This is a genomic window from Helicobacter pylori, from assembly GCF_014496965.1.
GTDB lineage: Bacteria > Campylobacterota > Campylobacteria > Campylobacterales > Helicobacteraceae > Helicobacter > Helicobacter pylori_CZ.
The window spans coordinates 1-51,141 of record NZ_JACTCR010000011.1; the positions used below are offsets into that span (position 1 = coordinate 1).

Annotated in this window: 44 protein-coding genes and 3 pseudogenes; 25 read left to right on the plus strand and 22 right to left on the minus strand. The window is 37.9% G+C overall.

Features of this window, described 5'->3' with window-relative positions:
- Positions 1–128 precede the first annotated feature (128 nt).
- From H7O61_RS05000 to H7O61_RS08140, 7 genes and pseudogenes are all read right to left on the minus strand, one after another.
- Positions 129–791: pseudogene (locus tag H7O61_RS05000) on the minus strand (hypothetical protein); the annotation flags it as partial.
- 43 nt (positions 792–834) lie between these two features.
- Positions 835–1,119 carry a hypothetical protein gene (locus H7O61_RS05005; protein WP_001936266.1) on the minus strand — a complete coding sequence of 95 codons (285 nt, stop codon included), beginning with the start codon at positions 1,117–1,119 and terminating at the stop codon, positions 835–837.
- A 78-nt stretch (positions 1,120–1,197) separates the two neighbouring features.
- Positions 1,198–1,854, minus strand: a complete 657-nt coding sequence (locus H7O61_RS05010; RefSeq protein WP_001932555.1) for a ParA family protein — start codon at positions 1,852–1,854, stop codon at positions 1,198–1,200.
- Between the two features lie 281 nt (positions 1,855–2,135).
- Positions 2,136–2,384, minus strand: a complete 249-nt coding sequence (locus tag H7O61_RS07875; protein WP_231623847.1) for a hypothetical protein — start codon at positions 2,382–2,384, stop codon at positions 2,136–2,138.
- A 27-nt stretch (positions 2,385–2,411) separates the two neighbouring features.
- Positions 2,412–6,356, minus strand: coding sequence for an SNF2-related protein (locus tag H7O61_RS05015; RefSeq protein ID WP_231623848.1), 3,945 nt, complete (start codon positions 6,354–6,356; stop codon positions 2,412–2,414).
- 2,017 nt (positions 6,357–8,373) lie between these two features.
- A complete protein-coding gene (locus tag H7O61_RS08070; protein ID WP_331459588.1) occupies positions 8,374–9,171 on the minus strand; it encodes a helicase in 798 nt (265 codons plus the stop codon).
- 673 nt (positions 9,172–9,844) lie between these two features.
- Positions 9,845–10,573 (minus strand): annotated as a pseudogene (locus tag H7O61_RS08140) (helicase); the annotation flags it as partial.
- A 153-nt stretch (positions 10,574–10,726) separates the two neighbouring features.
- Between H7O61_RS08140 and H7O61_RS05025 the strand changes: the two are divergent.
- From H7O61_RS05025 to H7O61_RS05040, 4 genes are read left to right on the plus strand one after another with little or no spacing between them, the layout of a single operon-like run.
- On the plus strand, positions 10,727–11,764 hold the full coding sequence (locus H7O61_RS05025) for a hypothetical protein (protein ID WP_001933747.1): 1,038 nt from the start codon (positions 10,727–10,729) through the stop codon (positions 11,762–11,764).
- On the plus strand, positions 11,765–13,159 hold the full coding sequence (locus H7O61_RS05030; RefSeq protein ID WP_001929245.1) for a hypothetical protein: 1,395 nt from the start codon (positions 11,765–11,767) through the stop codon (positions 13,157–13,159).
- Between the two features lie 60 nt (positions 13,160–13,219).
- Positions 13,220–15,433, plus strand: a complete 2,214-nt coding sequence (locus H7O61_RS05035; protein ID WP_187875321.1) for a competence protein — start codon at positions 13,220–13,222, stop codon at positions 15,431–15,433.
- Positions 15,434–15,442: 9 nt separating this feature from the next.
- The gene (locus tag H7O61_RS05040) at positions 15,443–15,613 is read left to right on the plus strand and encodes a hypothetical protein (protein WP_187875345.1); all 171 of its coding nucleotides are present in this window, start codon (positions 15,443–15,445) and stop codon (positions 15,611–15,613) included.
- Here the strand turns inward: H7O61_RS05040 and H7O61_RS05045 are convergent.
- The 6 genes from H7O61_RS05045 to H7O61_RS05065 are packed head-to-tail and all read right to left on the minus strand — an operon-like array spanning position 15,607 to position 18,659.
- Positions 15,607–16,458 carry a helix-turn-helix domain-containing protein gene (locus tag H7O61_RS05045; protein WP_187875322.1) on the minus strand — a complete coding sequence of 284 codons (852 nt, stop codon included), beginning with the start codon at positions 16,456–16,458 and terminating at the stop codon, positions 15,607–15,609. The genes H7O61_RS05040 and H7O61_RS05045 overlap by 7 nt on opposite strands.
- On the minus strand, positions 16,458–16,763 hold the full coding sequence (locus H7O61_RS05050; protein WP_187875323.1) for a helix-turn-helix domain-containing protein: 306 nt from the start codon (positions 16,761–16,763) through the stop codon (positions 16,458–16,460). Before H7O61_RS05050 ends, H7O61_RS05045 begins: the two co-directional genes overlap by 1 nt.
- A gap of 1 nt (position 16,764) precedes the next feature.
- The gene (locus tag H7O61_RS05055; RefSeq protein WP_187875324.1) at positions 16,765–16,968 is read right to left on the minus strand and encodes a hypothetical protein; all 204 of its coding nucleotides are present in this window, start codon (positions 16,966–16,968) and stop codon (positions 16,765–16,767) included.
- Positions 16,965–18,113: a tyrosine-type recombinase/integrase gene (locus H7O61_RS05060; RefSeq protein ID WP_187875325.1), complete on the minus strand. Its 1,149-nt coding sequence runs from the start codon at positions 18,111–18,113 to the stop codon at positions 16,965–16,967. The genes H7O61_RS05055 and H7O61_RS05060 overlap by 4 nt, the downstream gene beginning before the upstream one ends.
- Positions 18,110–18,241 carry a hypothetical protein gene (locus H7O61_RS07975; RefSeq protein WP_269434249.1) on the minus strand — a complete coding sequence of 44 codons (132 nt, stop codon included), beginning with the start codon at positions 18,239–18,241 and terminating at the stop codon, positions 18,110–18,112. Before H7O61_RS07975 ends, H7O61_RS05060 begins: the two co-directional genes overlap by 4 nt.
- Complete coding sequence (locus H7O61_RS05065; protein WP_001929257.1) at positions 18,231–18,659, minus strand: hypothetical protein; 429 nt, start codon at positions 18,657–18,659, stop codon at positions 18,231–18,233. Before H7O61_RS05065 ends, H7O61_RS07975 begins: the two co-directional genes overlap by 11 nt.
- A gap of 299 nt (positions 18,660–18,958) precedes the next feature.
- Here H7O61_RS05065 and metK point away from each other — a divergent pair, with 299 nt between their 5' ends.
- The 7 genes from metK (at position 18,959) to H7O61_RS05100 (ending at position 23,583) form a co-directional block, all read left to right on the plus strand.
- Positions 18,959–20,116: a methionine adenosyltransferase gene (gene metK, locus H7O61_RS05070; RefSeq protein WP_187875326.1), complete on the plus strand. Its 1,158-nt coding sequence runs from the start codon at positions 18,959–18,961 to the stop codon at positions 20,114–20,116.
- Positions 20,117–20,182: 66 nt separating this feature from the next.
- A complete protein-coding gene (gene ndk, locus H7O61_RS05075) occupies positions 20,183–20,596 on the plus strand; it encodes a nucleoside-diphosphate kinase (RefSeq protein WP_015087508.1) in 414 nt (137 codons plus the stop codon).
- 25 nt (positions 20,597–20,621) lie between these two features.
- Entirely contained in the window at positions 20,622–20,978 is a 357-nt protein-coding gene (locus H7O61_RS05080) for a DUF177 domain-containing protein (protein ID WP_001159199.1), read from the plus strand.
- A 15-nt stretch (positions 20,979–20,993) separates the two neighbouring features.
- Positions 20,994–21,140 carry a 50S ribosomal protein L32 gene (gene rpmF / locus H7O61_RS05085; RefSeq protein ID WP_000290428.1) on the plus strand — a complete coding sequence of 49 codons (147 nt, stop codon included), beginning with the start codon at positions 20,994–20,996 and terminating at the stop codon, positions 21,138–21,140.
- Between the two features lie 77 nt (positions 21,141–21,217).
- The gene (gene plsX / locus H7O61_RS05090; protein ID WP_187875344.1) at positions 21,218–22,237 is read left to right on the plus strand and encodes a phosphate acyltransferase PlsX; all 1,020 of its coding nucleotides are present in this window, start codon (positions 21,218–21,220) and stop codon (positions 22,235–22,237) included.
- Between the two features lie 24 nt (positions 22,238–22,261).
- Positions 22,262–23,257 carry a ketoacyl-ACP synthase III gene (fabH, locus tag H7O61_RS05095; protein ID WP_187842217.1) on the plus strand — a complete coding sequence of 332 codons (996 nt, stop codon included), beginning with the start codon at positions 22,262–22,264 and terminating at the stop codon, positions 23,255–23,257.
- A 23-nt stretch (positions 23,258–23,280) separates the two neighbouring features.
- A complete protein-coding gene (locus H7O61_RS05100; RefSeq protein WP_187875327.1) occupies positions 23,281–23,583 on the plus strand; it encodes a hypothetical protein in 303 nt (100 codons plus the stop codon).
- 734 nt (positions 23,584–24,317) lie between these two features.
- Here the strand turns inward: H7O61_RS05100 and H7O61_RS05105 are convergent.
- Both H7O61_RS05105 and H7O61_RS05110 read right to left on the minus strand, forming a co-directional pair.
- Entirely contained in the window at positions 24,318–24,701 is a 384-nt protein-coding gene (locus H7O61_RS05105; RefSeq protein ID WP_078215429.1) for a hypothetical protein, read from the minus strand.
- A gap of 77 nt (positions 24,702–24,778) precedes the next feature.
- Positions 24,779–27,892: an AAA family ATPase gene (locus tag H7O61_RS05110; protein ID WP_187875328.1), complete on the minus strand. Its 3,114-nt coding sequence runs from the start codon at positions 27,890–27,892 to the stop codon at positions 24,779–24,781.
- On the opposite strand from H7O61_RS05110, the pseudogene H7O61_RS05115 reads away from it, so the two are divergent.
- Positions 27,881–29,099: pseudogene (locus H7O61_RS05115) on the plus strand (Mrp/NBP35 family ATP-binding protein). The gene H7O61_RS05110 and the pseudogene H7O61_RS05115 overlap by 12 nt on opposite strands.
- A gap of 59 nt (positions 29,100–29,158) precedes the next feature.
- On the opposite strand, the gene H7O61_RS05120 reads toward H7O61_RS05115, so the two are convergent.
- Entirely contained in the window at positions 29,159–30,334 is a 1,176-nt protein-coding gene (locus tag H7O61_RS05120) for a glycosyltransferase family 8 protein (protein WP_187875330.1), read from the minus strand.
- Between the two features lie 162 nt (positions 30,335–30,496).
- On the opposite strand from H7O61_RS05120, the gene hofA reads away from it, so the two are divergent.
- A complete protein-coding gene (gene hofA / locus H7O61_RS05125) occupies positions 30,497–31,849 on the plus strand; it encodes an outer membrane beta-barrel protein HofA (protein WP_187875331.1) in 1,353 nt (450 codons plus the stop codon).
- A 102-nt stretch (positions 31,850–31,951) separates the two neighbouring features.
- A complete protein-coding gene (gene htpG / locus H7O61_RS05130; RefSeq protein ID WP_187875332.1) occupies positions 31,952–33,817 on the plus strand; it encodes a molecular chaperone HtpG in 1,866 nt (621 codons plus the stop codon).
- Positions 33,818–33,988: 171 nt separating this feature from the next.
- Here htpG and hcpA read toward each other — a convergent pair whose 3' ends face one another.
- The 3 genes from hcpA to mnmG form a co-directional block, all read right to left on the minus strand.
- Positions 33,989–34,741, minus strand: a complete 753-nt coding sequence (hcpA, locus tag H7O61_RS05135) for a Sel1-like repeat protein HcpA (RefSeq protein ID WP_001929275.1) — start codon at positions 34,739–34,741, stop codon at positions 33,989–33,991.
- Positions 34,742–35,183: 442 nt separating this feature from the next.
- Positions 35,184–36,335, minus strand: coding sequence for a succinyl-diaminopimelate desuccinylase (dapE, locus tag H7O61_RS05140; RefSeq protein ID WP_187875333.1), 1,152 nt, complete (start codon positions 36,333–36,335; stop codon positions 35,184–35,186).
- Between the two features lie 10 nt (positions 36,336–36,345).
- Complete coding sequence (mnmG, locus tag H7O61_RS05145; RefSeq protein ID WP_187875334.1) at positions 36,346–38,211, minus strand: tRNA uridine-5-carboxymethylaminomethyl(34) synthesis enzyme MnmG; 1,866 nt, start codon at positions 38,209–38,211, stop codon at positions 36,346–36,348.
- 95 nt (positions 38,212–38,306) lie between these two features.
- Between mnmG and H7O61_RS05150 the strand changes: the two genes are divergently transcribed.
- The 5 genes from H7O61_RS05150 to H7O61_RS05170 all read left to right on the plus strand — a co-directional run bounded on the left by H7O61_RS05150 (position 38,307) and on the right by H7O61_RS05170 (position 43,100).
- Positions 38,307–39,965: an SLC13 family permease gene (locus tag H7O61_RS05150; protein WP_187875335.1), complete on the plus strand. Its 1,659-nt coding sequence runs from the start codon at positions 38,307–38,309 to the stop codon at positions 39,963–39,965.
- Positions 39,966–39,977: 12 nt separating this feature from the next.
- Complete coding sequence (locus H7O61_RS05155; protein WP_187875336.1) at positions 39,978–40,778, plus strand: phosphatidate cytidylyltransferase; 801 nt, start codon at positions 39,978–39,980, stop codon at positions 40,776–40,778.
- Entirely contained in the window at positions 40,779–41,870 is a 1,092-nt protein-coding gene (gene dxr / locus H7O61_RS05160) for a 1-deoxy-D-xylulose-5-phosphate reductoisomerase (protein WP_187875337.1), read from the plus strand.
- Positions 41,871–41,938: 68 nt separating this feature from the next.
- Positions 41,939–42,271 carry a beta-1,4-N-acetylgalactosaminyltransferase gene (locus H7O61_RS05165; protein WP_187875338.1) on the plus strand — a complete coding sequence of 111 codons (333 nt, stop codon included), beginning with the start codon at positions 41,939–41,941 and terminating at the stop codon, positions 42,269–42,271.
- On the plus strand, positions 42,246–43,100 hold the full coding sequence (locus tag H7O61_RS05170) for a beta-1,4-N-acetylgalactosamyltransferase (protein ID WP_187875339.1): 855 nt from the start codon (positions 42,246–42,248) through the stop codon (positions 43,098–43,100). The genes H7O61_RS05165 and H7O61_RS05170 overlap by 26 nt, the downstream gene beginning before the upstream one ends.
- 69 nt (positions 43,101–43,169) lie before the next feature.
- On the opposite strand, the gene H7O61_RS05175 is transcribed toward H7O61_RS05170, so the two are convergent.
- Positions 43,170–43,796, minus strand: coding sequence for a YbhB/YbcL family Raf kinase inhibitor-like protein (locus tag H7O61_RS05175; RefSeq protein ID WP_187875340.1), 627 nt, complete (start codon positions 43,794–43,796; stop codon positions 43,170–43,172).
- Between the two features lie 65 nt (positions 43,797–43,861).
- Here H7O61_RS05175 and H7O61_RS05180 point away from each other — a divergent pair, with 65 nt between their 5' ends.
- The 6 genes from H7O61_RS05180 (at position 43,862) to msrB (ending at position 49,710) form a co-directional block, all read left to right on the plus strand.
- A complete protein-coding gene (locus tag H7O61_RS05180) occupies positions 43,862–44,326 on the plus strand; it encodes a helix-turn-helix domain-containing protein (protein WP_187875341.1) in 465 nt (154 codons plus the stop codon).
- 165 nt (positions 44,327–44,491) lie between these two features.
- Complete coding sequence (locus H7O61_RS05185) at positions 44,492–45,655, plus strand: NifS family cysteine desulfurase (RefSeq protein WP_000941679.1); 1,164 nt, start codon at positions 44,492–44,494, stop codon at positions 45,653–45,655.
- A gap of 21 nt (positions 45,656–45,676) precedes the next feature.
- Positions 45,677–46,657: an iron-sulfur cluster assembly scaffold protein gene (locus H7O61_RS05190; RefSeq protein ID WP_187875342.1), complete on the plus strand. Its 981-nt coding sequence runs from the start codon at positions 45,677–45,679 to the stop codon at positions 46,655–46,657.
- Positions 46,658–46,814: 157 nt separating this feature from the next.
- A complete protein-coding gene (locus H7O61_RS05195; protein ID WP_000858672.1) occupies positions 46,815–47,048 on the plus strand; it encodes a ribbon-helix-helix domain-containing protein in 234 nt (77 codons plus the stop codon).
- 112 nt (positions 47,049–47,160) lie between these two features.
- Complete coding sequence (gene radA, locus H7O61_RS05200) at positions 47,161–48,507, plus strand: DNA repair protein RadA (protein ID WP_187875343.1); 1,347 nt, start codon at positions 47,161–47,163, stop codon at positions 48,505–48,507.
- A 123-nt stretch (positions 48,508–48,630) separates the two neighbouring features.
- The gene (gene msrB / locus H7O61_RS05205) at positions 48,631–49,710 is read left to right on the plus strand and encodes a peptide-methionine (R)-S-oxide reductase MsrB (RefSeq protein ID WP_000866569.1); all 1,080 of its coding nucleotides are present in this window, start codon (positions 48,631–48,633) and stop codon (positions 49,708–49,710) included.
- 404 nt (positions 49,711–50,114) lie between these two features.
- On the opposite strand, the gene H7O61_RS05210 is transcribed toward msrB, so the two are convergent.
- Both H7O61_RS05210 and H7O61_RS05215 read right to left on the minus strand, forming a co-directional pair.
- On the minus strand, positions 50,115–50,948 hold the full coding sequence (locus H7O61_RS05210) for a sulfite exporter TauE/SafE family protein (RefSeq protein WP_001936326.1): 834 nt from the start codon (positions 50,946–50,948) through the stop codon (positions 50,115–50,117).
- Between the two features lie 87 nt (positions 50,949–51,035).
- Positions 51,036–51,141, minus strand: a 106-nt coding sequence (locus tag H7O61_RS05215) for an outer membrane beta-barrel protein (protein WP_120966095.1), incomplete at its 5' end; no start/stop codon positions are given.

Sequence of the window (51,141 nt, forward strand, 5' to 3'; positions counted from 1 at the left end):
CGTATCAAAGCTTGTGGAGCTTCCTCTAACGGGGTTAGTTCTCAATATGGCAACATATTAGATCTAGCTAGTTATGGAGCTATGAAGCAAGAAAAAGCCCAATCGCTTTAGCGGTTGGGTAATTCACTGCAAAAAGAAATAGCTGATTTAACGCTCAATTCTTTAGAGCTAGAATAAGGGTCATCAAATTTTTCATGCGCTTCTTTTTGGCATAGTCTTTCCTTGTTAGCTAAATGGGGCGAATTTTTAACGCATTCTTTGGTGAAGTAAGGGATAATGTATGATTGATATTGCGCGTATTCTTTTTCAAACGCTTCTAATTGCGCGAGATTGATTAGCCTTTTTTGTTGGTATTTTTGTTTTTCATAAGCGTTAGTTTTGTTTTTGCATTGTTCTTGTAGCTCTGGGTTATGGAAATCAGAGCAGCTAAAACGACGCTCTTGTTTTTGAATGATGGGCGTTAAAAGAGTGTTTAAGTAGGCATCGTTTCTTTTAAAGCACTTATCTTTTAAGCCTTCATTAGTGAAATCACCGCATTGATACTGATCAATCTTTTTAGTGACAATCGGTTCAATAAGCTCTTCTTGAGCCTTTAAGCACTGATTTATCCCATCATATTTTTTAGGGAAAGACCACATTTCTTTTTGGCAATCGTATTTTGGGTTATTTTTAGCTTTAGTCAAATGGTCGTTTAAGATTTGCTTGTCTAAAAACGCGCACCCGCTCACGCCTAAGCCCAACAAACATGCTAAGCTCAACGCTCTCAACTTTAAAAGTCTTGTTTCTTCCATTTAAGCTCCTTGATATGAAAATTGATATGAAAACACAATAAAATCACAACTTGCTCGCCTTATCTAAAAGCATTTGCTTCATTTCTTTTTTCTTGTGTTCTAAATAAAAAACAATAGCGTCTTGAACAAACACGCTTTTATTTTCCCTGAACGCTCCAAATTCATTCAAATACTCTTCTACGCTATTCATCACTTTCTCTGAAATATAGAGCGTGTGGGCTTTTTTCCTGTCTTCTTTTTCATATTGGTTTGTTTCATGCTTGTTGGCATTCTCAAAGCGATTTTCTAAATCGCTCAGCCTGTCTTTTTTAGTGTTTTTAAATTCCATATTTAGCCTTTAAAGTAGATTGTTTTTAATATCATAACACAATTAAGCGTTATTGAGAATTAAACTAATTCTACCCTTTCATTTTTTGCCCCCTAAATACCCGCTCAATTCATCATAGAATTGAGACCATTCGTTTTTAGCCTTATTGTCATTGTATTCCATCACACCCATACCTTCACTCACTGAACGCTTATAAGCTATCCTTTCGCTTAATAGATTATCCATTAAAAACACGCTCTCATTAGCGTTATTTTGGTTGATGAAATCAATGAGGGCTTTTTTCTCTTTAAGGGTAGGGATAGTAGGGATACGGTTCATCACAATACAAGCTTTCAAATTTTCATTCAACGCTTGAATGTCTCTAATCCTTTCTAGCATGTCTAATAGCACCGCTGTGTCTAGTTGGCTTGGCGTGGTGGGTATTAGCACCCAATCGCTCAATAACATAGCTCTTTGGCTTTCTTTGGAATGTTCGCCTTTAGTATCAATAAGAATATATTCGTATTTATCCGTCATCTGTTTTAAAGTGTCTGTAATGTTTCCTGTGCGATTAAAGAGCGTGAAATTGGGCAAATTTGTTTCGCTTCTAATGTTGTTAAACACTTCCAAACTTTTTTGGCTATCAGTGTCTAATGCGGCAATATCTTTCTTGTTTAGCAATAATTGGACGCACAAATTCAAACACAGAGTGGATTTACCGCTCCCTCCCTTTTCATTAGCTATAGTGATTATCATCGCTTATTCCTTTAGAATTTTGTTAAATATATTTTAAAGATAAATAGCTTAAAAGTATATAAAATAGAAAAACTTAATACTATGTTATTGTAAATAGTTATATTATCTATTGGTTCTTTTGTAATTGGTTAGCGGTGTTTTATTAGAGGTTATCCAATCAATGGTGGTTTTTAGGGTGTTTTTAAAAAGGGGGAAAGATTAGAGAAAAAGAACATTAAAAGGCGTTACGCTAAATCCAATAACATTGTTTAAAAACATGTTATTGAAAGCATTAGTGAAACTCACATCCCCATGTCGTAATCATCATTAGCCGCTTTTTTCATTGGGCTATACGCTTCTTGATTGGTTTGCGATTGGCTTGCTCTTTTTATCTCTTCCCTCTCATCCACTAAACTCGCTCTTTTTTCGGCGTTCATTTTCTCTAAGACTTCTTTAGATTTAGGGTTGAATACAGGCTTATAATCTCTGTCTTTACCCATTTTAGCTAAATCATCTATTAGAGTTTTATGATCCCCTTTTAAAGCTTGCAAGTATTCTAGTCGTGGGTAAGGAGGTTTTTATTCCACTAATCTTGTGTATTTAGCGGTATTTTCTTGAGTGATTTTAATGGAGTTTTCTAATTCCTTGATTTTTTCAGGGAGTTTAGTGATAGCGTTATCCAACCTTTTTAAAAAACCATCAAACTTGATCTCAGCGCAGAAATTATAAGAGCTAAACAGTTGGTTAGTATCGTTTTTATAGATCATATTGCTAGGGCTATAGGCAATATTGGGATTGTCTTTAGGGCTTAAACTAAACTCCACTTGATACTTAGTTTTATAAGCATTCACCACAAAGCCCTTGTATTCTAAAAGCTTATAATCTTCTTCTTCATTCACAAACAAGGTGTTCAAATTGCTTGCAAATTGCTTTTTAATAGCATCTAGCTTTTCTTTATTTTGTTCGGCTATTTGCTTGTTTTGTTCTTTGAGTTTTTTGTGCGTTAATTCTTCACTCATAGAGGCGTTTTCTTTTAAAGGCTCTACTTCTTTAACTTTGATAAGCTCATAATCCTTACTTTCTTCATTTTTCAAATCATAGAGCTTGATCTCTGTATGAGTGGGGATTATTACAGCGCTTTGAAGCGTTTCTAAATCTTTCAATTCCTGTTTAAGATAATCCAATTTAGAAGAGTTGTTTTTCAAATTCTCTTCATTGAAATAATTTTCTTTATTGAAAGCTTTGTATTTTGCTTCTTCGTTTTTGATTTCAGCCCTCAATTTGACTTCTTCAATAATTAAGGGATTACCTGTCGCTTCTGCTTTCATCTCACTCGCATTAGAACTCCCCATATTAAAGTCTTCTAATTCATTCAAGCCTAATTTGTGCGCGTTTCTAAATTGCTCTATACCTTTAGATTTAGTCTCTATGATTTGCCACATACGGCTATCATAAGTTTTTTCAGTGGCGTAGCGATAGATTTTCATTCTAAAATTTTCAGGATCGTTTTGGTGCAAAATATTGCCTTGTCTTATCCCACGCCCTTCCATTTGCAGCAATTCATCAGGCCTCCATGGGCAATCTAATTCATGCATAGCGACTAATCTGGCTTGCACATTAGTGCCTACGCCCATTTTAGCAGGACTGCCCAATAAAACCCTGACTTCGCCACGATTGACTCTTTTGAACAAATCCTGCTTTTGCTCTTCGGTTTTAGCGTCATGGATGAAAGCGATTTCATTTTGTGGGATACCCATTTGGACTAAATGCCTTAAAACATCGCTATAAACATCAAACTTACAGCCTTTAGCTAGTTCTTCATCTAAATTAACATTTTTAGCCTTTTTCTCTTTGAGTTCGTTTTCTAATTCTTTCTTGCTAGGCGCAATAAGATTGCCATTTTCATCATAACTAGACAAGCTCTCTAAAAGTTCTTGAGCTTCATCTAGGGGATTTGTGTTTTCAATCTCATGATCGTTATCTGGCGCTTCTAAACTCACTTTTTGGCTATGGGTTTTGGGCGTGGATAGCCCTATGAAACCAAGTTGTGTGCCTTTAGTGGCATGAGTTTCTAAATAATTCTCATAGATATTTTTTGCCATAGCATAGCTTTTAGAAAATTCTTTTTCTACTTTAGCGTTAGGGTCAATCAAGTGGTAATCCAAAGCCACTTTTCTAGCGTCTGTGGTGCAAGAAAGGATATTGTCTTGCCCTTTTTTATTTTTCTTGCCCTCGCATTTTTGCATCCTGTCAATGATAGAGCCTTCATTATATTTGCCATTTTCATCAGCCACGCCAATGAATTGAGCCACTTCTTCGCTTCTTTTCACCACCACATTGATAGGTTTATCCCCATACACTTTAGGCACAAAGTGGGGGTTATGCTTTAAAATATCATCATTAGAGACAATATCCGCAAAGGCTCTATACATGGTGCTTAAGCCTTGCACATCGCTAAATTTAGAAAAGCGATTGATCATTTTATAACTTTGAGCGCTAGTGTCTAATTCAAAATCATTCACCACTTCCCCATAAGTCTTAGCCCAATCATCAAAGAATTCTAACCCTCTTTCTTTGAGCGCATCAGGAGTTAAATAGCGTTGCAAGTGATACATTTCACTCAAGGAATTGGCTATAGGCGTGCCGGTTAAAAACATGATTTTCTTATCGTTTTGATGCAAGTAGCGCGTTTTAATAAACAAATCTCTGGCGCGATTAGAGCCTTGTTGGTTACCAAGCCCTGCAATTTTTTCCATAGAAGTTTCAAAGGCTAGATTTTTGAATAAGTGGGCTTCATCCACAATCAAATTGTCAATCCCCATTTGACTAATATCAATATGAGAGCCTTGTTTTTCTAAAATCGCATCGTATTGAGCGCGGATTTTATCCAGCTTGTTTTTAAAGGCTCTTTCATTGGGCTTTTTATTTTCTCTAGGGTTATTTTTATAGGCTAATTCTTGCCTTTCAAAGTTTTTTTCGGCATTCACTAGCTCCTCTTCTTTCAATCCTTCTATGATTTCTCTAGGGTTAGACAATAATTCCAAATGGGTGTGCGCGATAATCACAGCGTCGTAATTGTTGTTAGCGATTTGATTGTATAAAAGCTCTCTTTCTTTTTCAGTGATGTCCTTGCTATCAACAACTAACACATTAGCGTTAGGGTAAGCCTTATAAAATTCATCGCCCCATTGTTTGGTCAAATGATTAGGCACAGCAATGAGGGTTTTATTCACTAATCCCATGCGTTTTTGTTCCATGCAACTGGCTATAGCGCACAAAGTTTTGCCCGCTCCAACCTGATGGTCTAAACACACCGATCTGTCTTGGATCGTTCTAAAAATAGCGTTCTTTTGGTGGGGTCGCAATTTGATATACTGATTAAAGCCCTCTAGTTCTAATTGCGAGCCATCATAAGTTTTTAAAACCAGGTTATTGAAAGTGTCATTATAGATTTGCTCTAAATGGGTTCTTCTTGCATAATCCTTATAAATCCAGTCTTTAAAAGCTTCTTTCAATTCTTCTGCTTTTTGTCTGGCGAGATTGCTTTGCTCTTCATCAGTGATAAAGATTTCTTTTTTAGGATCATTAGGATCAACTTGGGCGTATTTAACGCTCAAATCCTTGTTGTTTAAGACTTTATTTAAAAGGCTTTCAAAAGGCGCTTTATAAGAATGCGGCTTGTCTTTATGCCTGATGCCATAAAGCTCATTCAATTCATCGCTTCTAATAGAAACTTCATAAGCGCCGTTTAAGTGTTCTACTTTGATCTTTTCTTTGAGGTTTTCTAGTTGGTAATCCGTCATTTTATCGCCATGTTGCTTTTCATAATGGTTAGCGCTCAATTCCATTAAAAACCCTTCTAAATACTGGGTGGGTATCCAAGGGCTGTTGATATTAGCCATGATTTCAGTGGCTTTCAAATCTTTAGGGATAATCAGCTCTAAATCTTTCAAATTAACCTCTAATCCTTCCACGCCTTGATTGATAGCCTCTTTAACTTCTTTGAGTTTTCTTTTCACATTGCCGCTCAAATAATCGTTCGCTAAAATGTAGTCGCCATTATCCTTGTGGTCTTTATAAATCAGTTTTTGCTCTAAAAGTTCTTTAATGGTGGTTTCTAGGCTTTGGGTTTTAAAATGATCCCTAATAAAATGCAAATCCAAACCCCCTTTTTGATTGATGCTTGCAATTAACGCCTCTTTAGCGTTAGTGATGATGAGTTCTTTTTTAGGGTTCAAAGTCCTTTCAAAAAAGATTTGAGCTTTTTTAGCTTGGGCTTGCCTTGGCTCTATGTTTTGCATTTTAGCGCTTCTAGGGGTGATTTCTTTTTCAAAGTCTTTTTCTAATCCTAAGACTTTAGCGCCATACAAATCTTGTTTGATGTCCTTGCGGTTTTTGTTTTCATTGAGGTAGCCAAATTTCTTGACAAATCCATCATAAACAAGATTGAGTTTAGCCCTCTTGTTTTCTAGCTCTAAATCAGAGCTTAAGGGGTTTAATTCCGCGCTCGTTAAATCATTCAAAGCGTCTTTGATTTTAAGATAGGCTTTTAGTCGTGAGTCTTGGGCCTTAGAGTTGATTTTAGTGGGTCTTAAAAAGATTCCTATTTCATTATCTTGTTCCAGTTTATAGTAGAGATTATCCCACTTGACTAATTCCCCCTTTCTAAATTTTTGATAAGTTTTTGGACTTCTGGATAGCGTTCGTTACTTGGATCAATAATAAGAGCGTCTGTTTTAAGGGTAGTCTTATGGTATTGATAGACATCTTTAGGCAATTTTTCTATCGCTTGTTGAAGCGCTTGGGATAGATCCAAGCTCTCATCTTCTAAGGCTTGCAACTCGTATTTATAAATTTGTTCGCCATTGATTTCAGAGCTATAGCGGGTTTTTTCCAAACTCAAACGCCCCAGAATGTTTTCAGGGTGGTTGGTGAAGTATTCATTTAGGGTTTGTTCGTTGAGATTGATGCTATTCTCACCAACTTTATCCATGAAGTCTTTGATGATCTTATAGTCTTGTTCGCTGTAGCCAAAGTTAGTGGTGTCTATTTTTTCATACCATCGTTGCAATTTTTCTTGTTTGAAACCAAAATGGTTTGCAATCGCAATGATAATCTTAAGTTGGTCGCTAGGGATAAAACTATCAAAGCGGTTGTTTTGTAAGGCAAAAAGGGTGTCATCATCCAAGCTATTGAGTATCTTGTCATAATAAGGCATAGCTTTAGTGAAGCTTTGATTGATAGCTTTTTCAACGCCTTTTTTGAAAAACACAATGTCGCTCGTAACTTCCGCTCCTGTTGCTTTAAACACGCTATTAGGCAGTCTTATCGCGCCTAAAAAGGTGGCGTTTTTTGCGATGTGTTCCCTCATTTTAGGGTTTTTAGCGTCCATAAACCAAGAACTCACTACAAACGCCCCTATGCCATCATCTTTCAATTCCTTAATCGCTTTCCCTAAAAAGTAATTATGAACGCTCTCGTTACTCAATTCTGCATCATTAGAGCTATAGATTTTATGATTGCCATAAGGAGGATTGCCCACAAACGCATCATAGTCTTGGTGGAAAGGGTGGTTTTCTAAAGCGGTGTTTTGGATGACTTGATTAGGGTAAAGGAATTGAGAAATACTTGCGCTAATAGGATCTAATTCTGTGCAAATAAAGCGGTAATTCTTATCGCTTGGCGCATGAGCGATGAATTTGCCTGTGCCTAAACTGGGTTCAAAGATTTCTTTTGGATGGTTGTCGTTATTAAACCCCAATTGATCTAAAGCCTGATAAATGCTATCAATAACTAATTTAGGGGTGTAGTAAGCGTCTCTTGCGCTCAAATAAGCTCTTCTGAATTCATCTTTAGTGAGTAAAGCGTTTAATTCTTCAAATTCTTTAGGGCGTTGATCTTTTTTAAAGTAGCTCTCTAAAGCGCCCCATCCGCTAAATTGTGCTAGGATTTCTTGCTCTTTTAAAGTGGCGTAATAATCGCCTTTTAAGATCTCTTGTTTGGCTTGCAATTCTTTTAAAAGCTCAATGGCTTCAATGTTAGCCTTATAGCGGGTTTTAGCCCCCTTGATTAAAACTTCTTCGCTCGGTTTAAAATCCATTTTAGGATTAAGGGGGATGGCTAGCGTGGATTGCGCGGTTTGTTCTTGTGTGGTTTGTTCTTGCGCGTTATTCAACTCTGCGCTCTTGTCTGTTATGTGGTTCTCTTGTGTGGGATTTAATCCTACGCTATTATTAGAGATAGCGTTTTTATCAATAGCTTGACTATCCAGCATGTTGAATGCGTTTAAGGCTTCGTTCGCTGTTTCAATGGATTTTTGAATGCGATTTTCTAAAATCTCTAAGACTTTTTTAGGGCTGATTTTTAATTGGAATTTATCATAGAAGATTTTAGTCGTAGGGTCTTTAAGGAGTTGTGTTCCTACAATACTATCCTTTAAAGGCTCGTTGTGGTAAATAGCTTCTAAGAGCCTGGATCTAAAATCAGGCTCACTCGCTATGGTGTTGTTTCTAATAGCGTTAAGCAAGCTTTCTAAATTATCTAAATTTGATAAAAGTCTTCCCTCTTGATCCCTGTTTTTTTCAAGGTCTCTAAGTCCATTTGGTGCGCTGAGTCCTGCAAGATGTGATCGGCTTTGAGCAAGTGGTGATACTGATTGACTTGAGCTTCCTTGAGCAATTCCATATCGCTCACTCCTTGCGCTCTCTTGATTTGCGCTTCCATTCTGTCTAGGGCTTTTGTCTCCATTTTCGTTTGCTCTATCACTGCTTCTATCAAGCTCATTATCGTTCTGCGATCTTTGGTTTTCATGGTCTGTGGGAAATAATGAGCCCATCTGTCCATGATTAAAAAGGCGTAAGCGTCCAGTCTGTCCTGGCTGTTCTCTAGAGAGAGAAAGCCCCAAATCTCTGGAGCTATTTTGCTGATGAGATGGGGATTGCGGTGTCTGTGATACTCCTCTCTCATCGCTGGGATTATCCCCTTTTTCTTCGCTTCTTGCTCCATTTTCCATTCGGCTTGCTGGACTTGATGCTCCATTGCCATCCGCTCTTGCTGATACTCTATCTCCTCCAAATACATGTTCATGTAGTCTATCTCGCTCTCTATGGGGTTTTTCTGAAACTGCCTGTTGGTCGCTAGATCTATGAACTCCTCTTGTTTCTCCCTGCTCTCTAGGCTCAGTAAATAAACTAGAGTTTTGGTGTGAAAGTTCTTCATCACTCGATCGCTCCACTCCCTCTTGTTGTCTTCTATGTTCGCTTCTGCGGTGAATTTCTTGCGGAATTCCTGCTCTAGCTCTGCCCGGCTCATCTGCGCGATTCGTTCTTTCTTTTCCATTTGGTTCTCCTAAATTTTGTTGCTCTAATTCTAAATCAGCCAAGCTTAAATTTGGATGATTATTATCATTATTTTGAATAATATTGTTACCAATAGAAGTATTAGTCTCTATTGTATTGTTAATAGGGTTATTGTTGTTTGCGCTATAATTTTGCCGCTCATTACTACCCTCTTTAGCTTGAATGATTGCTTCATTCAAGCTTACCAATTTGTTATAACGCTGTTTGTAAGCTTTTTCAAAATTGTTCATGTCTCTTAAAATTTCTTTGAAAGGCTTGATGTCTCTTTGATTCCCATCGCCATTAACATAAACGCTTTCATAGTATTTTTGCAATTCAATTTTTGCTTGGGCGATTTCTTCTAAACTTAAAAGATCGCTTTTTAAAGAATAATCTCTGTTTTCTTGCATAGCGCTTTGCTCTTCTTTAGTCCAGCCTAAAATAGAACCATTATTAAAGAAAAATTGCTTAATCTTATTAGCGTTATCTGCGCTGAGATGGTTTTCTTTGAGTTTATTTTCATTGATAAGCCTGCTTATTTTCCAAGCAAAATTCGCGTAATCATCTTTGTCTATCCAAGAATAATAGTCTGTTGCTGAAAGCAATTGTTGCTCTAGGATTAAAGCATGCGCTTCTTTGGCTAATTCAAATTCTAGTTTTTTAATTTCTTCATTGTCATTAGTATTCAATTTGGTATTTTCATTGTTTATTGATTCAAAAGGCAGTTTGTTATAGAGCTTAAAATACTCATCGCTAGAAAGATTAGGGATTATTTCTCTTATTAATTCGCCATCTTTTGTTGTTTCTGCTTCTTGATAAATATCTTTAAGATAGTCGTATTCTTTAGCGATTTCATTGCCATTTTCTAAGGTTTTCTTATGCGTTTCATTGTGGTGGGTCAATTGGATTTCTAAACCTTGTTCTTTCAATTCTTCTAAGCTGTTTGTGTGGGTTAGAATTTCAATTTCTTTTGAAAAAAACTCTTTGTTGTTTATAGTGTCAATCAGATCGTATCTTTTAGTGATGCGCCTTTCAAACCCTTCCTTATTCGCTTCATAAACACGAGAACTTTCTTTTATCTCACCATTAGCAAAGAACTTAACATCTTCTTTGCTGTTATCCTTATATATTCGTTTTTCAAAGCTTAAATACCTCGCCCATTCAATAGGATTTCTAGAGATCATGCTTGTTTTATTGACTTGAGTTTTAACGACATAGGGGAGTGGATCTTGTTGGTTCTCTAAAGCAAGTTCTTGACTTTTAAGCCCATTTTCTAATTCTATGGTTGGCTCTAGTGCAGTGTTAGTATTTTCTTGTTTGTAGTGGGTAGTGTTGATGACATCGCCATTATCTAAGATGCTAAATAAATTCGGTTGCGGGTTTTTAATTTTCTTTTTTTGCATTTTGTGTCCCTAAATATATTTTTTACTATTAGGGCATAAATTCAGTAACTAAAACATACGTATTTTTAGAATAAAAATCTTTAAAAAACCCATATTGTTTAGTTTTTAAAATATGGTTAGTATTTAAAAAATTTTTATTTTTAAGGGTTTTATATGAACCAAAATACAGAGCAAGTATCACAAAACAAGGGATTAAATGAGTTTGAAAGAGCTAAGGTTTATTACACCAAAAAAGTTGCAGATAATCTCTTGTATATAGCAAACCCAAGCAATAAAGTGGAAGCGCCTTATAAAAGTGATGCCAAATTAGAAAAGATGGGTATTAGTAAAGATGATTACAAGCAAAGCATAGCTCAAAATAGCCGTAATTTTTGCGCTTACTCAGGCGCTCCTTATAACAATGTAAATGATCTTAACCTTGATTTAGAAAAGGCTATACATAATTATAATTCAAGCGCGTGGATAGGACTTAGCGATGCTGCAATTAAACTAGAAATAGGAAAATTTGCTAATGAAGAACCACAAAAAGCTAATGAACTTAGAAACGCTTTAAAAGAAATTAAAAATAATGAGCCTTGCGTGGAAGTTATGTTTATCAAACATTCAAGAGATAAAATTCTAAGAAATGAAAACAACGAAATTATTTATGCAAAGAACAATCAAGGCGAATATATTTTAAACGCTAAAGGCGAAAAAATCCCCTTGTATGAAACTCAAGAAAAAACTAACTCAATGGGTGAGACTTATTTTGAAAGGGTGCAAGAAAAATGCGAACCTTATGTGAAAATTGAAAGGCTATATAATTTAGAAGCGTTTTCTAAATATTTAAGCGAGCAACAAATGGATAATTTTGTTGAAACCCTAAAACCGCTTAATAACGCTCATTTTGAAAAATCTACAAACGCCATGATAAGACTAGAACATGATAAAGATTATCCTATGGAAAAACGAGCCACTTCTAATCTTGTATTAAAAGATGTCAAAGATAGGATTTTAAACGACATAGATAAAAATAATGTTTTTAGTGATGAACAAAAAAGCGCTTATAAAAACAATGTTGATAAATTGTTTGAGACTATCAATGACTATTGTGCGACTAAAAATGAAAAATACCAACAAATCTTTTTTGAAAATCAAAAACAGAACCAAACACAAAAGCAAGTAGATCAATACTCTACAATGGAGTTTTAAATGTTATTTGATAGTTTATTTTCCATCAATGAGCAACAAAAAGCAAAAGCTTGGAGTGATTTTTTTAAAGAGTTAAAAAAAGATATGAAAGAAATTTATAATAAATTTGGAGGCAATGCAGAGTGGACAACTTTTCTAACTAGGTTTTCTAATGATTTAAGCCGTGCGTCTAATTATGCGGAATTTGAAACTTTACAATCTATCTATTCTAAAGAGCTTGAAGAGTTACAACAAACAATCGCAACAGACAAAACGCAACAGCAACTTTTAGAACAAGATAGTATTGATTTTGAATTACAAAGCGCTTTACAAAATGACTTAAAAGATTTAGACCATTTAAGTAATAATAAAAACAAAGACGATGAAGAACAAACCATTCAGAAGTATTTTGAGCAAGATTTAGATGATTTACAAAATGATAAGCTTAACTTGGAGATAAAAGAATCTATCAACAAACAAGACGATAAAAATTATCAAAATAAAGAACAATTAAGCACAGAAACAAAGGAAAATATTAGGGAAAATTCTCAAAACTCTCATTTGATACCTATAACAAATTTAAAAAATTTTTTACATAATAGAAGAGAAAATTTTAAGATTTCACAACAAGATTTACCTAGTGAAAAACAAAAAAAATACTCTGATCAATTATTCAAAAAAGAGCTTTTAGAATACGCTAAACACAATATGAGTGCCAAAGAATTGCAAGTTTTAGCCATGCTGGTCAATAAAGAACCAAGCGCTATGAAGACAAAGCACAAAGAATTTTTAAATGAAGTTTTAATAATAGCTCTAATCAACAATAAAAATTTAAAAGAAAATGACCCTATAAAACTTGCATTAGCTTACAATATTCAAAATTCAAAATCCAATCAAACTCCTTACAGCATTTTTAACAATCAAAAAGGAAATCATATACCCCCACTCAATGAAGAGCAGCATAAGATCTTACAAAACGCTATTATTAATAACGAAGTGGATAAAAGAGCTTTGGGTATTTGGAAGTTTAATGGCGAAAATCAAAATAATTTAACTCAAAATAATGCTAATGTGAATGAAATGGTTAAAAATACTACTAATGATAACCTAATTAAAGGCAATAATATTAAACAAAATAACATTATTGACAATAATAATGTAAAAAATAACAATGATTTGTCTTTTTTAGATGATGAGCCTATTGATTTCAATCAAGGTAATCATTCTGTTGATTTTAATGGTAAAAAATCTGTAAAAAACAACACTGAGAAAAAGCCATTAAGTCCTAAACTACAAGCTTTTGAATATAAATCAAAGCAAAACATACAAAACGCATTAACAAAGGCTAGAGAATTGAAAAATGATCAAAGCTTATCAAATAATAGCGTGACTATACCTATGGAGATGAATTTTTAAACACAAGTTAGTCAAGTGATTAAATTTTTTAGTGGAATTGAAATAAAGGAGCAAAAACAAATGAAAACTTATTCATATAACCATTTTTTATTTTTCTGCTTTATTCTAGGAGCGTTTTTATTAGGTTTGCTTAATCCAGCCTATGCTTTAAGTATTATCACCACTAAAGAAATTGACGCTAATTTGCTTAATGGAGCGATAGAAAGCAGGGTGGTGTTAGGCAAGAGAGTGTTTAAAGTAGAAGCTCATGGGTTTTATTTTAGAAACAATGCGACTAACAGCATAGACATAGAAATCACCAGTCTTTTAAGAGACAATCAATCGTTTCCTTTGACTAGCAGCGCTAAAACCAGTTTAAAAATACCTCCTAACGCCAAGATTAAAAAATCCACTCTTCTTGTTTTAAAAGGCGAGAACGCTGAAGAAGTGGCTAAGATTTTAGGCATTAGTAAAGAAGAATACCAAAAGCTAGAAAACACCGCTCAAACTAACGCTACCAATGACCCTATGTATGCCAACACGCCTTTTAGTAATGGCTCTGATAGTTCCGCTTACGGTAACAATCCTAATAGCCCTAGCAATAACGCTATCAATGGCAAAGATGGCGCAAATGGGAGTAATGGCTATGGGGCAAATGGCAACGATGGGGTAAATGGGAGCAGTGGGAGTAATGGTGCAAATGGGAGTCATTCAAATGATAATGCAATAGGCAGTGGTATTGATACAGATGGCGTGTTAGGGGTGGATGGAGTGAATAGCTCTAACTCTTCAAGTGGTGGCTCTGTAGGGGGCTATGAGAATAATTTCACTAATCATGGCTCTACTAACAATAGCACAGGAGGGTATGACAATTTTAATAATAATAGCTCAAGTGGTGGGGGGTTAGGGAATGGAGGGCTTTTCCCTATTCCTTTTGGTAATGGCGACACAAACAATTCCAATAATTCTACTAACACTACTAGCCCAACTAATGGCAGCAGTTCTAATAACGCCACCAATTCTAACTCGCAAGAAAACAATTACTCCAGCCGGTATTGTAAAGCGCCAGAGTTAAGCCCCAACAACACGATGAAACTAGATGTTATCGCTAAAGATGGCTCTTGTATTTCTATGAACGCTTTAAGAGATGACACTAAATGCGCTTATAGATACGATTTTGAAGCCGGTAAAGCCATCAAGCAAACGCAATACTACTATGTAGATAGGGAAAATAAAACGCAAAATATCGGTGGTTGTGTGGATTTACAAGGCGCTCAATACGCCATGCAACTTTACAAAGATGACAGCAAATGCGCCTTACAAACCACGAGCGATAAAGGTTATGGTATGGGGAAAACGCAAACCTTTCAAACTGAAATCGTGTTTCGTGGGATGGATAATTTAATCCATGTCGCTGTGCCTTGCAGCGATTATGCAAGGGTTCAAGACAGGATTGTTAGGTATGAAAAAAACGATAAAACCCAAACCTTAACGCCCATAATAGATCAGTATTACAATGATCCCAGTAACCCTAACAAGCAAGAGATTTTAAATCGTGGGATTGCCACCCAATTAAGCTCACAATATCAAGAATTTGCATGCGGTCAATGGGAATACAATGACGCTAAATTAGAAGCCAAAAGACCTACAATGCTAAAAAGCTATAACAAGCTTAATGGCGAATGGGTAGAAGTTACGCCCTGTAATTTTGAAGCAGGGATTAAAAGCGGTGCGGTTGTTAGCCCTTATGTGATGGGCGTGTCTAGCTCCAAAGTCTTAAGCGATATTACTACAAGCCATTATTTTAGGATAGAAAGGAAAAATTATGGTGAGAGAGAACAATGCCAAAAACCTTATGGAGTCAATCGTTGCCAACCTCAATATTTCCATACTGATCCTAGTATCACCGATTGGAGCGCCACTTACAAAACCACTACCACTCAAACCACTCAACCTTATTTACGCCCAGCCCAAGATAATGAAAGCCCCACAACCTATAATCTTATCACCACTCAAACCACCATCAACAGGACTCAAAGCGTTTTGAAAAACGAATTGCATTTGAGTAATGATTATTTGAAGTATGTAGAAATCCATCAAGGCTATTACAAAGATAATGACCTTAAACAATCGCAAGGCTATATTGATTGGACTAATTACTACCTCAATCAAAGTGAAGGCTTTTGCTCTCAATACAGCATTTGGAGTGAAAAAACAAAGATTGGCAAGAATTGGTATCATTGGCATGATAATAAAATCTCTTGCGCTCAAAGACTGATTTACAGGCCTTTTTAAGGATAGGGCATGAAAGCGTTAAAGACTTTTTTAAAAAAATCCCTTATTCTGTTACTAGTAATTGCTTTAAACCACTTAAATGCTGTGGCTATGGTTGTGGATAATCCTACGCAGAATATCTGGCAACAAGCAAAAGACGCTATAGACAAGTCTCGCTTTGTTCAACAGGTCAATCACTGAGCTGACCAAATCAAAAAATACCAAGAGATGATACAAGCCACTAAATCGCAACCTTGTGCTTTCAAGGCTTCGCATTGGTTTAAAAGGGCTTTTTTGGTGCTATAGCTTAATTTGTGCTTCTCGCTGCGATAATTCAAAAATTCTTCAAAAGCTGACCTTTCGCATTGGCTTAGGTGTTTGGTGTCTAAATTCCCTAAAATAGAGCTAAAAAAAGCACTAAAACGATTGAATAAACTAGAATTATAAATTTTAGAGCTTTTAAAAGAAGAATCACTAACAAGATTTTTACGATCGGATTCGTTTGAGTGAATTTGATTTTTTTGCACAAATTCTTGATCTGAAAAATTTTCACTCGAGCGTATATTTTCATGTTTATTTTTATTTTTTTCTTTTAAGGTAAACGCTGGAAAATAAGTGCTCATGGATTGAGCTTCGGTATTATCGGCGTTAGAGGCTTCTTTTTGGGGTTTTATCCATGAGTAATTATTTTCCTTGTGGATAGCGTCTTTTTTAGCTGGTTTTTGGGCTTGTTTTTCGCTTGGATTTTTAGAAAAATTCCCCATGATAAACCTGAAAAATTTAGTAAATGTGCCGTCGTTTTTTCGTTCCTTTTCAAATTCAATATAACCTAACTCTTTTAACTCGTTTAGGTATTTGTAAATCGTTTTTTCGTTCCTTTTGAATCGTTTGGCGATGTCTTCAATGCAAAGCTTAAACGAGGTTGCGTGCTTTTTGATATAAGCATAGATCGCTATGGCTATGTCAGAAACTCGCTCATCATCACAGATTTCATTTGAGATTTGCGTATAACCAAATTTCATCGGTTGTTTTAGGATGTAGTTCATTATTGATCCTTTGGAGTGGTTTTAACGCTTTTTAAAGCGTTTAAATAGGTGCATAAATCTTTGCCTAGATCGTTCAAGTAACAAACCTTGTAATAGTTGTTTTTCTTTTCTTTTTCTTTCTTCTTGTTGATGACCCACTGATCGCACAAGCCTTTTTTTTCAAGCTTGTTAAAGATCTTAAGCGTGTAATAGTAATCAATGTTGAGATCTTTGGAAATCTTGTCGGCTGTTTTAGGTAAATACGCTTGTTTAAAAAGCGCTTTCAAAACTTCTAAATCGATCGCTTTGAGTGGTTCTAATTCCATGTCACACCGCCTTTTTTTGGATTAAGATTGAATAGCTTGTTACGCGCTTATTCCTCACATTGCAAACGCTCGATCTAATCGTGTGCGTTTTTTGGAGTTTTTCTAATTTTTGGATGAAATCAAAAAAACTTAAATCCGTATTGCTTTCTTTGATCGTTTGGTAGGTTAGGTATTGAAAAATTTCCATGGTGTTTTCCTTTTTCATAGTATCCCCTTTGTAAATTTAGCCCTTTCTTTGTCTTGTTTAGGGATAAAGTGGCTGTAAGTTTTATAGGTGGTGTTTAGATCCTTATGCCCTAGCGTTTTACTCACCCACATGGGTTCTTCGCCCTGGCTTAACATTAAGCTTGCAAAAGTGTGCCGTGTGGTGTATAGCTTTCGATCTTTCAAGTTCAAGTCTTTTAAAAGCGCTTTGAAATGCCTTTGAAAAATGCTTGATCGCTTGGGCGCGTCTATGAAAACGAATTTTTTATTTTCCGGTTCGCTTTCTTTTAGTTCTTTTAGGATTTTTTCCACGGGTTCTAATAGATCCACTTCCCTAATGCTTGGTTTGTTTTTTGGGCTTGTGATTTGCCCTAATTCGTTCAAGGATTTATTAATAGTGATCGTTTTGTCGTTAAAGTCAATGTCTTCCCATTGTAAAGCTAATTGCTCGCCTGTGCGCATGCCGGTAAAAAACGCTACCACTAAAAACGCTTTTAATCGTAAGCTTGGTGCATTTTCTATGAGGGTTTTAACCTCTTCTAAATTAAAAGGCTCGATCGCTTGGGCTTCTTGCGCGTTTTTGAGCGTGATCGCATAATAAGGATTTTGATGTAAAAACCGCTCGCTTTCACAAAACGCTAAAAAGCTTTTTAAGTTAGCGTTGAAGTTGTGGATCGTGTTCTTTTTATAGAGTTGTAGCGTGGCTTGGTGGTATTGTGTGATCTTTTCTTTGGTGATTTTTTTAAGCTTATCGCTTTCTTTCAAGCCCATTAAGCTAAAAACGCTATTAAAAACATTTTCTAAAGAGTTGATACTCGTTTGTTTTAGCCCTATTTTTAACGCTAGAAAACGATTTAACGCCTGGAGTATGGTAATCTTTGATTGAACTCTATGCGTTTGTTTTTCGGCGAATTTAACGCGCTTATTAGCGTCTTTTACCGCTTCTAAACGATGGATAAAAGCTAAAATCTCTTTTAGGCTTTTTTCTTTGAAATATTCTAAAGCCGTGTTTGCATCCATTTTTAAGCAATCCGTAGCCTTTCTTAAGCTTACCCTAAAGCGTTTATTCTTGCTGTCGTGGTAGTTTAGCTGGAGTGTATCTATACCCTTGTAGGTTCGTTTGAATAAGGTAAATGTGTTTTTCATAACAAGCTCCTTAAAGCGTAAGCTGTAGCTAAAATCACGCTAAACGCTACCAATAAAACCCATTCAAAACGATCCGCCCTTTTCCCTAAAGGCTTGTTAAGTTTTTTTAGGTTTTTGTTAGGCTTCATTTTTGCCCCCTTTTTGGTAATCTTTATGTTTTGCTAAGCCTGGTTTAAAAGCTTCATTGCTTGGTTCGGCTCTTAAGTTGGAGTTGTTGGCTTGATTGGTTTGTAGGCGTTTTAGCTCGCTTGCTTGTGAGTTGTCTCTAAATGCGGTTATTTGCCTCTCGCTAAAGGCTTTTTTAGTTGGATTTAAGCGCCCTTTTTTAGCGCATGCTGTGGCTTTAAGTTTAAGCGCGCTTTGTTGCGTGGGATCGCTTGCGTTGGCATTCTCGCCTGTTTGCGTTCGCTCTTGCGTGTGGGCTTTAGCGTTAGCGCTTGATTGGTTGGTTGCGTTCTTTGGCGCGCCCTTTTTTAGCGCATGTATCGCTTGCGTGATCGCTTGAAGCTGGTTAAAGCCTGTTGCTGTCTCGTGTTCTTGTCTCATATTTTGAGGCTCCTTTCGTATTTTAACGCCCTTTTTTTCGGCGTTTGGTTAGTTTAAAATGCGTTAGCTTTTAAAAATGTTGTTTTGATTGTGAGACAAAAAGATTAACCCCCCGCTTGGGTATTTGAAAGCCCAAAATCGTTCGGTTTTTTCAAATAAGCTCGCTTGTGTGGGCTCTTAAAAAAGATTTTTGCTTTTGTGGTTTTTAGTGTTTTTAGCGTGTAGTTTTGTTGGATGTGTGAAATAAGCTATAATAAGCCCATTTTGAATACGAAGGATTATTTTAATAAGGACAATCAATGAGAGATAGTTTTCTTTTCACTTCTGAATCAGTAACCGAGGGGCATCCTGATAAAATGGCTGATCAGATCAGCGATGCGGTTTTAGATTACATTATTGAGCGGGATAAAAAAGCCAAAGTCGCATGCGAGACTTTAGTTTCTAACGGGTTTTGCATGATCACTGGTGAGTTAAAAACTTCTGTTTATGCCCCTATGCAAGAGATTGCAAGAGAAGTGGTTAAAAAGATTGGTTATACAGACGCTCTTTATGGCTTTGATTATAGAAGCGCGGCGGTTTTAAATGGCATTGGCGAGCAAAGCCCCGATATTAATCAAGGCGTGGATAGAGAAGATGGCGAGATTGGGGCAGGGGATCAAGGGCTTATGTTTGGTTATGCGTGCAAGGAGACTGAAACGCTCATGCCCTTACCCATTCATTTAGCGCACCAGCTCACTTTCGCTCTGGCTCAAAAGAGAAAAGACAACACTCTGCCTTTTTTAAGGCCTGATGGCAAGTCTCAAGTGAGCGTGCGTTATGAAAACAACAAGCCTGTAAGCATTGATACGATTGTCATTTCCACCCAACATTCCCCAGAAGTTTCGCAAAAACATTTAAAAGAAGCCGTGATTGAAGAGATCGTGTATAAGGTTTTACCCAAAGAATATTTGCATGACAATATCAAGTTTTTTGTCAATCCTACAGGGAAATTCGTTATCGGTGGGCCGCAAGGCGATGCGGGTTTAACAGGCAGAAAAATCATCGTGGATACTTATGGGGGGAGTTGCCCGCATGGCGGGGGAGCGTTTAGCGGGAAAGACCCTAGTAAAGTGGATAGGAGCGCAGCTTATGCGGCCCGCTATGTGGCTAAAAATTTGGTAGCGAGTGGGGTTTGCGATAAAGCGACCGTGCAGCTTGCTTATGCGATCGGGGTGATAGAGCCGGTGTCTGTTTATGTGAATACGCATAACACGAGCAAGTATTCAAGCGCGGAGTTGGAAAAATGTGTGAAATCGGTTTTCAAACTCACGCCAAAAGGCATTATTGAAAGCTTGGATCTGTTAAGGCCCATTTATTCGCTCACTTCAGCTTATGGGCATTTTGGGCGAGAACTAGAGGAATTCACTTGGGAAAAAACCAACAAAGCCGAAGAGATTAAAGCGTTCTTTAAGCGTTAAAAAAATGTTTTAAGGGTAATATTTTAAAAAATTTTTGTATAATCAACAATTCACAAGGAGTTTAAATTGAAACAAAGAACGCTGTCTATTATTAAACCGGATGCACTTAAAAAAAAAGTGGTAGGCAAAATCATTGATCGCTTTGAGAGTAACGGCTTGGAAGTGATTGCGATGAAACGCTTGCATTTGAGCGTTAAAGACGCTGAAAATTTTTATGCGATCCACAGAGAGAGACCCTTTTTTAAAGATTTAATAGAATTTATGGTTAGTGGTCCGGTGGTGGTTATGGTTTTAGAGGGCCAAGATGCGGTGGCTAAAAACAGAGATCTTATGGGAGCGACTGATCCCAAACTCGCCCAAAAAGGCACTATCAGAGCGGATTTTGCTGAAAGCATTGACGCTAATGCGGTGCATGGGAGCGATAGTTTGGAAAACGCGCACAATGAAATCGCTTTCTTTTTTGCCGCTAGAGATCTTTAAGATTTAAGGGCGTTTTAAGTTAAGCATGCAATTTGAAATGCGTAAAATCGCTTTTAATGCGCCTAAAGCGTTTTCTTTAGAGCATGAGGGAGTGGTTTTAGAGGGCGAAGTTGTGCGAGTGGGGGCGAAATTGTTCCGCTTGAAAGCGCGCCTTAAGGGTGAATTGATGCTTGTTTGCGATACAAGCGGTAAAGAGTTTAAAAAAAGCCTTGATGAGTCGTTGGTTTTGCATATTTCAGACGGGTTGTGGGATACGCAAAGCCAAAGTTTGGATTTTGATAATTTAGATGTTATTGAATCTTTCAATGGTTTTATTGATTTGAGCGAAATTTTACGCTCTGAAGTGGAGTCTATTAGATTAGACTACCATTATGCAGATTGAAGTTAAGGAGAATTTATGGCAGTACCTGATAGAAGAGTGAGTAAGACAAGAGCGGCAAAAAGGCGCACGCATTATAGCGTTAAGTTGGCTAAGCCCATAAAAGCTAAAGATGGCACTTGGAAGCTTCCCCACCACATTAACAAATTTACTAAAGAATACTAATATAAAAGCTATCTTTAATGATAGAAAGTATTTTAAATGATTGCAACGGATTGCAACAAGCCTTTTAAGGACGCATGATGAAAATTGTAATAGACTTAATGGGGGCTGACCATGGGGTTTTACCCATTATTGAGGGAGTCTCAAGGGCTTTAGAAAATAAGAGTTTTAGTGCGGTTTTAGTGGGGGATAAAGACAAAGCAACCCCTTTTATTTCTAAAGAGTTAGCTAGCAAAGTGGAAATGATCCACACGCAAGATTATATTAAAATGGAAGAAGCCGCCACCGAGGCGATCAAGCGTAAGGAATCTTCCATTTACTTGGGTATGGATATTTTGAAAAATGGGGCTGACGCTTTGATTTCAGCGGGGCATAGCGGAGCGACTATGGGTTTAGCCACCTTGCGTTTAGGGCGTATCAAGGGGGTTGAAAGGCCTGCTATTTGCACTTTAATGCCAAGCGTTGGCAAACGCCCTAGCGTGCTATTAGATGCGGGAGCGAACACGGATTGCAAGCCTGAATATTTGATTGATTTTGCTCTTATGGGGTATGAATACGCTAAAAGCGTGTTGCATTATGATGGCCCTAAGGTGGGTCTTTTGAGTAATGGCGAAGAAGATATTAAAGGGAACATGCTCGTTAAAGAAACGCATAAAATGCTAAAAGCTTACGACTTCTTTTATGGCAATGTGGAGGGGAGCGATATTTTCAAAGGGGTTGTGGATGTGGTGGTTTGCGATGGCTTTATGGGGAATGTGGTCTTAAAGACGACAGAAGGGGTCGCTAGCGCAATAGGCTCTATTTTTAAAGATGAAATTAAAAGCTCTTTTAAATCTAAAATGGGGGCTTTGATGCTTAAGAATGCGTTTAATATTTTAAAACAAAAAACCGATTACGCTGAATATGGGGGAGCACCGCTTTTAGGCGTGAATAAAAGCGTGATCATTAGCCATGGCAAGAGCAACGCTAGAGCGATTGAATGCGCGATTTATCAGGCTATTAGCGCTGTTGAAAGTCAGGTTTGTTTGAGGATCACTAAGGCGTTTGAGAGCTTGAAGCCTAGCGTTTCTGTGCCTCAAAGTGATCAGCAAGACGCTTAAAGATGACTATGTTAAGGGGATTGAATGGAATTTTACGCCTCTCTTAAATCCATTGCGATGCATGTTCCAAGCGAGCGTGTGAAAAATGCAGAGTTCCAGCAATTTTTGGATACCAGCGATGAGTGGATAGAAAAAAGGACCGGTATCAAAGAACGCCGTTTCGCTAACGATGAAGAAAAAAGCAGCGATTTAGGGGTAATAGCGGCTAAACAAGCCATAGAGAGAGCGCATTTAACCCCAAAAGACATTGATTTGGTGGTTGTAGCGACTTTAAGCCCTGATTTTTTAGCCATGCCTTCAACCGCTTGCGTGTTGAGCGCGAAATTAGGCATTGAAAACAAGCCGGCGTTTGATATTTCAGCCGCTTGCACGGGTTTTATTTATTTATTATCGGTGGCTAAGGCTTATGTTGAGAGTGGGATGTGCGAAAATGTGCTGATTGTGGGGGCGGAAAAAACGAGCAGCGTGTTAGATTTTAAAGATAGGGGGACTTGTATTTTATTTGGCGATGGGGCTGGGGCGTGCGTGATAGGCAGAACCAAGCGTTTAAAAGAGAGCGTTTTAGATGTGCAAATTTCAGCGAACGGGAATTTTTCTAATTATCTCTATACGCCAAGGACTCTAAAACCCACGCCCTTTAACGCTAAAGAAGAAGCTTTAGAGCCTTTTTTGCGCATGAAAGGCAATGAAGTGTTTAAACTAGCGGTAAAAACGCTTTTAAAAGATGTGGAAATGATCTTAGAAAAAAACGCTCTCAAACCTGAAGATGTGCGCTTGTTTATCCCGCATCAAGCTAATTTTAGGATCATTCAAGCGGTGCGAGAGCATTTGGATTTTAAAGATGAGCAAGTGGTTTTAACCGTGCATAAATACGGCAACACTTCAGCAGCCAGTATCCCTATGGCCATGTGTGAAGCTTATGAAGAGGGGCGTTTGAAAAAGGGCGATTTAATGCTTTTAGACGCTTTTGGTGGGGGATTGACTTGGGGTTCAGCGTTGGTGTATTTTGGAGGAAGTTAAGAAAAGATTGAAGGAATATTTTGATGAAAAAGGTTGTTTTTTTATTGTTAGTCATGCTAGGGGGTTTAGAAGCGCAAAGTACTTATTGTAGTGATCATTGTGAAGGCACGCCAGATAGCCGTATCCCTCCTATGGAGTTTCATTTTAGTTTTGTGCATTCGGTGAAATATTACTTGCAAGATCCGCAAGAGCGCGATCACAAGCTTAAAAAATGCCACAAAGCCTTTGATTCGACTCTTAAGGTTAATTTTATTACGAAGTCTTTTAAAAAGGATTGCAAGCATGCACAAATGGCTTTAGAGCAAGCTCAAAAAGGGACTCCATAAAAGGGGTTTCTTTAAGGATTTTATTTCTTATAGCAGAAATTATTTTTAAAGTAAAAGACGAATAATGTTTAAAGGCATTCTAGTCTTTTTAATACCTATTGTTATTATTGGGTTAGTATTAACAGCTATTAGAGCTACCATAATGGCATTTAAGGGCGAGATACTGACGATGAAGTTGAGAGTGATGGGTTTTTTAGTAGAATATGGGATAAATTCGTTGAATATCTCGGCTCTATTCTAGTTGCTATAATAATGTTTTTTCCTTATATAATTGGTCCAATTATTGTCATAATATTTATACTTATCTGAGTTAGGTTATATAAGCTTCTTTAACTTTATAAGATAAATAACTGACTATTATAATAGTCGGTTATACTCATCCTTTTGTTATTTTTTATATTTTTTTGAACCCAATTCTTCCAATGATTAGTAGCGTCTCAACCAAAAACTCAACCAACAACCCATTGAGAACCCAATATAGAAATTAATATTTTTTAGTCTGTTTTTTAAAAAAGGGGGCTTTGGTTGCTTGGTTTGATAGCAAAACTCTTAAGGGGATAGGAGGATATTTTGTGCTTTAATACCCCTTTAACCCCCCAACTAAATCCCCCCTAACCCTCTAAGACCGCATTACAAGAAGCTATCCGTTTGCTACGAAAACTTTTATATTAAAAAATGTTTTTAGCATTTTTAAATTTTATCCCCAACACCCCATTAGAACAAAAACCAAATTTCTATTTGGAAAATTTATGGTAATACTCGCCCTTGTCCGTGATGATTTTAACTTCTAACAATTGGTTAGGTTTGCAATCTAAGCGGTAAAATATCTGTTGTGAATACTTTAATTCATGATCAAAGAGTTTTTCTTTTTTAAACTTATCGCCCAATTTGGGTTCTACTTTTTTAGTCGCTTCGCATGAATTTCCCCTATTGACAATAAGATTTTTAATCACCACCGGTTCATCGTTCATAGAAGTGATGCTTAAAAGACTAGAATCCGTCATTTTCCCCATGAGTTTCCCCCCAGTCGCGCGATAATCCAGCTTGAAATCCAAATCCTTTGCCCCCACATAAACACCGCTTATCATCAGCAAGCTCAAACACATTTTTTTAAACATCAAAATCCTTTCAATAATAGTATTTGTGGGGTATTATAATCAAATTTGATATATTCTTTTTTAATCGTTTGTTGCGTTTAGTTTTTGATCAAGTTTGTAGCCCATGCAACCCATTTGAATAATTTTAAAAAATTTCTTTTTGTTTGTTTTTCTACCGCATCTTCTCCGCCATACAAAAGCCTTGTTTTGAACGCCATGCTCAATTCCATTCGCTTATTTCCAGCGTATTTTTTTCTATCGTTTGTGCTGAAACAATCTTCAATTTGCTTGAAACGCCTGTTGCAATCTGAGAGTTGTAGGATTGTGATGGGATTACCCAAATCTTCATTAGCCCTTTTAAATCGTTCGCTCGTTGCTTGTTGGTTAAAAACGCATTTTCTGTCATCGTCTGTCAAAACAATAGGGTGATTGTCTAACTCGCAGAGTTTTTGAATGGTTTCTTTCATCTTGTTTGGATTGTTTTTAAGCCCTGAAATGGGTAAGAAAGTGAAAGGAATGGGGTTGTCTTTGTATTCTTTGTAACGCAAATACAATTTAAAAGCGCTCAAATAACAATAATCCGTGATGCCTTCTACAAAGATGATTCGGTGTTTTTGGGGGTTATGAAAAACATGCTGACCCACCCCTAAAGAGCGTTTGATTTTATCCAAAGCGTCGGAGTCTTTGCCTGCATTATTTAAGGGATAGTTAAAGTGATTCTTAATCGCAGAACCTTCTGTTTCTTTTTCCACAATCCTTATTTCATCTAAATGATCCGTATCCACTAAAAAGGGGTCATGGGTGGCTAAAACAAAAGTAACATGATTTTTATGAGCGTATTCTTTTAAAAATTTCCTAAACTCCTTTCTGGCTGGCACGCTCAAATGAGTGGCTGGCTCGTCCATGACATAGATAATATTCTTGTTAAGGCTAAAATGTGATCCCACATTATAAAGAAAACCAAACATGAAATTAAACGCCCATTGGAAGCCTGTGCTTTGCTGGCTTAAGATGATTGGCTCATTTTGATTATCAGATTTTCTGCAATCATGAATTTCAAGTTTTATTTCATATGCCGTAGATTCCTTTGAATAATCATAAAATTTATTGTTGTGCCGGACACGAATTTTTAATTGGTAACTATCTTGGGGACTATCTTCAGCGATCGCTAAAAGCTTGTTAAATTCTTTTGTGATTAAAGAATTTATTTTTAATTGCATGTTGTATTCCAAGATTTCTGCAATATTTTCTAATATTTCTGTAAAATTTACTTTAAATAAAAGGTGGCTTGTGTCTTTTTTAAAAAATTCAAATTGACATACATTGTTATTGCATTCGCCTTTTACTTCAGTTGAAAGATATTTTGATTGTTTGATCTCTTTTTGATCTCTTTCTTGTAAGTATTTTTCAGGGATATTGAACGATTTTTCAGAATCATAAATTTCTAAATCATTATTCTTATCAAACATTATTATTTGTAACGCTTGACCATCTTTTAAAATGCTCCCAAAAAAATTCCAAATTGCATTAGGGTGAAAGTCCATTTTCCTAAATAATGAATTTCTAAAGAACCAATCCGATTGGTTAAATTCAGAAGGGGAAGAATAACCAAAGAGAGTGAATAATGCAGTCTTAAGGTCATTATCTGTGATTTTTGGCTCTTTGTATTCTTTCATGATTGGCACGAATTTTTCAAATTGATGAGATAAACCATTATTTAGATGAAAGTTAAACGCTGTATAGGGGTTACACTCTCGGCAATATTCTGCGAACTCAGAAACATTTTTGCTTTGTTTGAATTTTTCCTTGTTTGCTTCAAATTTATCCTTGATTTCACCAATATTTTTAGGGAACAAATAAATGCCACTCTCATTGTCTAAAGTTTTTATGTCTTCCCACAGAAATTTTCTTGCTGATTTCAAAAGATCATCGTATTGGTATCGCCTAATTTTTGAATTTGATAACAATTCCATTTTTTCCAAATAAAACTGACACATCATGGATTTAATATCTTTAGACTCGTCGCTAACAACATGGCTTGCTATATATTTTTCGCATATTTGTTGGATATTATCCAACAAAACATCATAATTAAACTTTAGCGTTTTTTGATTTTTGCAGTCATTTTCAATTTCTTTTATCCATGATTCTTTTTTTAGTTTAAAACCCTCTCTGATTTCATCAAGGTTTTTTAAAGAATTTTTAATTCTCTTTTTAAGGCTGATTATATTTGATTGGAATGTTCTAAATTGCCGTTTAAAATTTTCATTGATAGGGTATTTTTCATCTATCTCTTTAATAATATCATTCACTTCAATAATATCATTCACTTCAGTTTTTAGTGTGAATTTTGTATTAAAGTCGGTAGTCTTAAAAATTTCATCTAAACTTTTTAGCTTTTTTAAGATGCCTTCATTTTGTGGTTTGATTTCACCTTCACTAAATCCTTTAAAATGAGCATAAATTTTTGCTAATTGATTTTGTTTGTGTTGCCCCATGACGAAAAATTCATCTGTGTTGTATTTTTTATTAGGCGTATTGCACTTTATGATTTCTTTAATGCACTGACAAAAATTTTTAACCAATTGATTGTTGCCACTTAAATGTTTGATTAATTTTTTGAAAAGCAGATTATTGGTTGCGTTGGCATATTCAGTTACAAGCTCGCTCAATTTTAATTTATCTTTATAAAAATCTAAAAATGATTCTAATAAATTGTAAGAAGCTATAAGATTTATAAAATCACTCACAAAAGTGCAAATATTTGAATAGTCGTCATTGTTAATGGGAATAGAAACGAAGTTACTGCATTGTTCCCCTAAAGCTTCTACATGTTTTTCAAAAGGATAGCTGATTAGCGTTTTTGATAATTCCTTTAATCCCTTATTAACTTCCTTAGATTGGATTCTCAAATCCACGCAAGAAAAATCTGTGATTTTGTGATCAAGGATTGTTTCTTCTTCTAAACTTAAAAGGGTGTCTTTTTCATGGTCTTTGAAATAATCTTCCTCCCCACAAAGTTTAATATCCGTATCATTAAAGATTTTCAAAGCTTCTAAAACATTGCTTTTACCGACATTATTTTCCCCCACTAAAACCACCAACCCTCCATGTTTTTCATCAAAACTTGAATTTAAAAGCAATTTGGTAGGCGAGTTTTTACCCAAATTCCTAAAATGGTGCAATTTCAAAACACGCTTATGAAGTTTCATGCCTTATCCCTTATCTTTTTTTAAAAACTCAATTTATAATGCAAAATTAAACAAAACATGCTATAAAGAAAATCCAAATACTATCATTTTAAGGATTAAAATGCTCACCCAAGAAGACGTCTTAAACGCGTTAAAAACGATCATCTACCCTAATTTTGAAAAGGATATTGTCAGCTTTGGTTTTGTTAAAAACATCACCTTGCATGACGATCAATTAGGGCTTTTAATAGAAATCCCCTCAAGCTCTGAAGAAACGAACGCGATTTTAAGGGAAAATATCTCCAAAGCGATGCAAGAAAAAGGCGTGAAAGCTTTGAATTTGGATATTAAAACCCCGCCTAAACCGCAAGCCCCAAAGCCCACCACTAAAAATCTGGCTAAAAACATCAAGCATGTGGTCATGATAAGCTCAGGTAAGGGCGGTGTGGGTAAAAGCACCACCAGCGTGAATTTAAGCATCGCTTTAGCGAATTTAAACCAAAAAGTGGGGTTATTGGACGCTGATGTGTATGGCCCTAATATCCCTAGAATGATGGGTTTGCAAAACGCTGATGTGATCATGGATCCTAGCGGTAAAAAACTCATTCCTTTAAAGGCTTTTGGCGTTTCTGTGATGAGCATGGGGCTTTTGTATGATGAAGGGCAGAGTCTCATTTGGAGAGGGCCCATGCTCATGCGAGCGATTGAGCAGATGTTAAGCGATATTATTTGGGGGGATTTAGATGTTTTGGTGGTGGATATGCCCCCAGGAACAGGCGATGCGCAGCTCACGCTAGCCCAAGCCGTGCCTTTGAGTGCAGGAATCACCGTTACCACGCCTCAAATCGTGAGTTTAGATGACGCTAAACGGAGTTTGGACATGTTTAAGAAACTACACATTCCTATTGCAGGGATTGTAGAAAATATGGGGAGTTTTGTGTGCGAACATTGCAAGAAAGAGAGCGAGATTTTTGGCTCAAATTCCATGAGTGGATTATTAGAGGCTTATCACACGCAGATTTTAGCCAAGCTCCCTTTAGAGCCTAAAGTGCGTTTAGGGGGGGATAAGGGCGAACCGATTGTGATTTCTCATCCCACTAGCGTAAGTGCTAAGATTTTTGAAAAAATGGCAAAGGATTTGAGCGCTTTTTTAGATAAGGTGGAAAGGGAAAAACTAGCCGATAATAAGGACATCCAGCCCACGCAAACGCATGCTTGTTCGCATTAGTTTTGAAAGACCGCTTTTTTAAGAAAATACCGCTTGACTTAGCGTCAAGCCCTTTTGTGTTAAATTTTAAAAAATACTTTTAGCATTTTTTTAACCAATCGCTTCACTTTTTGTTTGGCTTTAAAAAGCAAAAATTCTATAAGGAGTTTAGAAGAAAGCCTGGGCAGAAGAAATTCAAAAGAATGCCGTTTGCCTGAAAAAGACAGGATTTTATTAAGAGCGTGGATTTCTTTATCCCTGTTTTGAAGGGATTCAAAGAGGTGATCCAAAAAAGGAGCGTTAAAATAGGCGTCTTTAAACGGCGTTTGAATCAACGCTTCATGCCATTTTTTCGCGCCAATGACGCTGAAGAGCTTCCAGGGTTTATCGCCCCAAAAATGCAGCATGCGCGCTTCTTCAATGCTGGGGAATGAGGGCGTATCAAGGAAACTAGGGTGGGCATTGTATGAATAAGGCAATTCTAAAATCCTACCACGGCACACAAAACACAGAGCATCTTGATCGGTAAATAAAAGTTTTTCATTTTTCAAAAGGAAAAATCCAATCAATTGGTTTTCAAGATTTTCTTTACGCCATGATTTTAAATTTAAGGCTAAAAACCCGGCGTTAAAGTAGTTGTCAAAAAGGATTTGAGCTTCTTTTAAATTAGGGAAAGCGTCAGCGACACCAATGGTTTTTGCACGCATTTGGCGTAATTCGTATAAATCCTTAGCCGAATTCCTGTTCATAGCGATCAAATCTTTTTCTCTCGCAGCCCCAAAATAATGATCATCAAGGGGGATAAAAAAGCTCTCGCTAATATCGCCCACAAACAAAGTATCCACATCAAACATGATCATCTTTTCGTATTGGGGGAAAAGAGAAGCGAAAAAGAAACGGCACATGATCATTTTAGAAAAGCGTTTTTGCGAAAAAGAATTGAGTTTTAAATACAATTTTTTAATTTCATTAGCTATTAAAGGATCAAGCTTATCATAATTATGGCGTGGTTCTAATTCTTTATCAGTAATATCCAAAAACTCTATGCTAGAAAAAGCGCTAAAAGGAGCGATCGTTTCTTCTAATTTGGCTATATTCTCTGGGCTTAAACCCTCCACCAAACAATGGATTTTATAAAAGAGTTTTACTCTCTCTCTCTCTCGTTTGGCGTTTGCTAGCATGGAAAATAAGCTCACGCTAGCAGGGATACAATAATTGTTATCAAAAGTCACGACAATAGGGACAATCTCTTGCATGCACAATCCTTAAATCTTTAAATTGAATCCGCTTTTTGTAAAAAGGGGGGTTTGTGATTTTATCGTTTTTTTTTTTTTTCAAAACTATAATGAGAGAGCGGCTTGCGAGTTTGTTTCATGGCATAATATCAGAATTCAATAAAAAAGGTGTTTGATAAAAGGGTGCTTAATCAAAAAGTTTGGCTAGGGTTTTTAGCTTTGAATGGGGTTTTTCTCAACGCTTTTGAGTATCAAATCAGCGCGAGAGTGGGATCATTTTCGCGCATCGCTTTCAACCAGTCGGTTATCAATTCAAAAAAAGGGATTTATCCTACAGGGAGTTATGTAACCACTACTGGGGCTTTACAAGTTGATTCTAGTTTGCTCCCTAAAGGGATTGAAAACCACAAACTGGGTTTTGGGGTGGGGGGCGAAATAGGATCGTTAGCTTATGATTCCACGAAGTTTTTGATTGATGAAGCCAACCCTAAGGCGGGGTTTCAGCCGGCGAACTGGTATTACATGGGGCGATGGGAGGGCTATTTGATGCAACACAGCCAAAATTGGACCAGAGAGCAAAAGGCGCAAAACGCCAGGCCTTATGTGTTATACAATTTGTATTTAGATTATCAATATAAGGATATTTTTGGGATTAAATTAGGGCATTACCCCTCTAAAGCTTTGTTTTTGAGCGGGTTTAATCAAGGGTTTGAGCTTTTTTACCGGTGGAAAAAGTTTAGGATAGAGTGGTTTAGCACCTTTGGAAGGGCTTTAGCTAATGAGCAATCCATTAGAGATTTTTACGCTCCTGTCAATTACAAGCAAAAAACCAACTACGGCATGCACAATTTAAACCTCATTTACGAAAATAAATACATTAGGGTCGTGCCTTTTATTTGGTTTTACCCTAAGAATTTTAACGCTCCTGGATTTGAAATCACCCATGATACAAAGTCTTATTGGAAATCTGGTTGGCGCATCCAAACGACTTTTTACGCATGGTTCCCCCTTTATAGCGATTATTTGTCTAAAGATTATTACAGAGCTTCGTTAATAGGGAAAAAAAGCGCGAGTTTGTTTGTGTTTCAAAGGGTGCATTTTCGATCTTATCGTTTTGGCTGGAGCGTGTATAAGAATTTTGGGAACGGGAGCGCTCAATTAGGTTGGAACGGCTCACCAGTGGATCCTTTTTATGACACTAAAGATGACACCCCTTATGAAGACGCTTATTCCAATTTTTACAACGCTAATTCCATGACCATTAACGCTTTTATAGGGAAGAGTATTAAGAATCTTTTGGTGCAATTGTATGGGAAATTGACCTATTCCCCAAGGGCTGATTCGCAAAGCTTAGGGGTTACTTTTAAATACAACCTTAAAAAACATATCTATTTAATGCTAATGTTTAATGGCTATCAAATCACGATGCATAAGGGTTATAAGGTAGGGTTTTTTACAAGCGGTTATAACCCTGATTTCGCTCAAACCATTCAAGATAGAAGCTATTTTATGAGCTCTATGAGTTATCGTTTTTAAAAAATTAAACATTCTTTCATGTTATTTTTTAAGCCTTAGCATACCCCTTTTAAGCGCGCTTTTATTGTATAATCTTAAAAATTTTATTAAAGGAAAAGATCAATGTCTAATCAAGAATACACCTTCCAAACTGAAATCAACCAGCTTTTGGATTTGATGATCCACTCTTTGTATTCTAATAAAGAGATTTTTTTAAGGGAGTTGATTTCTAACGCGAGCGACGCTTTGGACAAGCTGAATTATTTAATGCTAACCGATGAAAAACTAAAAGGGCTGAATATCACGCCTGGCATTCATTTGAGTTTTGATAGCCAGAAAAAAACCTTAACGATTAAAGATAATGGTATAGGCATGGATAAAAACGATCTCATCGAGCATTTAGGCACGATCGCTAAATCAGGCACGAAGAGTTTTTTAAGCGCTTTGAGTGGGGATAAGAAAAAAGATAGCGCACTGATTGGCCAATTTGGCGTGGGCTTTTATTCAGCGTTTATGGTAGCGAGTAAGATTGTCGTTCAAACCAAAAAGGTAAATAGTAATCAAGCTTATGCATGGGTGAGCGATGGTAAGGGCAAGTTTGAAATCAGCGAATGCGTCAAAGAGGAGCAAGGCACAGAAATCACCCTCTTTTTAAAAGATGAAGATTCTCATTTTGCGAGCCGTTGGGAGATTGATAGCGTTGTTAAAAAGTATTCTGAGCATATCCCTTTCCCTATTTTTTTAACTTACACCGATACGAAATACGAGGGCGAAGGGGACAATCAAAAAGAAATTAAAGAAGAAAAATGCGATCAGATCAATCAAGCGAGCGCTTTATGGAAAATGAATAAGAGCGAGTTAAAAGAAAAGGATTACAAAGACTTTTACCAATCGTTTGCGCATGATAACAGCGAGCCTTTAAGCTATATCCACAATAAAGTGGAAGGCTCTTTAGAATACACGACGCTTTTTTATATCCCTAGCAAAGCGCCCTTTGATTTGTTTAGGGTGGATTATAAAAGCGGGGTCAAGCTCTATGTTAAACGGGTGTTTATCACTGATGATGACAAAGAATTACTGCCGTCTTATTTGAGGTTTGTTAAAGGCGTGATTGACAGCGAAGATTTACCCTTGAACGTGAGCCGTGAAATCTTACAGCAGAATAAGATTTTAGCCAATATCCGTTCGGCTTCAGTGAAAAAGATTTTAAGCGAAATTGAAAGGCTGAGCAAGGATAACAAGAATTACCATAAATTCTATGAGCCTTTTGGGAAAGTGTTAAAAGAAGGCTTGTATGGGGATTTTGAAAACAAAGAAAAACTTTTAGAATTGTTGAGATTTTATTCCAAAAACAAAGGAGAATTGATTTCTTTAAAAGAATACAAAGAAAATTTAAAAGAAAATCAAAAAAGCATTTACTACCTTTTAGGCGAAAATTTAGATTTACTGAAAGCGTCCCCCATTTTAGAAAAATACGCTCAAAAAGGCTATGATGTTTTGTTATTGAGCGATGAAATTGATGCGTTTGTGATGCCAAGCGTGAATGAATACGATAAAACGCCTTTTAGAGACGCTAGCCATAGCGAGAGCTTGAAAGAGCTTGGTTTGGCAGAAATCCATGATGAGGTAAAAGATCAGTTTAAAGATTTAATCAAAGCGTTTGAAGAAAATCTTAAAGATGAGATTAAGGGCGTAGAGCTTTCTGGTCATCTCACTTCAGCGGTGGCTTTAATAGGCGATGAACCAAATGCGATGATGGCTAATTGGATGCGTCAAATGGGGCAAAGCGTGCCTGAAAGCAAGAAAACTTTAGAATTAAACCCTAACCATGCGATTTTGCAAAAACTCTTAAAATGCGAAGATAAAGAGCAGTTGAGCGCTTTTATCTGGTTGCTTTATGATGGGGCGAAGCTTTTAGAAAAAGGGGCTTTAAAAGACGCTAAAAGTTTTAACGAGCGTTTAAATAGCGTGTTATTGAAGGCGTTGTAGGGGTTAAAAAGCGGTCTTTGGGGGATTTAGTTGGGGTTGTAGGGGAAAATTATTTCAAAATACCCCTATTCTCTTAAGAGTTTAAAACCAAGTAACTAAAACCCTATTTTTTTAAAATATAAAAAGCGTAAAAGTTAGCTAAACGCAGCGTTTAGCTTAACTTCATTGAAATTAAAGTTCTATTTTTAATTCCTTAAGAGCGTCGCATGCTTCTTTAACGCTTGATTTGCAGCCTTTTTTAAAGTTTTCTACCGCTTGCTTTTCGTCCTTTGCTGTACCTTGGGCGTTGTATTGCATAACCCCTAAATTATAACACCCCCTACCATCTTTTAATTCGCATGCTTTAGAATAACGAACGATAGCCTCCTTAAAATTCTTTGCCACACCATACATGTATCCTGCATTAATACACCCGGGGCTGTCTTTTAAATCGCAAGCTTTTTCATACAAATCAAGAGCCTTTCTTAAATCCTTAGGCGTGCCTACGCCATAATGGTGTAGGCTTCCTAATACCGTACACCCTTCAGCATGGTTCAATTCACAAGATTTAGAGTAATATTGTGAGGCTTTTTTGGCGTCTTTAGAAACGCCTTGTCCGTTATAGTATAAATTTCCTAGTAGGCGACACCCATAACCATCATTTAATTCACAACCTTTAGTGTAAAATTGAATGGCTTTTTTCAAGTCTTTTCCCACTCCTTTCCCTTCTTCATAAAACGCCCCTAAAAAAACACACCCAAAACCTTCTTTTAACTCACACGCTTTTTCAAAATGCGCTTTAGCTTGAGTGAAATCTTGTTTCTTCACGCTTTCTATACCTAAATTAACAAGTTCTTTAGCGTCTGGCTCTGCCATTAACCATCTCAAACACAACGCACCCAAACACAAGACCCCAAAAAGGGTTTTTTTAACACTCCCTAGCATGTATATCTCTTATTAAAAAAATGTAATCCTTTATAATTATAATCAAATATTGACGATTAAAGCCTTATTGAATACCCTTTTATTGATGAAATAAAGAAAATGATTGAGAATTGCTTCTCTTTTAAGCACGTTCCAACGCTTGAGCTGGATTGCCATGCGATAGGGGATACTAGTGAGAAGCTGTATTAAAAGAGTTTGTTTTAAAAAGCTGATTGAGCCACCACTCCTTTAAGAAGTGGCTTGGTAAGACTTTAAAGTAATCTAAAAAACATGGAGAATATTGCTATAGCAAGTTTTGGTTATTTTGTCAAGCATTGTCCCACTCTTATAACAAGGTTGCAACAAATGGGTTGCAAGCGCACTTAAAGCTTGAGCTGGTATCGGCTAAAAAGGCGTTGGCGTTAAAAACAAAAACCCACTTAAAACGATTACTTTATTTCATTTATTTTTCGATCAAGCCCTCCAAAACCCCCAAAAACACTTTTTCTAAAAGCTCTAGTTCCTTCAAGCTCACCCTTTCATCAATGGCGTGGATCCTGTCGTTAATAACGCCAAACTCCACCACTTCTATGCCATGAGTGCTAAAAAATCGCGCATCGCTCGTGCCGCCTTTGGTGTTTAAAAGGGGAGTGGTGTGGCATGTTTTTAAAATATTTTCTTGTAAAACGCTGGTAAGCTTTGAATGGGAAGCCGTGATGAAGGGCGAACTGCTTGATTCTAATTCTAAAGTATAAGGCAAATCTTTCAAAACTTTTTCTAAATATTCTTTCAAACTCTCTTGGGTGGTTTTTAAAGAATGGCGCGCATTAAAGGTAATTTCTACGCTCGCTGGAGTCACATTATTAGCCCCTAACCCTGCATGCAAGTTGGTGATGACTAATTTTGAAGGGTCAAAACACTCATCGCCATTGTCTAAATGAACTCCTGAAATTAAGGGCAAAACCGAAGCGAGCGTATCAATAGGGTTTTGGCATTTTTGCGGGTAAGCCACATGCCCTTGAACGCCTTTTAAAATGAGTCTGCCATTAATAGAGCCTCTTCGGCCAATTTTGATGCTATCGCCTAAGACTTTTTCGCAAGTGGGTTCAGCCACAATCGCCATATGGGGCAGCAAATCCTTTTCTTTGAGTTTTTCTAGCATAAGCCTAGTGCCAAAAATCCCCGGCCCTTCTTCATCGCTCGTGAGTAAAACAGAAAGCATGAAAGGGGTTTTAGGGTTAAATTGTAAGCTTGCGCTCAAAAACGCCCCCACGCCCCCTTTCATGTCTTGCGCCCCACGGCCGTATAAAAACCCTTCTTTAATGATGGGCTTAAAGGGATCGCTTTGCCAGTTGTTCCCAGGAGGCACGACATCAATATGCCCTGCAAAGCAAAAATGCAAGGGTTTGGTATTCTCTTTTGCATGCTTTTCTTTTGCATTCTCTTTGGGGGGGTTAAAAATGCGGTATAAAAAAAGGTTTTTCACGCCATTTTCCCCACACTCTAGAGCTTTAAAAGTAGGAAAAAGCGATTTAATGTATTCAAAAATACCGCATTCTTTGGGCGTGATGGTGGGGTAGCTGATGAGCTTTTGGGTGATTTCTAAAGCGTTCATTAAAAATCCTTTAAGAGTTTTTTCGCAAATGGATGTATAAATGCAAAACATCTAAATTCGCCGGGGTGATCCCGCTGATTTCTGAGGCTTCAAAAAGGCTTTTGGGGCGGAATTTTTCTAACTTTTCTACCGCTTCTAGGCTTAAGCCTGGAATGCCTTTAAACACAAAACCTTTAGGGATAGAAACTTTGAGCATGCTATCCATTTTAGCGATATTTTCGTGTTGCTTTTCAATATAAATATTATATTTGCATTCAATTTTAATTTGCTCTAAAACCCGCTCATTCAAAGGCGTTAAAAAGCTGAAAAAGGAGCGCATTTTTTCTAGATTAAAACTATCGCGCGCTAACAAACTAACGCCATCAACCTTGTCATTGATAGGGTTTTCGTCTAATGCATTCAAGCGTTTTAACACTTCTTTACTGGGGGTAAGGACGCATTCTTTAAGGCGTTTGAGATTGTCTTGTATTTCTTGTTGGTCTTTTTTCAATCCCTTATAAAAATCCTCTTCCATAAGCCCTAAACGATAGGCATGTTCGCCTAATCTAAAAAGCGTGTTGTCCTCTCTTAAAAGCAAGCGGTATTCGGCTCGGCTGGTAAACATTCTGTAAGGTTCATTCGTGCCTTTAGTCACCAAATCATCAATCAAAACGCCGATATAAGCTTCATTGCGCTTTAAAATAAAGGGGTCTTGATTCTTTAAAGCTAATACCGCATTAATCCCAGCCATAAGCCCTTGAGCCGCCGCTTCTTCATAGCCGGTAGTCCCATTGATTTGCCCGGCCAAATAAAGCCCTTTGATTTTTTTGGTTTCTAAAGTGTGGGTTAGTTCCGTAGGCTGGATAAAATCATACTCTATCGCATAGCCATAGCGCGTGATGAGCGCGTTTTCTAAGCCTTTGATAGAATGAATGACCTTTTCTTGCACATCTAGGGGCAAAGAGGTGCTTAAGCCGTTGATATAATATTCGCTTTTATGGATGGTTTGAGGCTCTAAAAACAGCTGGTGGCGTTCTTTTTCACTGAAGCGGTTGATTTTATCTTCAATGCTAGGGCAATACCTTGGGCCTATGCCTTCAATTTGACCGCTAAATAGGGGGGCTCGGTGGAAATTATCCCTAATGATTTGATGGGTAATAGGGTTGGTGTAAGTGATGAAACATGAGAGTTGGGTGGGGTTAAAATCTTTGGTTTTATAGCTAAAATAGGGAGGGTTTGTGTCCCCAAAATGCTCTTCTAAGCCTTCAAAATCAATGCTATTGCCTGCCACTCTTGGGCAAGTGCCGGTTTTTAACCTTTCTGCCTTAAAGCCAAGCTCCCTTAAATTCAAGGCTAAAGAATTAGAAGCGTTTTCCCCAAAGCGCCCGTTTTGGTTTTGGTGCTCGCCAATATGCACCACCCCTTTTAAAAAAGTGCCTGTGGTGATGATCACTTTTTTAGCCTTATAAGTGTTATTAATGTTCGTGGTTACGCCCACTACCTCATCGTTTTCAAGGATTAAACTTTCGGTCATTTCTTGAGAGACGCTCAAATTAGGGGTGTTTAAGACAAGATTCCTTGCAAAAATGCGGTAAGTATCCATATCAATTTGCGCTCTAGTCCCCCTAACCGCCGGCCCTTTAGAAGCGTTTAGCACACGGTATTGCAAACCGCTATGATCCGTAATAATCCCCATAGCCCCCCCTAACACATCCACTTCTTTAGTCAAATGCCCTTTACCCAAGCCTCCAATAGCTGGATTACAGCTCGCTAAACCGATCGTGTCTATGAGCATGGTGATTAAATGCACTCTAGCCCCCATTTTGGCTGCAATCAAGCTCGCTTCAATGCCTGCATGCCCCCCACCAATCACTAAAATATCACTTTCTTTTACCACTTCTTTTCCTGTTTTGATATGATTTTTCTAAAATCTTAGTTTTGAAAAAGTTTTATTGTAGCATGGAGGTTAGTAATTTTAAAGGGTAAAACAACATGGAAAATCATTCGCATGCCAATACGCATACAGATACGCGCGCCGATGATAAAAACACTAAAATCGTGCGCTTGTTGGGGTTAATAGGGGGGGCGTTGATCGCGCTTATTATCTATTATGCGCTTAATTCTCAACTGCCTCATATTGTAGAAGAAATCCCCAAGCTTAATTCCTTAAATTATAAGGCGATGCCTGTTGTGGCTGGGGTGGCTGTTTTAATGGGGATATGGTGGATGACTGAAGCCATTGACCTGCCCGCAACCGCGCTTTTACCTTTAGTGCTTTTTAGCGTCTTTAGCGTGGATCAATTCGCTAGCGTTAGCTCTTCTTACGCATCGCCGATTATCTTTCTTTTTATGGGAGGGTTTATTTTAGCTTTAAGCATGCAAAAATGGAACTTGCACACGCGCATCGCTTTAAGCATTATTTTATTAGTAGGCACAAGCCCTAGGAGGTTGATTTTAGGTTTCATGATAGCTACAGGCTTTCTGTCTATGTGGGTGAGCAATACCGCAACGGCGGTGATGATGCTCCCTATTGGCATGAGCGTTTTGCAATTAGTCGCTAAACTTGTGGGCAAAGAAAACGCCTCTAATTCATGGCATCAAAAAGAAGAAATCACCAAAGTGCATGGGGGTATTATGGGCAATATCGTGCATAAGGGAAAAGACATTTCTCAAGTCATTCAAGAAAAGACCATCATTTATCGCACGAATTTCAGTATTTGCTTGATGCTTGGCATCGCTTATGCGGCTTCTATTGGTTCTTTAGGCACTCTTATTGGCACGCCGCCTAACGCTTTATTAGCCGGCTATATGAAAACCGCTTTCAATATTGAAATTGATTTCGCTCAGTGGATGGTGTTTGGGACGCCGTTAGCCTTCATCATGCTCATTTTATCGTGGCTCTTGCTCACTTATGTGATTTTCCCTTTAAAGATTAAAGAAATCCCAGGGGGTAAGGAAGTCATTAGGGTAGAGTTAAAAAAAATAGGCCACTTGAGTTGGGCGGAAATCTCTGTGGGCGTTATTTTTATTCTGGCGTCTTTAGGGTGGATTTTTTTAGATACGATTTTAAAATCTTGGGGCATTAAGATAGATAAAATTGATTCAGTGATTGCGATGGGGGTTTCTGCGCTCTTATTCATTTTGCCTGCTAACCATCAGGGCGATAGGCTCATTGATTGGGGTGTTGCTAAAAAACTCCCTTGGGATGTGTTGCTTTTATTTGGCGGCGGGTTAGCCTTGAGCGCGCAATTTTCTAAAACCGGGTTGAGTTTGTGGATCGGGCATTTAGTTTCTGGCTTTTCGCATTTACCGATTTTATTCATTATTTTCATGGTCACTTTAATGGTCATTTTCTTAACCGAAATCACTTCTAACACCGCCACCGCTGCGGCGTTTTTACCGGTGATTGGAGGGGTTGCGATGGGCATGGGTTATGAAAACCATCAGAGCTTGTTATTGACCATTCCTGTAGCCTTGAGCGCGACTTGCGCGTTCATGCTCCCTGTAGCCACCCCACCCAATGCGATAGCTTATGGCTCTGGGTATGTTAAAATAACGGACATGATTAAAGCCGGTTTGTGGCTTAATCTGGTAGGAGTTGTTTTGATTAGCGCGTTTAGCTATTTTTTAGTTTCGCTGGTATTTAATTGATTAAGGAAAAAAGTGAAAGAAGAGTTATTTAAAGAAAAATCTCGTTACATTACAGGGTTTGTTTTAATCATTGTGGCAGGCTTGATTTTGTATGCGGACAATTTGTTGTTGTTTTGGGCGGTTTTAGGGGGGATTTATGTGGTAGGGTTTTCTGAAGCGTTAAGACTGTTTCAAGTTAAAGCGAGCTTTAGCCTGTATCTTGTTTTAGTGTTGTCATGGGTAGCGGCGTATTTTAATGGGCATCCTGTAGAATGCGCTCTTATCAGCGCGATGGTCATGGCTAGCGTCATCGCTTATCAAAAAGCACACCACAGCGAAGCCATTTTACCCTTTTTATACCCGGGCGTTGGGTTTTTTGCACTTTTTGGGATTTATAAGGATTTTGGCACAGTGGCGATCATTTGGCTTTTAGTGGTGGTGGTCGCAAGCGATGTGGGGGCGTTTTTTGGAGGCAAGCTTTTGGGCAAAACCCCTTTCACAGCCACTTCACCGAATAAAACCTTAGAGGGCGCGTTGATTGGCGTTGTTTTGGCGAGCGTTTTGGGATCGTTTGTGGGCATGGGGAAATTGAGCGGAGGCTTTCTTATGGCGCTTTTATTCAGTTTCTTAATCGCGCTTATGGCGGTGTTTGGGGATTTGTATGAAAGCTATTTGAAAAGAAAAGTCGGGATCAAGGATAGCGGTAAGATTTTACCCGGGCATGGGGGCGTTTTAGACCGATTGGATTCCATGCTTTTTGGGGCTTTAAGCTTGCATGCGTTGTTGTATTTTTTGGAAATTTGGAAAGAGACGGCGGTGTTTTTAGGGGATTGAATGGTTGTTTTAGGAAGCACCGGCTCTATTGGGAAAAACGCCCTTAAAATCGCAAAAAAATTTGGCGTAAAAATAGAAGCCTTAAGCTGTGGGAAAAATATCGCTTTAATCAATGAGCAAATCCAAATTTTCAAGCCCAAGAAAGTGGCGATTTTAGATCCTAGCGATTTGAATGGTTTAGAGCCTTTGGGCGCAAAAGTGTTTGTGGGGTTAGACGGCATTGATGCGATGATAGAAGAGTGCGTTTCCAATTTAGTCCTTAACGCCATTGTGGGCGTAGCCGGATTGAAAGCGAGCTTTAAAAGCTTACAAAGGAACAAAAAACTAGCTCTAGCGAATAAAGAAAGTTTAGTGAGTGCGGGGCATTTATTAGACATTTCACAAATCACGCCCATTGATAGCGAGCATTTTGGTTTGTGGGCGTTGTTGCAAAACAAGACTTTAAAGCCTAAATCTTTAATCATTAGCGCGAGTGGGGGGGCTTTTAGGGACACGCCTTTAGAACTTATCGCTATTCAAAACGCGCAAAGCGCGCTCAAGCACCCTAATTGGAGCATGGGGGATAAAATCACCATTGATTCAGCGAGCATGGTCAATAAGCTTTTTGAAATTTTAGAAACCTACTGGCTTTTTGGCGCGTCTTTAAAGATTGACGCGCTGATTGAAAGAAGCTCTATCGTGCATGCTTTGGTGGAGTTTGAAGACAACTCTGTCATTGCGCATTTAGCGAGTGCGGACATGCAATTACCCATAAGCTACGCCATTAACCCCAAATTCGCTTCGTTGAACGCTTCCATTAAGCCCTTAGATTTATACGCTTTAAGCGCGATTAAATTCGAACCCATTAGCGTGGAGCGCTACACTTTGTGGCGTTATAAAGATTTGTTGTTGGAAAACCCAAAGCTTGGCGTGGTGCTGAATGCGAGCAATGAAGTGGCGATGAAGAAGTTTTTGAATCAAGAAATCGCTTTTGGAGGCCTTATTCAAATCATCTCTCAAGCCTTAGAATCATACGCTAAAACGCCTTTCAAGCTCTCTAGTTTAGATGAAGTGCTAGAATTAGACAAAGAAGTTAGGGAGCGTTTGGCTTGAAGTATAGTAGAAGTGTAGTATAATAAGGTTTTGCTTGCGGTAGCGTTTTATTTCAATTAGGAGTTTTTATGGGGTTAAAGAATAAAATCAAGGGTTTTGTTAAAGAGAGAATGCCTTTTGTAATGAGGTGCGTTCGTGGTTTAAAAGGGGCAAAAAACGCCCATGAAAACGCCCATGATAGGGACGCTCATTATGAAATCAATCATGAAATTAAGGAAATGCTAGAGGCTAAAAAACTTCATTTTCTTCAAGAAAAAGCTTTATTCAACCACGATGATCAAGAAAGCGTGTTTTTGGCTATCGCTTCTTTAAATAATGAAAGCTTCATGGAACGCAATAGGAGTATTTATAAAAATAGTTCTCTTAATTATAATTATGGGGGGGGGGCATTTAGAGGATAGGGTCATCCATCCCACTTTAACTTTACCCAATCCCACGCATTCGGGTTATTTTGACTATGATAAAAAAAGTCAAAACCCTAAAAGCCCTCTAAACCCATGGGCTTTTATTAGAGTCAAAAACGAAATCGTTACTTTAGAAGAGAGTTTGTTTTCTATGCTTCCTGCCGTTCAAAGGGGGGTCATTGGTTTTAATGATTGCGATGATGGCTCTAAAGAAGTGGTTTTAGAGTTTTGCAAAAAGTTCCCCTCATTTATCCCTATCAGCTATCCTTATGAAGTCATTCTAAAGGATTGTCCGAGTTTGTGGCACCAATTCTATCACTATTCTAATTATATACTTTCTTTTATCCCTAAAAATGAGTGGGTAGTCAAAATTGATTGCGATCATATCTATGACGCTAAAAAACTTTATGAAAGTTTTTATATCCCTAAGAACATTAAAGAGGTTGTGATGTATTCGCGCATTAATTTTGTGGTGCGGGATTTTGAAGTGTTTGTTCGTAATGATGGGGATTTTGGTTTTTTGGACGCATGGGGGGATCATTGGTTATTGTATAACGATTGCGAGCCTTTTGAAATTTGGTGCTACAATGATGAAAGTTATGAAGTCCTAAAGCTTAAAGATAAACACTATATTAAAGATAAGGAAATGGTGCAATGGCACTTCCCTTTAGCTAAAAAGAGGCGAAACGCTATCGTTTATGACGATTTGATCCCTTTAAAAGAATTTAAAAAACGCCATGCCGATTTGATAGGCACAAGGATTGAAGAAAGCATGCTAGATGAAAAGAGGATTTTAGAGGTATATCAAAAATTCCGCTTGCCTTAAATCAATCATCGTTTTTTGCTTCCATGCTCTATTTGTAGGTTCATTGAATTAAACCTACAAACAAGCAGTTTATTTCCTTACAAACTGCTTGTATAAAAATTCCTTTCTCCCTATGGCGATGATATGGTTGCGCATTTTGTCATGCAAATCGCCTAAGAAAAAAGGGGCTTTTAATTCCAGTTTAGGAATGTCTAGGGCATACACTTGAATTAAGTAATGGTGATCACCATTAGGAGGCATGGGGCCGATATAGACGCTGTTATTGAGATTGGAGCGTTGTTTTTCGCTTTCATTAAGAGAGGAACGGATAAAGCCTTGAGTGAGCGAATTGACCCCTTGAACAATCCTTTTATCCATCATGGAAGCGTTTTCTTCTAAAACATTGTAAGAAATATTGCCCACGACCCAATGGACAAACGGCATGCCGCACACTTTTTGCGCGTCATGATCGATGAGTTCTAACGCATAGCTTTGAGCGCCTTCCACTTTTTGCCATGAGATTTTAGGCGAATAAGTGGGTAAGCCGTTTGGGTTGAGAAATGCTTTAGGAGCGTTGCCGCCAAATTTAGCGTCCAAATACCCCTGCGAATCGGTTTGAATCATCACTTCAAAAGTTTTCATTTTAAGCCCTTTTTCTTTGAAATCATTTTCCTTTATTGTAGCATGATCATAAAAACACATCTTACTTTGGAACATGATGTTAGAATAATTATTTTTAATGATTGTATAGCTATTTATTTTTGGTGGTTACCATTGAACGCATGGAAAGTAGAATAAATCGTTTGAGTGCCAAAATAGACGCACTATTGGAACAGCAAAAAAAAGTGATTTCGTTGTTAGAAACTTATTTGAGCGTTTATTCCACACCACAAGAGGCTTCAAATAAGCTTTCTAAGGGCATTAGTCAAGGCATGGAGTTGGCCCCAGAAATCGTGCAAGAAGATGAAGAAAAACGCCTTTATGTGTTGCAATATTTAAGCCATGTGGATATTACTAAAAACAAGCAAGACTCCCAGCTCAAAAAAGATTGTTTGGAATTTATCCAAAGGTTTAATATCCCAAAGCCCATTATCGTTACCGCTCTTTATAACCTTAAGGGCATTAAGCCCACTAAAAAAGAAGTGGCGAAGCAATTGCAAAAACTCTATGTGTGGGAGAAGCGTTACCAACAAGGGGGGATAGACGCTTTAAAAGACAGGCGTGGGAGACCCCTTAAAAAACCTTAAGTGGGTTGGTAGCGGCTGGTTTTTGATAGGAGAATATTCGCATTTCTCAAAATGTTTTCAAAAATTCATCTTATTTTAAGTTAAAATTAAGAAAATATCTTGTATTTAATCATAATTTAGACCTAGATAAGAAATCTATGTAAAATTTTTAAGGAGAACACTCATTTGTTACAACGAATTTATTTAGACAATAACGCTACAACTAGGATTGACCCTAAAGTCAAGGAGATCATGGATCCTTTTTTAAGGGATCATTACGGGAACCCTAGCTCGTTACACCAATTTGGCACAGAAACCCACCCGGCCATTGCAGAAGCGCTGGATAAGCTCTATAAAGGCATTAACGCTAGGGATATAGATGATGTGATCATCACTTCTTGTGCGACAGAGAGCAATAACTGGGTGTTAAAGGGCGTGTATTTTGATGAATGCTTGAAAAAAGGCAAAAACCATATTGTAACCACGGTTGCAGAGCATCCGGCGGTGCGATCCACTTGTAATTTTTTAGAAAGCTTGGGGGTGGAGGTTACTTACTTGCCTATTAATGAGCATGGGAGCATCACTGCCGATCAAGTCAAAGAAGCGATCACAGAAAAAACCGCTTTGGTGAGCGTGATGTGGGCGAATAATGAAACCGGTCTCATTTTCCCTATTGAAGAAATTGGGGCTATCTGTAAAGAAAAGGGCGTGTTGTTCCATACCGATGCGGTGCAAGCGATTGGTAAAATCCCTGTAGATGTGTTAAAGGCGAACGTGGATTTCCTTTCTTTTAGCGCGCACAAATTCCATGGGCCTAAAGGCATTGGGGGGTTGTATATTAGAAGTGGGGTGGGATTGACCCCTCTTTTTCATGGCGGGGAGCATATGAATGGTAGGCGCAGCGGGACTTTGAACGTGCCTTATATCGTGGGCATGGGCGAAGCGATGAAATTAGCCGTAGAGCATTTAGACTATGAAAAAGAAGTGGTAGGGAAATTGCGCGACAAATTAGAAGAAGCGCTTTTGAAAATCCCTGATGTGATGGTGGTGGGCGATAGAATCCATCGTGTGCCTAACACGACTTTAATCAGCGTGAGAGGGATTGAAGGAGAGGCCATGCTGTGGGATTTGAATCGCTCTAATATCGCCGCTTCCACAGGGAGCGCGTGCGCGAGTGAGGATTTAGAGGCTAATCCTGTCATGGTGGCGATTGGGGCGAGCAAGGAATTGGCTCATACCGCTATCAGGCTTTCATTGAGCCGTTTTAACACGGAAGCTGAAATTGATAAAACGATTGAAGTTTTCTCTCAAGCGGCTGTAAGATTGAGAAACATTTCAAGCTCTTATTAAAAAGAACATAAAGGAATCAAAATGGCAAAACATGATTTAGTGGGATCGGCTCTTTGGGACGCGTATTCTAAAGAAGTTCAAAGGCGCATGGATAACCCTACGCATTTAGGGGTCATCACAGAAGAGCAGGCTAAAGCCAAAAACGCTAAGCTCATTGTGGCGGATTACGGCGCAGAAGCATGCGGAGATGCGGTGAGATTGTATTGGCTTGTAGATGAAAGCACGGATAAGATTGTTGATGCGAAGTTTAAAAGCTTTGGTTGCGGGACAGCGATCGCAAGCTCAGACATGATGGTGGAATTGTGTTTGAATAAAAGAGTCCAAGAGGCGGTAAAAATCACGAATTTAGATGTGGAAAGAGGCTTGAGAGACGAACCGGATACGCCGGCTGTCCCTGGGCAAAAAATGCACTGCTCGGTGATGGCGTATGACGTGATCAAAAAAGCTGCCGGCATGTATTTGGGGAAAAACGCTGAAGATTTTGAAGAAGAAATCATCGTGTGCGAGTGCGCTAGGGTGAGTTTAGGCACGATTAAGGAAGTGATTAGGCTTAATGATTTAAAAAGCGTTGAAGAAATCACTAATTACACCAAAGCCGGCGCGTTTTGTAAAAGCTGTGTGAGACCGGGAGGGCATGAAAAAAGGGATTATTACCTGGTGGATATTCTTAAAGAAGTGCGTGAAGAAATGGAAGCTGAAAAACTTAAAGCCGCCGCTAACAAATCCCAAAATGGGGAATTGGCTTTCAGGGAAATGACTATGGTTCAAAAGATTAAAGCCGTGGATAAAGTCATTGATGAAAATATCCGTGCTATGCTTATGATGGACGGAGGGGATTTAGAGATTTTAGACATTAAAGAAAGCGATGATTACATTGATGTGTATATCCGCTACATGGGGGCATGCGATGGGTGCATGAGCGCGACTACTGGGACTTTATTTGCCATTGAAAACGCCTTACAGGAATTATTGGATCGCAGTATCAGGGTGTTACCGATTTGATTTGAACTTTTTAGGGGGTGGAGGTCTTTTTTTGAGCGAAGCGCTAATAAACTCTGAGGAATGATTAGTGCTTGCGGCATTGTTCGTTATACACTACTTTTATGCTAACATGCTATTTTTGTTTAAAGCGATTTGCGATGATGATTGAAGGAACTTGATGAAAACGACAGAAAACACAGATGAAACTCACTTAAGGGAAACTAAAAATAAACTAGGGCGCAAACCAAAAGCAGACGCTAATAAAAAAACTCGTGCTGTAAGCTTGTATTTTTCTGATGAGCAATACCAAAAACTAGAGAAAATGGCTAACGAAGAAGAAGAAAGCGTGGGATCTTATATCAAACGCTATATTTTGAAGGCTTTAAGAAAAATAGAGCAAAATGGCGCTTGATAATTTTTTAACTTGTTTTTGAGTTTAGCTCCACGGGTTTTGCTATAAAACAAAACTAAAGCCCCATTTTTATCCAGTATTTAGCTGTGTGGTTTTAAAAAAGAGAAATATTTTGGCTAAAAAAACTTCTTTATTTGAGTGTCAGCATTGCGGTTTTACAAGCCCTAAGTGGCTAGGCAAGTGCGTTCAATGCAACGCATGGGAAAGTTTTATAGAATTGAACCAAGCTCAAAAGGAAGTTTTAAACACGCTTAAAAACCCGATCCCAAAAGTGCAAAAAAGCGTTTCTATCGCTGAAATTGAGCATGAAGAAGTGATCAAATTTTCTTCCACTCAAAGTGAGTTGGATATTGTTTTAGGTGGGGGGATCGCTAAAGGGGGGTTGTATTTGGTGGGGGGGAGTCCTGGGGTGGGGAAATCCACTCTGCTTTTAAAAGTGGCTTCTGGTTTAGCCAAAAACCAGCAAAAGGTTTTGTATGTGAGCGGGGAAGAGAGCTTGAGCCAGATTAAAATGCGCGCCACTAGATTGGATTGCATAGAAAAAGAATTGTATCTGCTCAATGAAATCAATTGGCCTGTGATTAAGGCGAATATTGAAAGCGAAAATTATTTTGCTTGCGTGATTGATTCCATTCAAACGCTTTATTCGCCAGAGATTTCTTCAGCGCCCGGCTCTATTTCGCAAGTGCGAGAGATCACTTTTGAGCTCATGCGTTTGGCCAAAACAAGAAATATTGCTGTTTTTATCATCGGTCATATCACTAAAGAAGGGAGCATCGCAGGGCCTAGAGTGTTAGAGCATATGGTGGATAGTGTGCTGTATTTTGAAGGCGATCCCAGTAGGGAATTAAGGATTTTAAGGAGTTTTAAAAACCGCTTTGGCCCTACGAGTGAAATCGGCTTGTTTGAGATGAAAGAGCAGGGTTTGGTGAGCACCAAAGAAGCTTCAAGCTTGTTTTTTTCCAAAGAAGAGCCTATGGAGGGGAGCGCCATTACCATCACTTTAGAAGGCTCAAGGGCGTTGATTTTAGAGATTCAGGCGTTGGTGAGCGAGTGCAGTTTTGGAACACCCAAACGATTAGCGAATGGGTTTGATACTAACCGCCTTAACATGCTCATCGCTTTATTGGAAAAAAAGCTAGAAATCCCCTTAAACCGCCATGATGTGTTCATTAATGTGAGCGGAGGCATTAAGATTAGCGAGCCGGCTTGCGATTTAGCGGTCATTGCCAGTATCCTTTCAAGCTTTAAAAACAGAAAAATTGACAATAAAACGGCGTTTTTGGGCGAAGTGAGTTTGAATGGCAGGATTTTAGAAGCCCCTAATTTGAACGCCAGATTGAAAGAAATGGAAAATTACGGCTTTTTAAAAGCCATTTTGCCCAAAAAACCCAGCCAAAAAACCTCTATCAAATGCTATGAAGCTAATGTGGTGGGTAAGATTGTTGAGTGGATGTGATTGGAACTTTTGTTACCTAATAAAACAAAGCCTTATTGAAATTTAAACTCAATTTAAAGAGTAATTGCTGTCTTTTTTAGTTATAATGGCGGACACCATTAAAATTAAAACAAAGGTTATTTAATGAAGGTATTATCTTACTTGAAAATTTTTTATCTTTTTATACTAATAGGAGCGATCATGCAAGCGAATGAAAGCATGGGGGCTAAACACCCTAAAACCGATGAAAGAGTGATTTACTTGGCTGGGGGGTGCTTTTGGGGGCTAGAGGCGTATATGGAGAGGATTTATGGCGTTATAGACGCAAGCTCTGGTTACGCTAATGGCAAGACTTCAAGCACGAATTATGAAAAATTGCATGAGAGCGATCATGCTGAAAGCGTGAAAGTGATCTATGATCCTAAAAAGATCAGTTTGGACAAGTTGTTGCGCTATTATTTTAAGGTGATTGATCCGGTAAGCGTGAACAAACAGGGTAATGATGTGGGCAGACAGTATCGCACAGGGATTTACTATGTCAATAGCGCGGATAAAGAAGTGATAGACAACGCCTTAAAAGCGTTACAAAAAGAAGTGAAAGGCAAGATCGCCATTGAGGTAGAGCCGTTAAAAAATTATGTGAGGGCTGAAGAGTATCACCAGGATTATTTGAAAAAACACCCCGGTGGCTATTGCCATATTGATTTGAAAAAGGCGGATGAAGTGATTGTGGATGACGATAAATACACCAAACCCAGCGATGAAGTTTTAAAGAAAAAACTCACCAAACTCCAGTATGAGGTGACTCAAAACAAACACACTGAGAAACCCTTTGAAAATGAGTATTACAACAAAGAAGAAGAGGGCATTTATGTGGATATTACCACCGGCGAGCCGTTATTTTCTTCAGCGGATAAATACGACTCTGGTTGCGGGTGGCCAAGCTTTTCTAAGCCTATCAATAAAGATGTGGTGAAATACGAAGACGATGAGAGCCTTAACAGGAAGCGCATTGAAGTGTTGAGTCGCATTGGTAAGGCGCATTTAGGGCATGTGTTTAACGATGGGCCTAAAGAATTGGGAGGCTTAAGGTATTGCATCAATAGCGCGGCTTTAAGGTTTATCCCTTTAAAAGACATGGAAAAAGAGGGCTATGGCGAGTTTATCCCTTATATCAAAAAGGGTGAATTGAAAAAATACATCCAAGATAAAAAGTCGCATTAAGGGGTGATGACTAAGCCCCCTAATGGGGGGTTAAAATGGGGAATTTAAGCGTTTGGGTTATCCTAAGGATCGCTAAAAACCACTAGAAACCGCCTTAAATAATTCATTTTTTAATTACCCTTACTTTAAAAACGCTCTCTTTTAAGCTTTATGGCTTTGTTCTTAAAATATCAATAACTAAAGCTTTTTAACTTTTTTAAAAAATGGGATTTTGGTTGCTTTGTTTTCATTGTTTTATGGCAAAAACTTATTTCCTTAATGAGGATAGAGGGGTATTTTGAAACCATTCTCTCTATAATCCCCCTAACCCTAAAGAAGCGCTTTTTAAGAGATTACCGCTTGATTAGAATCAAGCTATTTGCTATTTCATCTTTAAAAAATGCCCTTGATTTATTTTTAAATTTTTAACCCATAATGAGCTTGTGTAAGGTCGCTAAAATGCTTAAAGCATAAATGAGAAGCAATAAGATTTTATGCACCTTTTCATTAGCCAAAGCAATAAGTTTGATTCCAATGCCCACCCCTAAAAACGCTCCAACACCGGTAATCACCCCGGCTTGAACGCTTATATCATCAAGAACCTTCCCATTATAAAGAGAAATAACCCCGGATAAAGAAGCGAACACCACAAAAAATAGCCCCAAAGGCACGATTTTTTTAGAATCGTATTTCAAAAAATAGCCTAAAAACGGCACCATTAAAATCCCCCCACCCATGCCTAGCGGGATAGAAAAGATGCCAGTAACAAAACCGGCGAGCATCAAAACCCCATGCGTTCTATCCATAGACACAAAAGGGATTGCGCGCTTTTTTTCGGGCGTTTTGTTATTCGCATGCAAATCAAAATGCATTTCTTCAAAATGCTCTGGCTTCTTGTTGTTAGAAAAAGCGTATTTGATAAAGGTGTAGCACACCACCACCACAAACACGCTCATTAAAATCTTATCGTTAATGATTTTTAAGATAAAGCTCCCTAAAATCGCCCCCATTAGCCCTCCAAGCGCGGCAAAGGAGCCTTCTTTCAAATCCAACAAGCCCTTTTTGTAATTGATGATAGAGCCGACCACTGAAGAAAAAAGCATTTGCATGAGCGAAATACCCACCGCATGGCTATAACTAAAATGGGCAAAAATCGCGCTAGGGACGACAATCTCCCCTCCACCAATGCCAAAAAACCCGGCGGTAATGCCGGTGAATAGCCCCACAAGAGCCAAAATAAACGCTGTTGATTCTTCCATGAAAAACTCCCTAAATTCTAAATTATTACTTTATCAAAAAAGAGTGATAATCTTTAAAAAATTTTCTTTAAAGAGGGTTTGCGCCACCTAGTAAGCAAACACATAATTGAGGAAAAGGCTATACATCCTTCGGTATTCTAGTTTAGCGCCCATGAAAGAATAGTAGCTTGTGTTGATTGTGGGGATTTTAAAG

What these genes read in the sequence shown, in the direction of transcription:
- H7O61_RS05180 (WP_187875341.1), top strand. Translation starts at nt 43,862, where the DNA reads ATGGAAAGTAGAATAAATCGTTTGAGTGCCAAAATAGACGCACTATTG.
- msrB (WP_000866569.1), top strand. Translation starts at nt 48,631, where the DNA reads ATGAAGGTATTATCTTACTTGAAAATTTTTTATCTTTTTATACTAATA.
- H7O61_RS05100 (WP_187875327.1), top strand. Translation starts at nt 23,281, where the DNA reads ATGAAAAAGGTTGTTTTTTTATTGTTAGTCATGCTAGGGGGTTTAGAA.
- H7O61_RS07975 (WP_269434249.1), bottom strand. Translation starts at nt 18,241, where the DNA reads ATGAAGCCTAACAAAAACCTAAAAAAACTTAACAAGCCTTTAGGGAAA.
- H7O61_RS05030 (WP_001929245.1), top strand. Translation starts at nt 11,765, where the DNA reads ATGTTATTTGATAGTTTATTTTCCATCAATGAGCAACAAAAAGCAAAA.
- plsX (WP_187875344.1), top strand. Translation starts at nt 21,218, where the DNA reads ATGAAAATTGTAATAGACTTAATGGGGGCTGACCATGGGGTTTTACCC.
- H7O61_RS05190 (WP_187875342.1), top strand. Translation starts at nt 45,677, where the DNA reads ATGGCAAAACATGATTTAGTGGGATCGGCTCTTTGGGACGCGTATTCT.
- H7O61_RS05010 (WP_001932555.1), bottom strand. Translation starts at nt 1,854, where the DNA reads ATGATAATCACTATAGCTAATGAAAAGGGAGGGAGCGGTAAATCCACT.
- H7O61_RS05005 (WP_001936266.1), bottom strand. Translation starts at nt 1,119, where the DNA reads ATGGAATTTAAAAACACTAAAAAAGACAGGCTGAGCGATTTAGAAAAT.
- H7O61_RS05120 (WP_187875330.1), bottom strand. Translation starts at nt 30,334, where the DNA reads ATGCAAGAGATTGTCCCTATTGTCGTGACTTTTGATAACAATTATTGT.
- htpG (WP_187875332.1), top strand. Translation starts at nt 31,952, where the DNA reads ATGTCTAATCAAGAATACACCTTCCAAACTGAAATCAACCAGCTTTTG.
- H7O61_RS05060 (WP_187875325.1), bottom strand. Translation starts at nt 18,113, where the DNA reads ATGAAAAACACATTTACCTTATTCAAACGAACCTACAAGGGTATAGAT.
- H7O61_RS05050 (WP_187875323.1), bottom strand. Translation starts at nt 16,763, where the DNA reads ATGGAATTAGAACCACTCAAAGCGATCGATTTAGAAGTTTTGAAAGCG.
- H7O61_RS05065 (WP_001929257.1), bottom strand. Translation starts at nt 18,659, where the DNA reads ATGAGACAAGAACACGAGACAGCAACAGGCTTTAACCAGCTTCAAGCG.
- H7O61_RS05195 (WP_000858672.1), top strand. Translation starts at nt 46,815, where the DNA reads ATGAAAACGACAGAAAACACAGATGAAACTCACTTAAGGGAAACTAAA.
- H7O61_RS08070 (WP_331459588.1), bottom strand. Translation starts at nt 9,171, where the DNA reads ATGGAAAAGAAAGAACGAATCGCGCAGATGAGCCGGGCAGAGCTAGAG.
- hcpA (WP_001929275.1), bottom strand. Translation starts at nt 34,741, where the DNA reads ATGCTAGGGAGTGTTAAAAAAACCCTTTTTGGGGTCTTGTGTTTGGGT.
- H7O61_RS05165 (WP_187875338.1), top strand. Translation starts at nt 41,939, where the DNA reads ATGGGGTTAAAGAATAAAATCAAGGGTTTTGTTAAAGAGAGAATGCCT.
- metK (WP_187875326.1), top strand. Translation starts at nt 18,959, where the DNA reads ATGAGAGATAGTTTTCTTTTCACTTCTGAATCAGTAACCGAGGGGCAT.
- dxr (WP_187875337.1), top strand. Translation starts at nt 40,779, where the DNA reads ATGGTTGTTTTAGGAAGCACCGGCTCTATTGGGAAAAACGCCCTTAAA.
- H7O61_RS05150 (WP_187875335.1), top strand. Translation starts at nt 38,307, where the DNA reads ATGGAAAATCATTCGCATGCCAATACGCATACAGATACGCGCGCCGAT.
- H7O61_RS05080 (WP_001159199.1), top strand. Translation starts at nt 20,622, where the DNA reads ATGCAATTTGAAATGCGTAAAATCGCTTTTAATGCGCCTAAAGCGTTT.
- H7O61_RS05040 (WP_187875345.1), top strand. Translation starts at nt 15,443, where the DNA reads ATGAAAGCGTTAAAGACTTTTTTAAAAAAATCCCTTATTCTGTTACTA.
- H7O61_RS05045 (WP_187875322.1), bottom strand. Translation starts at nt 16,458, where the DNA reads ATGAACTACATCCTAAAACAACCGATGAAATTTGGTTATACGCAAATC.
- H7O61_RS05025 (WP_001933747.1), top strand. Translation starts at nt 10,727, where the DNA reads ATGAACCAAAATACAGAGCAAGTATCACAAAACAAGGGATTAAATGAG.
- rpmF (WP_000290428.1), top strand. Translation starts at nt 20,994, where the DNA reads ATGGCAGTACCTGATAGAAGAGTGAGTAAGACAAGAGCGGCAAAAAGG.
- fabH (WP_187842217.1), top strand. Translation starts at nt 22,262, where the DNA reads ATGGAATTTTACGCCTCTCTTAAATCCATTGCGATGCATGTTCCAAGC.
- dapE (WP_187875333.1), bottom strand. Translation starts at nt 36,335, where the DNA reads ATGAACGCTTTAGAAATCACCCAAAAGCTCATCAGCTACCCCACCATC.
- H7O61_RS05170 (WP_187875339.1), top strand. Translation starts at nt 42,246, where the DNA reads ATGGGGGGGGGGCATTTAGAGGATAGGGTCATCCATCCCACTTTAACT.
- H7O61_RS05210 (WP_001936326.1), bottom strand. Translation starts at nt 50,948, where the DNA reads ATGGAAGAATCAACAGCGTTTATTTTGGCTCTTGTGGGGCTATTCACC.
- H7O61_RS05110 (WP_187875328.1), bottom strand. Translation starts at nt 27,892, where the DNA reads ATGAAACTTCATAAGCGTGTTTTGAAATTGCACCATTTTAGGAATTTG.
- H7O61_RS05055 (WP_187875324.1), bottom strand. Translation starts at nt 16,968, where the DNA reads ATGAAAAAGGAAAACACCATGGAAATTTTTCAATACCTAACCTACCAA.
- H7O61_RS05035 (WP_187875321.1), top strand. Translation starts at nt 13,220, where the DNA reads ATGAAAACTTATTCATATAACCATTTTTTATTTTTCTGCTTTATTCTA.
- H7O61_RS05105 (WP_078215429.1), bottom strand. Translation starts at nt 24,701, where the DNA reads ATGTTTAAAAAAATGTGTTTGAGCTTGCTGATGATAAGCGGTGTTTAT.
- H7O61_RS05175 (WP_187875340.1), bottom strand. Translation starts at nt 43,796, where the DNA reads ATGTTCCAAAGTAAGATGTGTTTTTATGATCATGCTACAATAAAGGAA.